This window comes from Methylocystis iwaonis (genome assembly GCF_027925385.1).
Lineage (GTDB): Bacteria > Pseudomonadota > Alphaproteobacteria > Rhizobiales > Beijerinckiaceae > Methylocystis > Methylocystis iwaonis.
Genome location: NZ_AP027142.1, coordinates 3,571,760 through 3,628,095, shown reverse-complemented (window position 1 = coordinate 3,628,095; position 56,336 = coordinate 3,571,760). Strand labels below are relative to the sequence as shown.

Below are 56,336 nucleotides of genomic sequence, written 5' to 3'. Positions count from 1 at the left end.
GGGCGTCCATCGCCATGAAGGGCGCGACGGCGGATCGGCGGGAGGGGCGCGGCGACATTTGCGGCTTCCTGTATCTTAACCAGACGGGCGCTATGGTCGGGGCGACGTAAACCGCCGACCGACGGCGTGAATGTCCCGATGCTTGAAGACATTGCAAGAAGCCTTCGGGAATAAAATCGCCGAAAGAAGCGCGGCAAAGTTCTCTTCTTCGGCGCACCGGCGGCCTTTCTCTTCTGTGAGGGCTTTCGTAAAATGTATGACCTCACCGCCGCCGAGCTCATCCAGCGCCTCGTCTTCGCGCTGGCGATCGGCCTGCTCATCGGTCTGGAGCGCGGTTGGCGCGCCCGGGCCGAGGAGCCGGGCGAGCGCACAGCGGGCTTGCGCACCTACGGACTCGCGGCGCTGCTCGGCGGCGTTTGGGGCGCCATCGCCCGGCAATTTGCCGATCATGGCGGCGCCATCGCGCTGGGCGTGGCCTTCGTCATCTATGCGGCGGCGATGACCGTCTTCCGCTACCGCGAGACGATGCGCGACCAGACCTTCGGGGCCACCTCGATTGTCGCCTTGATGCTGTCCTTCGCGCTCGGTGCCTATTCGGTCGTCGGCGAAGAGACGGCCGCCGCCGCCGGCGCGGTCGCGACCGCCTCGATTCTCGCCCTGAAGGAATCCCTGCACGAGCAGATCGCGCGCATGACCTGGGCGGAGCTTCGCTCGGGCCTCGTGCTCCTCGTCATGAGCTTCATTTTCCTGCCGGCGCTTCCAGACAAGGCCATCGACCGCTGGGGCGCGATCAATCCTTACGAGCTGTGGCTGATGACGGTGCTGATCGCCGCCGTCTCCTTCGCCGGCTATGTGGCCGTGAAGCTGATCGGCTATCGGCGCGGCGTCGCCGTGGCGGGCCTGGCGGGCGGATTGGCGTCGTCGACTGCCGCGACGGCCGCCATGTCGCGTCTCGCCCACGAGCGGCCGGAGGCAATCGAGGTTCTGGCGGCGGGCGCGATTTTCGCCAATGCCGTGATGGGGCCGCGCGTGCTCGCCATTCTGACCGTCGTCAACCCGGGTTTCGGCCTGCGCCTCGCGGCGCCGCTCATCTCCATGGCCCTGGTTTATCTGATCGCCGGCGGCGTGCTGATGCGCCGTCACGGCCCGGCGCGCGAGGAAGCGGAGAATCCGCTGGGGATGACCAATCCGCTCGATTTACCCGCCGTGCTGAAATTCGGCGCGCTGCTCGCCGTGGTGATGATCCTCGCAAAGGTCGCCACCAATCTTGCAGGGAGTCCGGGCGCTTATGCCTTGGGATTGATCTCGGGCATAGCGGATGTCGACGCCATGTCGCTCGCCATGGCCCGGCACGGCGCGGCGGAGATCGGCGTCGCGCCGGCCGCGCTCGCCGTTCTTCTTGCCATTCTCTCCAACACCCTCGCCAAATCGGTCATGGCCTGGATGATGGGCGGTCGCTCGATGGGCCTGCGTTTTGCTGCGACGTCGGCCCTCGCGATGGCGGCCGGCGGCGCCGCGCTGTTCCTCGTCCCGGCGATCGACGGCCTATAGGATACGCTCGTCGAGCGCGACGGACTTCACAAGCGCATAAACCTGCGAGCCCAGCGCCAGCCCTAGCTCGTCGAGCGCCAGCCGCGTCACCGCCGCGATGAGCTTGTCGCCGCCGGCGAGATCGAGCGTGACGAAGGCGAGCGCATTGCCGTTCACCTCGATCCGGGCGATGCGCCCGCGCAGGATCGTGCGCACGCTCGTCTCGGCGGGCGCCTTGGCGAGCGTGATGTCCGTCGCCTTGATGGCGACGCGCGCCTCGCCGGCTTGCGCGATCCGCGCGGCGACGAGGATTTCGCCGGCGGGATGGGAAAGTCGCGTCACGCCATAAGCCTCGTCGACGGCGGCGATGCGCGCCACGAGCGAATTGATGAGCCCGAAGCGCCCGCCCTCGATGAGCCGGGCCGCGCCGGGCAGCACGTCGAGCGGCGGGCCCTGCGCGACGATCCTTCCCTTATTGATGATCGCGGCCTCGTCGGCGAGCCGCGCGATCTCTTCGGCGGAATGCGACACCAGCACGATCGGCGTTTTGAACTCGTCGCGCAGCCTTTCGATGAGCGTCACGATCTCCAGCCGCCGCGCATGATCGAGCGCCGCCATGGGCTCGTCCATCAGCAGGAGGCGCGGCGAGGAGAGAAGCGCGCGGGCGAGCCCGACGCGCTGGCGCTCGCCGCCCGAGAGCGTCGCTGGCCAGCGTTCGAGAAGATGGCCGACCCCAAGGGTCTGGATGATGGCGTCGAAGGGCGCGCGCCGCTCCGCCTTGGGCGTGAAAAACTGTCCGAAAAGGATGTTGGTCTTCACGCGCAAATGCGGAAACAGCAAAGCGTCCTGGAAGACGACGCCGACGCGCCGTTTCTCCGGCGGCAGAAAGACGCGATTTTCCGTGTCGAGGAGCGTGACGCCGTCGACGACGATCCGGCCGCTGTCCGGGCGGGTGACGCCGGCGATCAGATGGGCGAGCGTCGATTTGCCGGCGCCCGAAGGGCCGTGAAAGGCGAGAATGCGCGCGTCGCTCTGCAAAGCGCAGTCGAGCTCGAAGCCCTTCCTCGTCAAGCGGACGTCGAGAGAAATCATTTCCGCCCGCCGAGCTGTGCTTGCAGCGCTTCGGAAGCGACGAGCGCGGCGACGGCGATCGCCGCCGAGATCGCGGCGAGCCTCAGTGCGGAAATATCGCCGCCCGGCGCCTGCAGCAGCGCATAGATGGCGGCGGAAATCGTACGCGTCTCGCCGGGAATGCTGGAGACGAATGTGATCGTCGCGCCGAATTCGCCGAGCGCCTTGGCGAAGCCGAGAATGGCGCCCACCAGCAGGCCATTGGCGGCGAGCGGCAGCTCGATCAGCGCGAAGGCCCAAAGGCGGCTCGCGCCGAGCGAGCGGGCGGCCGTGGAAAGACGCGGATCGACGTTCTCGAAGGCGAGGCGCACCGGCCGCACCATGAGCGGAAAGCTCATCACGGCGGCGGCGAGCGCCGCGCCGGTCCAGCGGAAGGCGAAAACGACGCCCAGATACTCAGCCAAAAAGCCGCCGATCGGCCCGCGCCGGCCGAAAAGCAGCAGCAAAGCGAAGCCGGTGACGACCGGCGGCAAGACGAGGGGGAGATGGACGAGCGCGTTGACCGCCGTGCGGCCCGGGAAGCTCCAGCGCGCGAGCGCATAGCCGACAAAGACGGCCGCCGGGAGCGAGAAGAGGGTGGCGGCGCTCGCGACTTTCAGGCTGAGAAATATTGCGGTGAGATCATCCGGCGATAAATCGAACAAGAGTCGCAACGCCTCGTAGGATTATAAAAAAGCGAGCCTGAAGGCTCGCGGTCCAGGCGTTCCCGGACCGCGAGCCTTCAGGCTCGCAAAAATCATGTCAGACCGCGCCGCCGATCCAGCGCGCCAGTTCGCCCTTGGGCGCGGCGCCGACTTTCTGCGCGGCGGCCTTGCCGTCCTTGAAGATGATCAGCGTCGGGATCGAGCGGATGCCGAGCTTGCTGGCAACGGCGGGATTCTCGTCGATGTTCAGCTTCACGACCTTGATCTTGCCCTTCATTTCCGCGGCAATCTCTTCGAGCGCGGGGGCGATCATGCGGCAGGGCCCGCACCACTCGGCCCAGAAGTCGACGACGACGGGCTCTGCGGCTTTCAGGACTTCCTGCTCGAAAGTGGCGTCGGTAATTTTTTGCGTGGACATGAGGGGCCTTTCATTTCGGGCCGACGGCGGGAATTTTGTGGTTGGAACGTAGGAAGGGGTTTCTCGCGCGTCAAGCAGCGGTCACGCCGGCGACGGCTTGGCGGTGAGGCTATGGCTTGAGAGGAAATCTCTATAGTGGCCCCTCAAACACAAAGAGCGGGGACGGCTGGGCCGCTCCCCACTCTTTGGCACCCTGTCCTTTAACCGGATTGAACGCCTGGCTCCGAAGTCTTAAGCGCTCCGATAACCGCTCGCAGCGGCTCGTTCTTCGAGCCTAGCGCGAGTCGCGTTCTTTCCGGCGTCCTCCCCGACTTGGACCGTTGCTGGGAAATTGTAGGCTAAACGCTATAAACGCTTAGGCTTACCCAACCAACTTGGCGAGGGGGACACTATGCGAAAATAAAGGGCCTGTCACTCGAAATTGTGCATGCTGACGAAAAATCGAGACGGGCGCCGTGCATTTGAGCATTACTTATCGTCAAGTCGTTTCAAATCGGAACCAAAGAGAAAGGCGCGGCTCGACGCCGCGCCTACTATAGGTTGTAGCTTCGAGAGCGCGTTACAACGGTATGTTGTCGTGCTTCTTCCAGGGGTTCTCCAACTCCTTGTGACGGAGCAGCGCCAGGGCCCGGCCGATTCGCTTGCGCGTCGAATGGGGCATGATCACCTCGTCGATGTAACCGCGCTCGGCGGCGACGAAGGGCGACAGGAAGCGGTCTTCATATTCCTTGGTGCGCTGGGCAATCTTCTCCGGATCGCCGAGGTCGGCGCGGAAGATGATCTCGACCGCGCCCTTCGCGCCCATGACGGCGATCTGCGCCGAGGGCCAGGCGTAATTGACGTCGCCGCGCAGATGCTTGGAGGACATGACGTCATAGGCGCCGCCGAAGGCCTTGCGCGTGATGACGGTCACTTTCGGGACGGTCGCCTCGGCATAGGCGAAGAGCAGCTTCGCGCCATGCTTGATCAGCCCGCCATATTCCTGCGCCGTGCCAGGCAGGAAGCCGGGGACGTCGACGAAAGTGACGATCGGAATATTGAAGCAGTCGCAGAAGCGCACGAAGCGCGCGGCCTTCTTCGAAGCGTCGATGTCGAGCACGCCGGCGAGCACCATGGGCTGGTTGGCGACAAATCCCACCGTGCGGCCCTCGACGCGGCCGAAGCCGACCACAATGTTCTTGGCGTGGGCGTCCTGGATCTCGAAAAAATCGCCTTCGTCGACGACCTTCGAGATCAGCTCCTTGATGTCGTAAGGCTTGTTGGGATTGTCCGGGATCAGCGTGTCGAGCGAGGCATCGAGCCGGTCGACCTCGTCGAAGCTCGGCCATTCCGGCGGCGTCTCGGTGTTGTTCGCCGGCAGGAAGTCGATGAGCCGGCGCATCTGCAAAAGCGCCTCGACGTCATTGTCATAGGCGCGGTCGGCGATGGAGCTCTTGGTGGTGTGCACCGAGGCGCCGCCGAGCTCCTCCGCCGTGACGGTCTCATTGGTGACGGTCTTCACCACGTCCGGGCCGGTCACGAACATATAGCTCGTGTCGCGCACCATGAAGATGAAGTCGGTCATCGACGGCGAATAGACGTCGCCGCCGGCGCAGGGGCCCATGATGACGGAAATCTGCGGAATGACGCCAGAGGCCAGCACATTGCGCTGGAAGACCTCGCCATAGCCGCCGAGCGCCGCGACGCCCTCCTGGATGCGCGCGCCGCCGGCGTCGAAAATGCCGATAATGGGCGCGCGGTTCTTGAGCGCCATATCCTGCAGCTTGATGATCTTCTGGGCGTGGGTCTCGGACAGCGAGCCGCCGAAGACGGTGAAGTCCTTGGCGAAGACGAAGACCGCGCGGCCATTGACCGTGCCCCAGCCGGTGACGACGCCGTCGCCGGAGGTCTTCTCGCCCTGGTCCATGCCGAAGTCCGTGCAGCGATGCGTCACGAACATGTCGAATTCTTCGAACGAGCCCTGGTCGAGCAAAAGCTCTATACGCTCGCGCGCCGTCAGCTTGCCGCGCGCATGCTGCGCGTCGATCCGCTTGTGGCCGCCGCCGAGGCGCGCCGAGGCGCGGCGCTGTTCGAGCCCGTCGAGAATATGTTTCATGTCCAGCCCTGTTTCTTTCGTTTATCTCTTTTGGCGCTCTTATAGCTTGCGCGATCCCAGACGCCAGCGCGTAATGTCGGAGCCGGACAGCATATACAACTGATCGGGCGAGGTGCGCTCGGCGAGATTGACGAGATCCGGGCTCACGCCCATGCCGCTGGCGTAGCGCGCGAGCATGGCGCGCATGCCCCCGTCGTCGTAATTGCGTTCGCGGACAAAGCCTTCCGAAAAGTCGAAGCTCGTCGAATAGTTGAACATGCGGTGGATGCCGACGCGGCTCTGGGGCGGAATGACCCGCTTCCGGCCGCCCATCAGCGCATAGACGCAGGCCGAATAGCAGCGGCCAGAGACCAGCGCCATGTTCCGGGAGGCCTGTTCGGCCGCCGGGCGCGCCACGATCACGGCCATGCCGAGACGCCGCAGCGCCTGTCCGAGCTCCATGGAGGCGACGACCTTGCCGCCGGGCGAGTCGAGCAGCAGAATGCCGTGCAGATTCCCGCCGCCGACATTCTCGCGCACGAAGCTCAAAAAGGCGTTCGGGGTGCCCTCTCCAATCTCGCCCTGGGCGGCGATAACCTGCGGGCAATTCGCGCCGCAATTGCCGGCGTCGAGACCGACGACGCGAAAGTTCATTTCCTCGGCGGCGCCGGCCGGGGGAGAGAAGGTCGCCAGCGCAAAGAGGCCGAGGGCGCCGAGCGCCAAAGTCCGCAATTTCATGATCGCCCGCATCATGTGAGTCCTCACCGGCCCCAGCCTAATTCGCAACACGCGAGCGGCAAAGGACTTTCGCACGACGACCGTAAAAAGGTCGGAGGCGCGGGCGCGCCGCCGGCTCGCCCAAGGAATGCGAGTTACGGGGCCGCGCCATTCGCGTCAAGCCATGGAGAGGGTCGCTGACGCGACGCCTCGGGAATGGCGAGCAGCTTGCATATAGAGCGTAAAGTCGGATGCGATTTTTGGTGGGCGGTGAGAGGATCGAACTCCCGACATTCTCGGTGTAAACGAGATGCTCTACCATCTGAGCTAACCGCCCACGCCCGCCTTTTCGAGGCCAGCGGCACGCTTTTAGTGAGGGCGCGAAGCATAGGCAAGCGCCATGCGCCAAAATGCCGAACGGCCGCCGGACGCGCCTCGCGGGCAAAGCGCCGCGTAGGTCGTCCGACGGCCGTGCCCGGCCCTCGACGTTCGGAAGTGTTTACTTGGCGTCGTTGAGCGCGGTCTTCAGCGTCGCGCCGGGCTTGAAGCGCGCGCTCTTGGAGGCGGGAATTTCGATCTCCGCGCCGGTCGCCGGATTGCGGCCCGTGCCGGCGGCGCGTTCCTTGACAGAGAAGGTGCCAAAACCGACCAGGCGGACTTCCTCGCCCTTTTTCAGGGCGTCGGTGATGCCGCTGAGGACGGCGTCGATCGCAGCGGCGGCGGCGGCCTTCGAGCACTCGGTCTCGGCCGCGACGTGCTCGACCAGTTCCAATTTGTTCATGGTCATTTCCTTCTCTTGACGCGCTGCGAGGCCGAGGATGTCCGCGCGACGAAGCGGCGGTGTCGAATCGACGGCGCGTAGCGTGGGGGGAGTGTTGGGTTGGAATCGCCCGAAACGCAAGGGATTGGCGGCGCCCGCCCCCCAGAAATCGCGGGAAATCCGGGGAAACAAGCGCTGCATTGCAGAAAAGCTTCGCAATTGTGGCGGTTTTGCGTGGCGGGCGCGGGGGGCTCAAGAAAATGAGGGGTAAAAAAAGAGCCCCATCCGAGGGATGGGGCTCCGTTTGTTGATAAACCTCCGAGGCGGCCTCGTCCTTCGAGACGCGAGCTTTGCTCGCTCCTCAGGAAGAGGCCTCGGCGTCTGAGGCAGAGGCGGAAGCCCCTCATGCTGAGGAGCCTGCGCAGCAGGCGTCTCGAAGCACGAGGGGCGTTGTCGGCCTATCTTCTCGAGGCTCAGTGGGCGCGCACGCCCGCGTCGTCGTCGGCCAGCGCGGCGGCGCGTTTCGAGAGGGCGGCGGTATCCTCTTCCCATTGGATCGGCGTCGGCAGGGAGACGAGGGCGTGCTGGAGCACCTCGTCCATCCGCGCCACCGGCACGATTTCCAGCCCGTTCTTCACCGCGTCCGGAATATCCGCCAGATCCTTGGCGTTTTCCTCGGGGATCAGCACCTTCTTGATGCCGCCGCGCAGCGCCGCGAGCAGCTTCTCCTTCAGGCCGCCGATCGGCAGCACGCGGCCGCGCAGCGTGATCTCGCCGGTCATGGCGATGTCGCGACGCACCGGGATGCTTGTCATGATCGAGACGATGGCGGTCGCCATGGCGACGCCCGCCGAGGGGCCGTCCTTGGGCGTCGCGCCTTCCGGCACGTGCACATGGATGTCGCGGCGGTCGAAGAGCGGCGGCTCGACGCCGAAGTCCACGGCGCGCGAGCGCACATAGGACGCAGCCGCCGAGATCGACTCCTTCATCACGTCGCGCAGATTGCCCGTGACGGTCATCTTGCCCTTGCCGGGCATCATGACGCCTTCGATCGTGAGCAGCTCGCCGCCGACTTCCGTCCAGGCGAGACCCGTGACGACGCCGACCTGATCTTCGAGCTCCGCCTGACCATAGCGGAACTTCGGCACGCCGAGATAATTGGAGATATTCTCGGCGGTGACGACGATCTTGTCGGCCTTCTTGAGCAGGATCTCCTTCACCGCCTTGCGGGCGAGGTTGGAGACTTCGCGCTCGAGATTACGCACGCCCGCCTCGCGGGTGTAGCGGCGGATGAGCTCCATCATACCGTCTTCGGTGACCATCCACTCTTCCGGCGCGAGTCCATGCTTATGGACGGCGCTGGGGATGAGATGCTTGCGGGCGATCTCCAGCTTCTCGGCTTCGGTGTAGCCGGCGATGCGGATGATCTCCATGCGGTCCATCAGCGGCGCAGGGATGTTCAGCGTATTCGCCGTCGTCACGAACATCACATTGGAGAGGTCGTAGTCGACCTCGAGGTAATGGTCGTTGAAGCTCTGGTTCTGCTCGGGGTCGAGCACCTCCAGCAGCGCCGAGGACGGATCGCCGCGGAAATCCATGCCCATCTTGTCGATCTCGTCGAGCAGGAAAAGCGGATTGGAGGACTTGGCCTTGCGCATCGACTGGATGATCTTGCCGGGCATCGAGCCGATATAGGTGCGCCGATGGCCGCGAATCTCGGCCTCGTCGCGCACGCCGCCGAGCGACATGCGGACGAATTCGCGTCCCGTCGCCTTGGCGATCGACTTGCCGAGCGAAGTCTTGCCGACGCCGGGCGGGCCGACGAGGCACAGGATCGGACCCGTCAGCTTATTGGCGCGGCTCTGCACCGCGAGATATTCAAGGATGCGCTCCTTGACCTTTTCGAGGCCGAAATGCTCGGCGTCGAGCACCTCCTGCGCCTGCACGAGATCGCGCTTGACCTTCGAGCGCTTGCCCCACGGGATCGAGAGGATCCAGTCGAGATAATTGCGTACGACGGTGGCTTCGGCCGACATCGGCGACATCTGCCGCAGCTTCTTGAACTCGGCGACGGCCTTGTCGCGCGCCTCCTTCGAGAGCTTGGTGTTCTTGATGCGCTCCTCGAGCTCGGCGAGGTCGTCCTTGCCCTCCTCGTCGCCCAGCTCCTTCTGGATCGCCTTCATCTGCTCGTTGAGATAGTACTCGCGCTGAGTCTTCTCCATCTGGCGCTTGACGCGCGTGCGGATGCGCTTCTCGACCTGAAGGACCGAGATTTCGCTTTCCATCAGCGAGAGGCACTTCTCCAGACGCTTGGCGACGTTGAGCGTCTCCAGCACGTCCTGCTTGTCGGCGATCTTGACCGAGAGATGCGAGGCGACGGTGTCGGCGAGCTTGGAGAAGTCGTCGATCTGCGTGACCGCTCCCACCACCTCGGAGGAGACGCGCTTGTTGAGCTTCACATAGCTCTCGAACTCGGAGATCACCGAGCGGCCGAGCGCCTCGACCTCGACCGGCGAGCCGTCGTCGTCGGCGAGCGCCTCGGCGTCCGCCTCGTAGAAGTCGTCGATGCGCGAATAATTGCGCACGGAGGCGCGCGCCACGCCCTCGACCAGGACCTTGACAGTGCCGTCGGGCAGCTTCAGAAGCTGCAGCACGGAAGCAAGCGTGCCGATCGGGTAAATGGCGTCGGTCGCCGGATCATCGTCGCCGGCGTTCTTCTGCGTCGCCAGCAGAATGAGGCGATCGCTTTTCGTCACCTCTTCCAGGGCGCGGATGGATTTCTCACGCGCAACGAAGAGCGGCACGATCATATGGGGGAACACCACAATATCGCGCAAAGGCAGGACGGGATAGCTTTCGACCGCTCCCGGCGTGATGGCGTCGCGCTTTTCGTTGCTCATGATGATTATCCTGCTTTTGTTTGCGCACCCCGCCCGGCGGCAATGCGAAAATTACGAGCGAACTTAGAGTTTGTCTAAACTAGCAAGACTTGGGCCGCAATGCCGGCCGACTTTCTAGTAGGACTTGGCCGCACAAACACTCGCTCTCGCGCCTGCACGCCTAACGAAGCCGCGGCGAAACGCCCGAATAGCCCCGTCAACGCAGAAATGGGAAACGCAAATCGCCGATTCAAGGAGAGGTGAAACGGGGGCCGGGCTCGGGCCCGGCGCGCCCTTTGGCGACAGACGGCGCGCGCTTTAAGCGCTGGCGCCGCTTTTTTCGCTACGCTCTGCGTAGATGTACAGCGGTCTCGCTTTGCCTTCAACGACTTCCGGACCGATCACCACTTGCTCGACGCCCTCCAGACCCGGGAGGTCGAACATGGTGTCGAGCAGAATGCCTTCCATGATGGAGCGCAGGCCGCGGGCGCCGGTATGGCGCTCGATCGCCTTGCGGGCGACGGAGGAGAGCGCGTCGTCCTGGAAGGTGAGCTCGACATTCTCCATCTCGAAGAGGCGCTGATACTGCTTGACCAGAGCGTTCTTCGGCTCAGTGAGGATCTTCTTGAGCGCGTCCTCGTCGAGGTCCTCGAGCGTCGCGATGACCGGCAGGCGGCCGACGAACTCGGGGATGAGGCCGAACTTCAGGAGATCCTCGGGCTGCACCTGGCGGAAGATGTCGCCCGTGCGGCGCTCATCGGGCGCCTGGACGCTGGCGCCGAAGCCGATGGACGTGCTCCGGCCGCGCGACGAAATGATCTTCTCCAGCCCGGCGAAGGCGCCGCCGCAGATGAAGAGGATATTGGTCGTGTCGACCTGCAGGAACTCCTGCTGCGGATGCTTGCGCCCGCCCTGCGGCGGCACGGAGGCGACGGTGCCTTCCATGATCTTGAGCAGGGCCTGCTGGACGCCCTCGCCCGAGACGTCGCGGGTGATCGAGGGGTTGTCGCTTTTGCGGGAGATCTTGTCGATTTCGTCGACATAGACGATGCCGCGCTGGGCGCGCTCGACATTATAGTCGGAGGCCTGCAGCAGCTTCAGGATAATGTTCTCGACGTCCTCGCCGACATAGCCCGCCTCGGTGAGGGTGGTGGCGTCGGCCATGGTGAAGGGCACGTCCAGAATGCGGGCGAGCGTCTGCGCCAGCATCGTCTTGCCGACGCCGGTCGGGCCGATCAGCAGGATGTTGGACTTCGCGAGCTCGACGTCGCCATGCTTCGTGGCGTGGTTCAAGCGCTTGTAATGATTATGGACGGCAACCGACAGCACGCGCTTGGCTTGCGCCTGGCCGATCACATAATCATCGAGGACCTTGCAGATTTCGCGGGGCGTCGGAATGCCGTCGCGCTGCTTCACCAGCGAGGATTTGTTCTCCTCGCGGATGATGTCCATGCAGAGCTCGACGCACTCGTCGCAGATGAAGACAGTAGGGCCGGCGATGAGTTTGCGGACTTCATGCTGGCTCTTGCCGCAAAACGAGCAGTAAAGCGTATTCTTCGAATCGCCGCCGCCGACCTTGCTCATGATGTTCTCCCGATGAACCGATCCATGGCGCGAATCGATCCAAAACACAAATTAGGTACCGGCTCCGGCCTAACAAAAGGTGGAGAGCGCTTGTCGCGCGTCTCTCCCACTCTCGAGGTAGGCCCTCGGCGCAATACGCACGCCCTCCGAGCCGCGCGGGCCGCTCGCTCCTCCGCGCGGCCCTATTTTATTTGAGGCGCGCCCGGAATTGCAACCTTGCCGCAACTCTGTTGGTTAGCAAGATTCGCGCCCCCGCTGCGCCTACGGTCGCACGGCCGGGGCGACCCCGGCCGCAGCCTGTTAAATCCCCTTTTAGGTCAGTATCTTGGGCACGCGGTTGAGCCGCAGCCGGTAGGCGTCCGGCATGCCGCTGCCGAGCAGGGGCCGCAGATACAGACGGAAGGCGTCGGTCACGTCCGTGCCGCAGGGGCTGATGAACTCATCGGGCATCACTTTTGTTTTTGCGGCGATTTGTTCAAGTGGCGTGAGCTGATAGTCGACCGAATAAAAGCCGGTGCGATGGATTGTCACTGACCCGTCACGATCGCCCCAAATGGCGTATTGGACAGCCTTTTCGCCCACTTCGCGGGCTTCGCGCTGGTCGACGTCCGAGACGCAGCCCACGAAGCTCCTTTGGACATAGCCGAAAGTATCCGCCCGCACGCGCTTATAGCCGAGCCGCTTCTTGACCAGCTCGGTCAGCTCGTCCGCGAGGCCCCCGCCGCCCAGATGCACATTGCCATGCGCGTCGCGCTCCACCTGCTCGGCGAGCTTCTCGGCGATCGGCACATGGTTTTCGTCGCTGACGCCTTCGGAGATGGCCACGACGCAGCGGCCATATTTGTCCATGGTCGCCTTTACGTCGGCCAGGAATTTCTCGATGACGAAGGCGCGCTCGGGAATGTAGATGAGATGCGGGCCGTCATCGGGGAATTTCTTGCCGAGCGCCGAGGCGGCGGTCAGAAAGCCCGCGTGGCGGCCCATGACCACCGCGATATAGACGCCCGGCAGCGCCCAATTGTCGAGATTGGCGCCGGCGAAGGCCTGGGCGACCCAGCGCGCCGCCGAGGGGAAGCCCGGCGTATGGTCGTTGACCATCAGATCATTGTCGATGGTCTTGGGGATATGCATGGCGCGCAGCGGATAGCCTGATTTCTTCGCCTCCTCCGAGACGATGCGGACCGTATCCGAGGAGTCGTTGCCGCCGATGTAGAAGAAGCAGCCGACGCCATGGGCGCGCAGCACCTTGAAGATTTCCTGGCAATACTTCAGGTCCGGCTTGTCGCGTGTGGAGCCGAGCGCCGAAGAGGGCGTGTTCGCCACCATCTCGAGATTATGCGTCGTCTCCTGGGTGAGATCGACGAAATCCTCATTGATGATGCCGCGCACGCCGTGGAAGGCGCCATAGACGCGTTCGACCTCGCGAAATTTGCGCGCTTCCAGCACCGCTCCGACGAGCGACTGGTTGATGACGGCGGTCGGTCCGCCGCCCTGTGCGACGACCACTTTGGAAAAATCGATGGACGACACGCGAGGCTCCTGTCCCAATGCTGCGTTGTTCGCGCCTCCCCGTGAGGGATGGCGACGGCCGGCGATCCGCGAAGCCGGGCGGCGGGAAAGGAGCCCGGCGCGGATTTGAACGCGGAACCTTCCCCAAGAGGAGGGGGCGTCCGCCGCGCGGCGCCAGTCTTATTACCAAAGACGCGTCATTTCTATATAAGCGGCGCCGGGCCGAACCGCCTGCGCCCAGGGCGGCCGGAAGCTTTTGTAGCCCCAGGTCTTTCGTCCGGTGGGATTAATGGATCGCAAAAAGGAACTTCTGAAGCATGTGTCAAAAGAGGCGCGCGGGATCGAGATCGGCCCCTATTTCTCGCCGCTGGCGCCCAAGCGCGAGGGCTACAATTGCCTGTCGCTCGACGTCTTCGACACGGAAGCGGTCAAGCGTCGCGCGCGGCTAGACGCGAGCCTGCCCGCGGGGGCGGTCGATCTGATCGAACCCGTCGACCTCGTCGGAAGCGCGACCGACATCGACGCGCTGTGCCGCGGCGCCGGCGTCGCCGGCGCGCTGGACTATATTCTCTCGTCCCACAATTTTGAGCATTTCCCCAACCCGATCGCTTTCCTTCAGGCCTGCGGGCGGGTTCTGAAGCCGGGCGGCGCGCTCTCCATGGCGCTGCCCGACAAGCGCGCCTGTTTCGACTTCTACCGCCCGTTGACAGGTCTGGGCGCGATGATCGAGGCCTTTCACGATGGCCGGAGCCGGCCGACCTACCGCCAGATTTTTGAGCAAAACGCCCAAATGGCGCGCTTTGTCGACGGACAAAGGTCGCTCGTCTGCTTCCTGCTCGACGAGAAGCTCGAGAAGATCGTTCCCGAGCGCCGGCTCCGCGAGGCCTTCGACGCCTGGGAGGGCATGCGGACGGCCAATGATCCGCATTATCATGACGTGCATTGCTGGACCTTCACGCCGGCGAGCTTCCGTCTCCTGCTTTCCGATCTGTTTTTTCTCGGATTATCGCCTTTTGTCGTGGAAGCGGCGACCGATACAGGCCAGTCCGATTTCGTCGCGCATCTGCGGCTTGTCGGCTATACGACCTTCTCGCCGGCCGAGACCGAGGAATACTACGCCGCGCGTGAGGCGCAGTTGCGCGCCATCGTGCGAGAGGATTGGAGCGTCGCGAAAAGCGACTGCCAGCTCGACATTCTGGAGCGCTTTCATAGCAGCCTGACGGGCAGGAACCCTCTTGTCATTGGCGCGCGCGCGCTGGCGCTGCTGGCGCGCCGGCGGGACCTCTTTCTCGTCAGGCAATATCTCGCGATCAGCCGTTCGATCTTTTTCGATCCGCTGCATTACGTCGAGAGCTATGGCGCGGCCCGCGACCCCGCGCTGGATTATCTCCTCGAGGGCGCCGCGCAAGGGCGCGACCCGGGACCCTTTTTTTCGAGCCGCAAATATCTCGCCCGAAATCCCGACGTCGCCGCGGACGGCGTCAATCCCTTGGCGCATTTTGAAATCTTCGGGCGCAAGGAAGGCCGCCGGCCGGCGCTGCGCTGAGCGCTTTTATGCGCGCCGGGAGCAGTCATACGAGATCCGCTCGATTGGTTCGGCGCCCCGCCGCTCGCGCCGTTTGGACACGCAGGGAATCCCCGCCGTCATTGCGAGGAGCAAAGCGACGAAGCAATCCAGAGCAGTTACTGCGGCCCTGGATTGCTTCGCGTCGCTCGCAATGACGGGCGCTGGGCAAAACCAGCGCTCTTGTCTGGATTCGACAATCCGAGCTGCTCAAACGGAAACGGTATAAAAGGCCCCTCTCGCAAGGCGCGGAGGGGCGAGTTTTCCCAGAGGTAAAGCTAATAGATCAGGAATTCACGTTGCGGCTGGTGCGGGCGATATAGATGCCGCCGCCGATAACGATCAGAAGCATCGCCGCGGGAATGATGAAACCGTCCATTTTCTGCCTCCATAGGTGAGCGGACGCTCGAAGAGGTAGCGGTTTCCGTGAAAGCTTTTGCGACGACTGGGCGACGCTGAGATGAAGGTCGCGGCCTAATTGGACCGCGCGCCTTCAGGCGCGCAGTTCCAGCGCGGGCCCGAAGGCCCGCGGTCCAAGGTGGCCCTTAAACCAACTGCCCGTGGCAGTGCTTGTATTTCTTGCCGGAGCCGCAGGGGCATTGCTCGTTGCGGCCGACCTTGCCCCAGCTCGTGGGATCGGAGGGGTCGCGCGCCGCCGCCGGCTCGGCCGCCTGCGCGGAGAAATCCATGGCGGCGAGGCGGGCGTTCAAGTCTTCCAGCGCCGTCTGCTCGACGCTGGCGCCGGCCGTGAGCGCCACTGGATTGGGGTGCGACATTTCCATCGGCGGCAGCTCCGGCGGCGCCGAGGGCGGCGCCTCGAAGCTCACCTCGACGCGCATCAATTGCGCGGTGACGGTCTCGTCCCAACGGCTCATCAGGCTGCGGAAGAGGTCGAGCGCCTCGGACTTGTATTCATTGAGCGGATCGCGCTGGGCCATGCCGCGCCAGCCGATGACCTGACGCAAATGGTCGAGCGCGATGAGATGCTCGCGCCACAGCGTATCGAGCGACTGCAACACGACCTGCTTCTCGATCATGCGCATCAGCGGCGGCGTGCTGCGTTCGACGCGCTCCTCATAGGCCTTGTCGGCCGCCTCCAGCAGGCGCTCCTTGAGCTCCTCGTCGGCGATGCCTTCTTCCTTCGCCCAATCGGCGACCGGCGCGTCGATATTCAGCTTGGCGTGAACGTCCTCGGCAAGGCCGGCGATATCCCAGGCCTCGGCATAGGCGTCGGACGGAATATGCGTCGAGACCAGCGTCTCGACGACTTCGGCGCGCATGTCGGAGACCTGCTCCTCGACGCTCTCCTCCCCCATGATCTCGCGCCGGCGCTCGAAGATGACCTTGCGCTGGTCGTTCATGACGTTGTCGAATTTGAGGATGTTCTTGCGGATGTCGAAGTTGCGGGCTTCGACCTTGTGCTGCGCCTTCTCGATCGCCTTGTTGATCCAGGGATGGACGATCGCCTCGCCCTCCTGCAGGCCGAGCTTCACGAGCATGGAGTCCATGCGCTCGGAGCCGAAGATGCGCATCAGGTCATCCTGCAGCGACAGGAAGAACTTGGAGCGGCCGGGATCGCCCTGGCGGCCCGAGCGGCCGCGGAGCTGATTGTCGATGCGGCGGCTCTCGTGCCGCTCCGTGCCGATGATGTAGAGGCCGCCGGCGGCGAGCGCCTGCTCCTTGAAGCGGGCGACCTCCTCGCGGATTTCGGCTTCCTTGGCCGCGCGCGCATCGCCCTCCAGCTCGGCGCATTCATGCTCGACGCGCATATCGACGTTGCCGCCGAGCTGAATGTCGGTGCCGCGGCCGGCCATATTGGTGGCGATGGTGATCGCGCCCGGTACGCCCGCCTCCGCGACGATATAGGCTTCCTGCTCGTGGAAGCGCGCGTTGAGGACGGCGAGCATTTTCGAGGGCTGGCCGGCGCGCGCCGACTCATAGAGCTTCGACAATCCCTTCGGATCGGCGAAGTCGATCATCTTGTAGCCCTGCTGGATCAGGAAGTCCGCGAGCTGCTCGGATTTTTCGATCGAGGTCGTGCCGACGAGCAGCGGCTGCATCCGCGCATTCGCGTCCTTGACCTCTTCGAGGATGGCGTTGAGCTTTTCTTTCGCCGTGCGATAGACCTCGTCGTCGTCGTCGCGGCGCTGGACTGGGCGGTTGGTCGGAATTTCGACGACGTCGAGCTTGTAGATCTCGGCGAATTCGTTGGCTTCCGTCGACGCCGTGCCGGTCATGCCGCCGAGCTTCTCGTAGAGACGGAAATAGTTCTGGAAGGTGATCGACGCGAGCGTGACGTTCTCGGGCTGAACCTGCACGCGCTCCTTGGCTTCCAGCGCCTGATGCAGGCCTTCCGAATAGCGGCGGCCCGGCATCATGCGGCCGGTGAATTCGTCGATGATGACCACCTCGCCCTTGCGGACGATATAGTCCTTATCCTTCTGGAACAGCTTATGGGCGCGCAGCGCCTGATTGATGTGATGGACGAGCGTGACGTTGTGCGCTTCGTAGAGCGCGCCTTCGGTCAGCGCGCCGACTTCCGCCAGCAGTTCTTCCATATGCTCATTGCCGGCGTCGGTGAGATGCACCGTGCGCTGCTTCTCATCGAGCTCATAGTCCTCCGAAGCGAGCTTCGGCATGAGGCGGTCGATGGTGTTGTAGAGGTCGGACTTGTCGTCGACGGCGCCGGAGATGATGAGCGGCGTGCGCGCCTCGTCGATGAGAATGGAGTCCACTTCGTCGACGATCGCGAAATGATGTCCGCGCTGCACCATCTGCGCGAACTCATATTTCATATTGTCGCGCAGATAGTCGAAGCCGAATTCGTTGTTGGTGCCATAGGTGATGTCGCAGGCGTAGGCGGCCGCGCGCTCGTCATCGGGGAGGTCGTGGATTACGCAGCCGACGCTCATGCCCAGGAAGCGATAGATGCGGCCCATCCACTCGCTGTCGCGCTTGGCGAGATAGTCGTTCACCGTGACGACATGCACGCCCTTGCCGGCGAGCGCGTTGAGATAGACGGCGAGCGTCGCGACGAGGGTCTTGCCTTCGCCGGTGCGCATCTCGGAGATCGCGCCTTCGTGCAGCACCATGCCGCCGATGAGCTGCACGTCGAAATGGCGCTGGCCGAGCGTGCGCTTGGCCGCCTCGCGGACGGTGGCGAAGGCGGGAACGAGCAGGCTGTCGAGCGCGGCGCCGGCGGCGATCTGCTCGCGGAAGGCGACTGTCCGGGCGCGCAGCTCCTCGTCCGAAAGGGCGGCGAGCTGGGGCTCCAGCGCATTGATCGCATTGACTTTCGGCGTGTAGGTCTTGAGACGGCGGTCGTTGGCCGTGCCGAAAATCTTCTTGGCGAGGGCGCCGAGCATTCCCACGAACCTTTCTGTGGCGCGCCGCCGCTCTACGCTTGCGCCGTTTGTCGGCGGGCGGGGCGCAGCACGCAAATGTCTTGGAAAAGCAACCGCTTGCGACAGCGACCGGCACACCGGACGTCAGGGTCGACGCGGCATTTCCGCCGGAGAGATAAGAGGGTGGGGGACCCTTGTCAATGTAAGGGGTAGCGGCGCATTTTGCGGCGGGCGAGCAAATCGCGGCCGGCGTCGTTAGCCGCAAATACCTCCCCTTTACGGGGAGGTCGGCGGCCAAAGGCCGCCGGGTGGGGTTCGCGCCGCAACGGCAGTAGTGGGGCTTTACCCCACCCGACCCCGCTTACGCGGGGCCACCCTCCCCGTAAAGGGGAGGGATAAGCTCACGCCCAGCGTTGCCCAATTCCCCGTGGGAGTATTCTCACCTTCAATAAGCATGCCCCCCGGGCTCGAAAATATGTGACGGCACCTTCCCGCGCAGCACGCGATAGACCCACGCCGTATAAGCGAGAACGATCGGCAGGAAGATCACGACCGCGATGAGCATCACATACAATGTCAGGTGGCTTGACGAGGCGTCCCAGGCGGTGAGGCTTGCATTCGGCTCGCTGGACGAGGGCATGATGAAGGGAAACATGGCGAGGCCCGGCGTCGCCACAATGCCCACGACGGAAGCGGCGCTCATGACGAAGGCGGCGACCTCTCGGCGCAAGGCAAACATCACCGCGGCCAGCAAGGCGCCGACGAGACCCAGGAGCGGCGCCGCCGGCGACCAGGGAAAACGCTCGTAGTTGCGCATCCAGGCCCCCGTGGCGACCTCGACGGTCTTGCGTAAGGGGTTGGACGGCGCATTGGCGGCGATCTGGCTCGTGATCGCATAGCCGTCCAGCATCGAATAGGCATAGACGCCGCCGAGGGCGAAGAGCACGAGGGTCACAATGCTCGCGATCATTCCGGCGCGCCGCGCCCGGCCGGCGATCGGCTCGATCGTCTTTGCCTGAACATAGGCCGCCCCATGCATGACCAGCATGGCGACGCTCACGAGTCCGCACAGCAGCGCGAAGGGATTGAGGAGCTGGAAGAAGCCCCCCGTGTAGACCGCTCGCAGCTCCGCATCGAAGCGAAACGGCACGCCCTGCAGAAGATTGCCGAAGGCGACGCCGAAGATGAGCGCCGGCGCAAGGCCGCCGATGAACAGCGCCCAATCCCACACCGACCGCCACAGCGCATTGTCGACCTTGCCACGGAATTTGAACGCGACAGGCCGCAGGATCAGCGCCAGCAAGGTGACGAACATCGCGACATAGAAGCCGGAGAAAGAGGCCGCGTAGACCGGCGGCCAGGCGGCGAAGGACGCGCCGCCGCCGAGAATGAACCACACCTGATTGCCCTCCCACACCGGGCCGATGGAGTTGATGAGAATGCGCCGCTCCATGTCGCTGCGCCCGAGAAATGGCAGCAGGATCGCGGTCCCAAGATCGAAGCCGTCGAACACGGCGAAGCCGATCAGCAATATGCCGAGCAGCGCCCACCAGATGACGCGCAGCGTGTCGTAGTCGATCGGGACATGCATCTCAGCCCCCAGGGGTCGAAGGCGTTAGCCATGCGCAACGTCGTCCAGCGCGACGCCGCCGGGCGGCGCCTGTCGGGTCGCGAGGTCGGGGATCTCCCAGGTCTCGGCCGGGCCGAGCCGCACATATTTCGCCATCAGGAAAAGATCGACGACGAGCAGCGCGGAGTAGAAGATGAAAAAGCCGACGAGGCTCAACCATACGTTGGCCGCTGGGATCGGCGAGGCCGCGAGAAAGGTCGGCAGCACGCCTTCGATGATCCAGGGCTGGCGCCCATATTCGGCGACGATCCAGCCGAGCTCCGCCGCGATCCATGGCAAGGGCAGGGACCAGAAGGCGAGGCGCAGCAGCCAGCGCCGCCGCTCGAAGGCGCGCCGCGACGAGACGTAGAACATCACGGCGAATAGCGCGATGAAATAGAAGCCGAGCGCCACCATCACGCGGAAGGACCAGAAGATGACGGGCACATTGGGGATCGTGTCCCAGGCCGCCCGCTCGATCTGCTCCGGCGTCGCCTTTGCGGGATCGTCCGTATAGCGGCGCAGCAGCAAGGCGTAACCGAGATCGCCTTGCCGCTCCTCGATCGTCTTGCGCATATCCGCCGACGGCTCGGCGCTGGTGAGGCTGCGCATCGCGCCGTAAGCCTCGACGCCGCGGCCGATGCGCGTCTTGGCCGCGTCCACCAGCTCGTAAATTCCGGGGATGACCGTCGTCAGCGATCGCGTCGCAATCAGCCCGAGCATCCACGGCGCCTGTATGGCGTAGCGCGTCTCGCGCCGCTCTGGATCGGGAATGCCGAAAATCGTGAAAGCGGCGGGCGGCGGCTCGGCGCGCCACAGGCCCTCCATCGCCGCGAGCTTTACCTTTTGATTTTCCGTCGTGACGTAACCGCTCTCATCGCCGAGGACGACGACCGATAAGGCGGAGGCTAGCCCGAAAGAGGCGGCGACAGTCATCGAGCGTCGCGCGAAAGCGCGATGGCGCCCGTGCAGCAAATACCACGCGCCGATGGCGAGAACGAAAATCGCGCCCGTGACATAGCCGGCGGCCACCGTATGCACGAATTTCGACTGCGCCACCGGATTGAACAGCACCGCCAGGAAGTCGGTGACTTCCATCCGGATCGTGTCGGGATTGAAACGGCTGCCGACCGGATTTTGCATCCAGGCGTTGGCGACGAGAATCCACAGCGCCGAGAAATTGGAGCCCAGCGCCACGCACCAGGTGACGGCGAGATGGCCGGGCTTGCTGAGGCGGTCCCAGCCGAAGAAAAACAGGCCGATGAAGGTCGCCTCGAGGAAGAAGGCCATCAGCCCTTCGATGGCGAGCGGCGCGCCGAAAACATCGCCGACATATTGCGAATAATAGGACCAGTTCGTGCCGAACTGGAATTCCATCGTAATGCCCGTCGCGACGCCCATGGCGAAATTGATGCCGAATAAAATGCCCCAGAAGATCGTCATGTCGCGCCAGACGCGCAGGCCGGTCATGACATAGACGCTCTCCATGATGGCGAGCAGCACCGAGAGCCCGAGCGTCAAGGGAACGAAGAGAAAATGATAAAGCGCGGTGAGGGCGAATTGGAGTCGTGAAAGCTCGGCGACGTCCATCACGGCGCCCCGAAAAGCCACGCCGCCGCGCGCGGCACGGAGGGCGCGGAGGCAAAAAACGCCAGATACAGAAAGGCGAGGGCCAATCCCTTCGCAATCAGGACCGCGCCGATCTCTCTGGCAAAGCTTTGGTCTTGCGCACGCATGAAACGCTCTCCCAAAGCGAACAAACGCCCGGGCGGGAGGCTTGTTCCTAAAGAGGCGAAGAGACGGCTATCGCTTTCATACAAGATCCGCTTGATTGGGCCGGTGTCATTCTCGACGCTCGCAAAGCGAGCGATCGGGAATCCAGAGCAAAACCAGCGCTTTTGTGGCTCTGGATTCCCGGTCGGACCTTCGGCCCATCGGGAAAGACACGGCCCCATGCGAGCCGTTCAAACGGAAATGCTATCGGACTACGACAAAGGGCGCTGGCGCCGCGTCGGGCAAGCTTCTTTCAGCTTGCTAGACGCGCCAAAATTCCGCCGCGCCGTCCGGCAGTGACGCCAGAACCCGTTCGAACTCGGCCGCATCGACATGTTTGCGCAAGGCGGCGGCGACATCGCCGATACAGGACGAAGGGGCGAAATTGTGATCGCGGCGTAACGCCTGGGCCTCCTGGGCCATCGACGCAAGATCGCCAAAGGGCGCCCGAATCTCGTCGGTGTCCCAGTCGGAGACGAAGATCGCCCTCAGGATTGGCGGCAGCACGCCCGCGAAACGGATCGCGTCGGAGAGTGGGAGACGACGGCGAAAAACTTGGAGCACGCCCTGGACCATCGTGTAGGTCTGATTGCGGGTCGCAAGACCAGAGATGTCACGCGCATTCGCAAGAAACGTCTCGAATTGTTCCGACGCATGTTGGACATCCATGGGTATCGGCATCAAGCGCATCCTCTTGTTCGGTTCGCTGAACTGGCGCCCCTCGTCATGGCCGGGCTTGTCCCGGCCATCCACGCCGAGCAATAAGTAGCTAATGCTGGGCTTGCGTTGGCGAGAGGAACAAACCTCGCCCTCCATGAACTTTATCCATAGCGATAATGCGTCTTCGGCTGTGCCCCTGGGCGTGGATGGCCGGGACAAGCCCGGCCATGACGGCCCCCCGACTCTCGTAGCATTTTACTGAGGGCGCGCGCGCCGTATCGAAGTTCGCCAACGCTAGACCTACGGCGCCTCGTTGAGCGCCCGAAATGGCTTCGGCATTCGCCCGCTCTTCAAGAGCCGCGAGAAAATCTGCAACCCGCCCGGCTCATTGCCGTTGGGATGCACCAGCACGATGGAGCCCGGCTTCGGCGGCGGGCCGAGCGCGAGCCAGCTATCCGCCCCCAGCGCTACGAGATGGCGCTCCTTCAGTCTCTCCAGCAGCGCGCCGTCGGACACGAGCCCGGGGAAGCGGAAGAAGACCGACGGCGTCTCGCCATGGGCGATGAGGATCTTCTCCGTCTCGAAAATCTCGCGGTCGAGGTCCACGCCGGGCCGCAGCAGATAGTTCTGCGCATCCCTCAGCCCCGGAATATAGGGGTGCGAATAGGAGTGATCGGCCCAGCTAATGTCGAGCGCCCCCGAGCGCGCCTTCTCCTGCAGCCAGGCGAAATCCTCGCCATGCTGCGCGATCCAGGCACCGGAGACCGAGAGGGTCAGCGGCGTTCCCGGCCCCTGCGCGGCGACTTCCTCGATGAAGCCGCGGTCGAGCGGCTTGTGGCTCGGGCAAAGATCGCCGGTGATGAAAGCTCCGGCGCCCTTGCCATGGATGAGCCCGGCGTTGACCAAAGCGGGCGGCCGCTCCGGGTCTTGCGGCGGGCGCACGGCCTGCAGGAAGCGGGTTTCCGCCTGTTCTGCATCGTGCGTCTCCTCGCAGCGCCAGCAGGTTTCGCGCTCCAGCGTTGTTTTCAGCGTCTGCGGATCGACCGTTAGCAGCAGCTTCTCGCCGTCGACGCGAAAGCGGCGCGTGGCGAGGCGCGTTTCGCCGTCCTTGACGCAGCTCTCGAAGATCGCCTCATAGCCCTGCACACGCGCGCCGGTCGCGCCGGCCAGGGGGGCGATCGCCGCCGGGCCGCAATCACCTTCCGCCCATGCCGTTGCGGTGGCGGAGAGGCTTGCGCAAAATAGAAGGGCGGAAAGAGCAGTTTTCATAAGCGCGGTGTCTAGCAGAATGCCTGAGCTCAAGAAGCTGAGCCTCGTCGTCGAGGCGGCGGAATCGGCCGAAGTCGCCGCCAATCTCGGCGCTGAGATCGCCGCGCGTTTCGGCCCGCGCGAGGAGGCGCCGCTTTCCCTCGCCCTTCGCGACGCGGGAGGCGCGCTTCAAGGCGGGCTCAACGGCGTCATCCATTGGCGCTGGCTTTATATAAGACATCTCTGGGTGGCGCCCGAGTGGCGCAGCCAGGGATTTGCGAAAAGCCTCATCGCCGCGGCGGAGCGCGAGGCGCGCGCCCGCGGCGCCATCGGCGCCTATATCGACACCTTCGATCCGGCGGTCGCGGGGTTTTACGAGCGACTGGGTTATCTTCGCTGCGGGGAAATCGCCGACTTCCCGCCGGGCGCTCAGCGGATTTACTTGAGCAAGGGATTCGCGGGCGAGAAGAAATCGTCTTTGGAAATCTCGTAAATCACATGAACGACGGGAACGCCGCTCGGCAGGGCGACCGTCTCCATCCGCTCGCTCAACCGTCCGCCGATTTTCTCCATGGCGCGGCGCGACCGGGCGTTGCTCTCGCCGACCCTGAAATACACAGTGTCGACGAAACGGAAGGCGTGACGCAGCATGAGGGCCTTCACCTCGGCGTTATAGGCGCCGCCCCAAAAAGCCCGGGCGAGAAAAGACCAGCCGATCTCCGCTCTCCCGGCTCCCGGCTCCGGGACGTTGTAGCGCGAGGACCCGATGATCCGCCCCGTCGCCTTGTCGATTACGACCAAAGCGCCGCCGGAGGCGACGTATTCATCGAACAGCTTTCGGAAAACAGGCTCCTGATAGCGGTCCGAGGCCGGATGCTGCGCCCATAGCTGCGGGTCGGAGGCCACGGCGTAGAGCGCGCCAAAATCGGCGCGATCGAGCGGCCGCAGCCGCACGCGCGCGCCTTCGAGGCAGGGCTGCTTGTCGAATTCCTGGGCTTGCTGCTCCACGCGTCCGCCGCTTTTGCCGTGTTGAAGCCCGAGGTCTAGCCGCCGGCTCCCTGGCAAGCAAGAGGGCGGGCGATCGGGGAAACTTTCTCGTCCTTCACACGCCGCCCACCTTCCCCCGCGTCATGGCCGGGCTCGTCCCGGCCACCCACGCCATGCCGATGCAGCAGCGCTGGGTGGACGTTCGCGGCGCAAGCGAATTTCGACATAGGTTGGAAGTCGCGGGAGGCCTGCGTATCTTCGACCATAGTAGGGTTACGCCCCTCGGCGTGGGTGGCCGGGACGAGCCCGGCCATGACGCTGGCGGCGGCGTGAAGATCTCATGCTGGAGGGGAGCAATGACCGAAACCATGAAAGCCATGGTCCTGCGGCGCCCCAACACGCCGCTTGTGATGGAAGAGCGTCCGCTGCCCGCGCCCGGCCCCGGCGAGCTGCGCCTGCGCGTCGAGGCCTGCGGCGTGTGCCGCACCGATCTCCATGTCGTCGACGGCGAGTTGCCCGATCCCAAGCTCCCCATCACCCCCGGCCATGAAATCGTTGGCCGCGTCGAGGCCATGGGTCCGGGCGTTTCGGGCTTTGCGGTCGGCCAGCGCGTCGGCGCGCCCTGGCTCGGCCATACATGCGGCCATTGCCCCTATTGCGTCACCATGCGCGAAAATCTTTGCGACGACCCGCTCTTCACCGGCTATACGCGCGACGGCGGCTACGCCACCCACGCCGTCGCCGACGCCTCCTTCTGTTTCGCCCTGCCCGAGACGGGAGAAGCCGCGACTTTGGCGCCGCTGCTCTGCGCGGGGCTCATCGGCTGGCGCACGCTGAAAATGGCGGGGCCGGCTGAGACGATCGGCGTCTATGGCTTCGGCGCCGCCGCCCATATCATCGCCCAGGTCGCGATCCTGCAGGGCAGGCGCGTGCATGCCTTCGTGCGTCCCGGCGACGATGCGGCGGCGCAATTTGCGCTCTCGCTCGGCGCGGCGAGCGCGCAAGGGTCGGATGCGCCCGCGCCCGAGCCGCTCGACGCCGCGCTGATCTTCGCGCCCGTTGGCGCGCTGGTTCCCCGCGCGCTCGGGAGCGTCAAGAAGGGCGGCGCCGTCGTTTGCGGCGGCATCCATATGAGCGACATTCCGAGCTTTCCCTATGCGCTGCTCTGGGGCGAGCGCCGGCTGCAATCGGTCGCCAATCTGACGCGTGAGGATGCGCGGGAGTTTCTGGCGCTCGCGCCGACCCTGCCGCTGAAGATGCATGCGACGCCTTATCCGCTCGCGCAGGCCAATGAGGCGTTGAGCGATCTGCGCGACGGGCGCTTGCAGGGAGCGGCGGTGCTGATTCCTTGAAGCCTGGGCTGCGCGAAGGGTCTGTTCGAAAAGGAAAGGATCGCGATGCCAACCGGCCCTAAAGACGAGAAGCGTCCCGCCGACCCGATAGCGCGCGTCCTAAAAGTTACGCGCGTCACGCGCGAAAAGCTGAAGGAGTATCGTCCCGAGTCCGACAAGGACACCCAGGAGCTTGGCCGCAAGGGCGGGAGGAAGCGCGCGGATGCGCGCTTGACAGATTCTCTAGTCTGAAAAGAGTGAAGGCGGCGTCCCTCGCGGGACCCGCCTTCTGATCTTGTCCACGGTAGGGGCTTTCGCAACCTATCCGCAGCTCACGAACGCAGTCATACCCCGAGGGGCGTTAACGTGCAATTAATAAACTCGCCAACGTCTGAAAAGTTCCATGCTGTGGAAAATGCGATACAATCAGAGCGTATTCTTAGGTATTTTACGGCGGCTAACATGGATAGCGCGGCTGCATTCAGACTTTACCTATGGAATTGCGCCATGTGTGAAGCGTTTTTTATATCTCTTCATTTCGCTGAAATCGTTTGCAGGAACGCAATACACAAGCGACTTATCGAAAGATGTGGCGAAAAATGGTATGAAAACATGACTTTGCAAAAGATTTTGGATGAACGATTTAAATATGAGCTTCTTGATGCTATAGGGGAAGAAAAGCGCCAGCATGGCGAAAAACTAACTTCTCACCATATTGTTTCAGCGCTCAATTTTGCGTTCTGGGAGCACTTGATGACGAAGAGGTTCGAGAGATTTTTGTGGTCGAACGGAATTTCATGCAGCTTTCCGAACGCCCCGAACAGGATCGGCCGAGAGGATATGAGAGAGCTGATCGAGTCGGTACGCAGATGGCGAAACAGAATCGCACACCACCGCGCTATCTTCGACAAAGGCCCAGCCAAAAAGCATCAGGATGCGCTGTTCCTGATTCAATGGGTTTGTCAGGATACGGGGGAATGGGTTGCGGCGTCGTCAAAGGTTCCGGCAGCTATCGCTCTTCGCCCAGCATAAAATTCAACTGAGTCACTATCACTTTCTGGATTTCCTTGACAGGCGCCCCACCGGCACGTTAGGGAACCCAATGCTTCGTCGCGGCGGCTTCGCCGCGTTTTTCGTTTTTCGGAAACGAAGCGCAACCGGTCCTACTGCAAAAAGCCGGCCCGCAGGCGTAATCGCCATGCGAGAGCCGGGCTCGAACACAGGAAAAAACGATGTTCGCAGTCATCAGAACCGGCGGCAAGCAGTATAGCGTGTCCGCTGGCGATATTATCACGGTCATGGCGCTCGATGGCGCGCCGGGCGACAAGGTCACCTTCGACGAGGTGCTGATGATCGGGGGCGACGCCCCCAAGGTCGGCGCCCCCACGATTGCAGGCGCGAGCGTCGCCGGCGAGATCGTCGAGCAGGCCCGCAGCCCCAAGTCGATCGCCTTCAAGAAGCGCCGGCGCCAGAACTCCAAGCGCAAGCGTGGCCATCGCCAGGATTTGACGCTGGTCAAGATCCTTTCGATCTAGCGCACGCTTCGCTCGCATGGCATCATGCGGGCGACTAGAGATCGCGCCGGGTCGAACTCTGGAGCGCATGCGACCGCAAAACGATTTGCGGGCTGCGCTTCTCGGCAACGGCATTCACAGGCGGCCCTGACGCCGCCATACAGGAACAAGTCGGAGCAGGACAATGGCTCATAAGAAAGCGGGCGGCTCGTCGCGCAACGGCCGCGACTCGGACGGCCGGCGCCTCGGCGTCAAGAAATTCGGCGGCGAATCGGTGCTCGCCGGCAACATCATCATTCGCCAGCGCGGCACGAAATGGCATCCCGGCCGCAACATCGGCATGGGCAAGGATCATACGCTCTTTGCGCTCGTCAACGGCGTCGTGGAGTTCAAATCCACCCGCGGCCGCGCCAGCGTATCGGTCGTACCGGCTGTTGAGGCCGCAGAGTAAGGCGGACGGATCGTCAAGCGACCCGCCGCCGGTCTTTCCCCGGCGGACAGGTCGTCTCGACCCGGTAGGGAGCAAAGCTCCCGAGCGAAATGTCCGGAAAAAGGCCCAAAGGGCCTCTAGGGGGAAGCGGCCGACGCTTTCCCCTTGTTCGTTCCGGGGCCACATTCGGTCTTTCGCTTGGAGCCTTTTATGTTTCCCGAGATTACCCAAGACGACGTTTTCAGGCTGGAAACCGAGCGGCTGTGGCTGCGCTGGCCGCGGCTCGCCGATGCGGCCGCCTTGGCGAAACGCGCCGGCGATCTGGAAGTCTCCAAGCAGACCGCGACCATTCCCCATCCTTATAATATCGGCGACGCCGAGGAATTCGTGCGCCGCGCCCGCGCCGAGAACGAATCGGGGAGGGGACTCGTCCTGGCCCTGTCGTTCAAGAAAGAGCCAAACGATCCGATCGGCGTGATCGGCGCGCATGGCTCCGCCTTTCGCGGCACCGCGTATCTCGGCTATTGGCTGGGACGGGATTTCTGGGGGCAGGGGCTGATGACGGAGGCCGCGCGCGGCTTCGTCGACCTGATCTATGGCGTCTCGTCGCTGGGCGAAATCGTCTGCGATTCGCTGCCGGGCAATGTCGCCTCGCAGCGGGTGCAGGAGAAGCTCGGCTTCACCAGCCTCGGCGAGATCGAGGCCGACGCCCCGGCGCGCGGCGGGCGGGTCAAGGTCGTGCGGATGCGGCTCTCGCGCGGCGCCGCCCATACCGCCTTCGGCGCCCGGCGCCCTAAATTGACCTCCACATGAGCGTGACATGAAGTTTCTGGATCAAGCCAAGGTCTATGTGCGTTCGGGCGACGGCGGCGCGGGTTGCGTCTCGTTCCGGCGCGAGAAGTTCATCGAATTCGGCGGGCCTGACGGCGGCGACGGCGGCCGCGGCGGCGACGTCGTGGCCGAATGCGTCGACGGGCTGAACACGCTCATCGACTATCGCTATCAGCAGCATTTCAAGGCCAAGACCGGCATGCACGGCATGGGCAAGAACCGCGCCGGCGGGCGCGGCGCCGACGCCGTGCTGAAAGTGCCGGTCGGCACGCAGATCTTCGAGGAGGACGAGGAGACGCTGATCGCCGATCTCACCGAGGTCGGCCAGCGCGTCGTGATCTGCAAGGGCGGCAATGGCGGCTTCGGCAACGCCTATTTCACCACCTCGACCAATCGCGCGCCCCGCCGCGCCAATCCCGGCCAGCAGGGCGAGGAGCGCACCATCATCCTGCGCCTCAAGCTCATCGCCGACGCCGGCCTCGTCGGCCTGCCGAACGCCGGCAAATCGACCTTTCTAGCGAGTGTGACGGCGGCAAAGCCGAAGATCGCCGATTACCCCTTCACCACGCTGTACCCGGGCCTGGGCGTGGTGCGCCGCGACGGGCGGGAATTCGTGCTCGCGGACATCCCCGGCCTCATCGAGGGCGCGCATGAGGGCCATGGCCTGGGCGATCGCTTTCTCGGCCATGTCGAGCGCTGCCGCGTCCTGCTGCATCTCGTGGACGCCACGGGCGAGCACGCCGGCAAGGACTATAAGACCGTACGCGGCGAGCTTGCCGCCTATGGCGCGGGGCTCGACGAGAAGCTGGAGATCGTCGCGCTCTCCAAGGTCGATGCAGTCGAGCCCGAGCAGCTCAAGAAGCAGCGGGAACGCTTGAAGCGCGCCATCGCCAGCGCCGGCCCGGCCCCCGAGGCGCGCGGGCCCCTGCTGGCGCTGTCTTCCGCCTCCGGGGCCGGCGTCACCGAGGTCCTGCGCGCCGTCAGCGCGGCGATCGACGCCTCCAAGACCCAGGAGAAGGTCGAGGCCGAACCCGCCGAATGGCGACCTTGAGCCGCACCCTCGCGCCATTGACCTTAACAGGGTCACTCACTAGCTATTAGAGATTATGAGCTCCTGCAGCGACAAACATAGGCACTTCGGCTCGACGGCGGCGACGCTGCTCGTCGCCTATTTGCTTATCCTGCAGGGTCTCGCGGCGGGCACGGTCGCCAGCGCCCGCGGCGCGGCGCTCTTCGCCGACGCCATCTGCCAAAGCAAAGCCTCCGGCGCGCTCGACGGCGCCCCGGGCGCCCCGATCCGGACCAGCCGCCATGGCGACGCCTGCTGCGTCGTCCAGATGGCCTCCTTCGGCGGCGCGGCGGCCCCCTCGCCCTTCGTCGGCGAGACCCCGCCGGCGCTCTCCTATGTCGCGGCGCGGCTCGCCTTCGGCCACGCCCTTCCCAACGCCGAGGCGGCCACCCCGCCGCTCGGCTCGCGCGCGCCCCCCGTCCTGATCTGAAGCCCGCCGCGGTCAGCGGCGTCGAACGATCCGCTCCATTCGACGAGCGGCTCTTCTCAGGCAAGCGACTCCATCGCCATCTCACGCATCACTTCGCGGGTCGGAGGGCCTAGCGGCGTGTCATGGCCGGCTGGAGCGCGTTCAGCGACTTCGGATCAATGGAACAGAAAACCCAACCCACGCGAAAGCCGACCAAAACTGTCCCCCGCGTCTCCGCCCGCGAGCATCGCTGCTCGCAGAACGGCAAGCTGAGCAAAGCAGTCGAAGGCTCCATCCGCTTCGCGCATGAAACCACTGAGGCGCCGGCGAAAGGCCGCCTCGAGGTGATGGAGATGTATTTCGACGCCTCCGGGCGCCCGATCAAACGCAAGAGCGTCGGCGCCGCGCGCGTCTCGCGGGCCTATGACGCCCGGGGCAATCAGGTCGAGGAGGCCTATTACACCGCCGAGGGCAAGCCGACCGCCCCCAAGGACGTCGGCGCCGCGCGCATCGCCTGGCGCTACGACGACGAGGGTCGGCGCGTCGAGGCGGCCTTTTTCGGCGTCGACGGCGCGCTGATCGAGCGCCCTCACAAATTGCCGGCGGAAGCCTAAGACGCGTCGCCCCCCTCGCGTGCCCGCCGGTTGCCTACTGTCATTCCCGACGCTCGCAAAGCGAGCGATCGGGAATCCAGAGCAAAACCGATGCTCTTGCGGCCCTGGATTCCCGATCGGGCCTTCGGCCCGTCGGGAATGACAAGGCCTCACCTTACCCGGGCGATCAAAAATCCGTCCCAGCCTTTCGAGCCGACGGTCTGAATGGCGGTCGCCGTCACCCGCGGCTCGGCCGCGACGTGATCGAAGAGCTTTCGGCCGCCCAGGCCGCCGTCGTCGGTCGTATGGGGATCGGCGACCGCGCCGTCGCGCACCACATTGTCGACGATAATGAGCGACCCCGGCCGCGACAGTTTGAGCGCCCACCCAAAATAGGCGGCGTTGTTGGCCTTGTCGGCGTCGATGAAGGCAAGATCGAAAGGCGCGCCGCCTTCGGTTTCGATCTTGGGCAGAATATCCAGCGCGGCGCCCACGCGCAGATCGACCTTCTCGGCCACCCCCTCGCGCGCGATATTTTGCCTGGCGACCTCGGCGTGGCGCGGGTCGAACTCGATGGTGACGACCCTGCCGCCATCGGCGAGCGCGCGCGCCAGCCATATGGTCGAATAGCCGCCCAGCGTTCCGATTTCCAGAATGCGCCGCGCGCCGATCGAGGCCGCGAGCAGATGCAGCAGCTTGCCCTGCGGGGCGGAGACGTCGATGGCCGGCAGGCCGGACGCCCGGTTGGCCTCCAGCGTCGCGCCCTGCCGGTCGGCCGGCGGAATCAAACGGTCGGAAATATAATCATCTACGATTTTCCATTCATTGGTCATGGCTGCGCCTCTTCTCTCGAACAACCCCAAAACTCGAAACCATTTGACCTCGAACAGCGCTTCGTGCGAAGTGCCGCGGTTCTCGCTCGCGACATGCGGCGGGACAGGGAAGGCTTGATGGCCCTATCTCGCGCCTCAGTCTCCCTGTGGCCGAGCCGGCGCGCCAAGCCGAAATCTATGGGAGCGAAACAGATGATCAAGCTTGCTTTGACCACGGCCGTCGCCGTCGTGGCTTTCAGCGCCTCGGCCTTCGCCGCCAGCTACAGCGTTACGGAAATCTCCTCTTCGGGCATCAAGCGCGCCAATGGCACGTGGAAGCTGACCACGGAAGGCGACAAGGTTGCCGGTTCCGCCGACATGCAGCTCGATAACGGCTCGGTCATTACCTATAAGCTCGACGGCAAGGTCGAGGGCGGCGTCTACAAGCTGAACCTCAACGACCGCACCGACGGCAAGAAGGACTGCGTTTGGACCGGCAAGCCGAATGAATCCGGCAAGGTCTTCGAGGGCCCGGTTCAGTGCGGCAGCGAGAAGTTCTCGATCCGCGCCGGCGTGCAATAAGCTCTCGGTCAAGAGGGAACCAAACGCCGGCCGTTGGCCGGCGTTTTAATTTTTAGAAGTGTTGAGCTTCCAAGCGATTTCTTCTGGCGCCCCAACCTCCCCGACCGTCATGGCCGGGCTTGTCCCGGCCATCCACGCCGAGGGGCATGGCCTACCCAGGGACGGGACGAGGTTTCGCCAGATAGTAAACTCATCCGCTCGATACGCTTTGGCGCCTGCGCGGCGTGGATGGCCGGGACGAGCCCGGCCATGACGAGGGAAGGGTAGGCGGTAGCTCCCTCACGCCCCCTCCATCGCCTCCAGCTCGCCGATCAGCCCCTCGATCATCTCCAGCCCGATCCCCCAGAATGCCGGATCGCGCGCGTCGAGGCCGAAGGGCTTCAACAGCTCGTCGTAAGGCTTGGCGCCGCCCGCCTCGAGCAGCGCGAAATAGCGCTCGGCGAAGCCCTCATGCGCCTTTTGGTAGACGCCATAGAGCGAATTCACCAGGCAATCGCCGAAGGCATAGGCGTAGACATAGAAGGGCGAATGGATGAAATGCGGGATATAGGCCCAGAAGGTTTCATAGCCCGGCCCCAGACGGATCGACGGCCCGAGGCTGTCGCCCTGCACGCTCATCCAAATCTCGCAGATCTGGTCCGCCGTCAGCTCGCCATTGCGGCGCTCGGTGTGGACCTTGCGCTCGAAGGCGTAGAAGGCCATCTGGCGCACCACCGTGTTGAGCATATCCTCGACCTTGGAGGCGAGCAGCGCGCGGCGCTGCACCGTATCGGGGGCCTGCGCCAGGAGGGAACGGAAGGTCAGCATTTCGCCGAAGACCGACGCCGTTTCCGCCAGCGTCAAAGGCGTCGGCGCCATCAGCGCGCCCTGCGGCGCCGCCAGCACCTGATGCACGCCATGGCCCAGCTCATGGGCGAGCGTCATCACGTCGCGCGTCCGGCCCTGGTAGTTGAGCAGCACATAAGGATGCGCCGAGGGCACGGTCGGATGCGAGAAGGCGCCTGGCGCCTTGCCCGGCCGCACCGGCGCGTCGATCCAGCGCTTGTCGAAGAAGTCGCCGGCGATCTCGGCCATGCGCGGCGCGAAGCCTTTGTAGGCGTCGAGCACGATGCCGCGCGCCTCCTCCCAGGAATAGCGCTTGGAGGGCGTCGCCGGCAGCGGCGCGCTGCGGTCCCAATAATCGAGCGCATCCTTGCCGAACCATTTGGCCTTCAGCTTGTAATAGCGATGCGACAGGCGCGGATGAGCCTGCGTCACCGCCTTGGCCAAAGCCGCCACCACCTCGCCTTCGACGCGGTTGGAGAGGTGGCGCGAGTCGGCGACGTCCTTGAAGCCGCGCCAGCGGTCGGAGATTTCCTTGTCCTTGGCGAGCGTGTTGGTGATGAGCGAGAAGGTACGCAAATTGCCCTTCAGCGTCACGCCGATCGCCTGCGCGGCCTCGCGCCGTTTGTCCTCGTTCGGGTCCTGCATGAGATTGAGGACCGGCTCGATCGCCAGCTCCTCGGCCCCGACCTTGAAACGCAGCGAGGCGATGGTCTCGTCGAAGAGGCGGTTCCAGGCGGCCGCGCCCGAGATGTATTTTTCGTGGAACAGCTCCTCGAGCTTGTCCTCAAGCTCGTAAGGCTTCTCTTTGCGAATGTCTTCGAGCCAGGGCTTCCAGCGCGAGAGCGGCGCCGTGTCGGCCGCCGCCATCAGCACCGCGTCGTCGAGACGATTGAGCTCGAGCTGAAAGAAGAGCAACTGCGCCGAGGCGTTGGTGATCTTCTCCTGCACGTCGCCGTAGAATTTGGCTCGCGTCGGATCGGTGGTGTCGCCGCTGTAGAGCAGCCCGGCGAAGGACATGAGCCGGCCGAGCAAATCCTGCAGAACTTCGTAGCGCGCGACCGCTTCGCCGAGCGTCGCGCTGGCTTGCGCGCCCGTCGCGAGCTCGGACAGCTTGCCGCGATAATCCTTGCCGAACTGCGTCACATCCGCGGCGACGCGCGCCAGATCGGCCTGGAGCCGGGGTGAATCCGTGCCCTCGTAGAGGTCAGCGAGGTTCCACTCGGGCAGGGTTTCGGAAAGGCCCGCGGCGGCGTCCGCGGATGAAAATGTGGCGGAGGGGGTGAAGCGCATTGTGAGAAACCATGGGAAGAGTTGCGGAGGCCGGTGCGGCGAATTGCTTTATTCATATGAGCAAAGCCCGAGGGCGATCAACCCGCGGCGCGAGGCTACGGCGGCAGCGCGGCCCCCTCCCTGTCCCTCCCCCGCTTCGCGGGAGAGGGGACGCTCGCGATCAGCATTCTCTAAGAAGGCCACGGCCTGACTCCCTCTCCCGCGAAGCGGGCTATCGAATGCACACATCGTGATTGCCTCGGTCGGGTCTGTTTGATTCCGTTGGTCGCGTTTTGATTCGCGGGGTGGGGCATGGCGATTTCGTATGGACTGGGGCGGTTCGGCGACCGCCGCCTGGAAAAAGGGGGGTCTCGTTGCATCGGGGCCTCGTCGCGCGGCCGTGCGCGCGCATCCGTCGGATCGCCGGCGGGCGGCGGGCGCAGGAGGTGCGGCTCGCGCGCTTCCTGCGCAATCCTGCGGTGACCGCCGAGGAGATGGCGCGGCACGCCGCCGGGCTCACAGCGGCGCGGGCGGCGGGTCGCGACATAGTGGTGGCGCAGGACACCAGCGAGCTGGCGCTCGGCGGCAAGCGCGCGCAGGCGAACGGCTATGGGCCGGTCGGCAAGGGCGGCGGGACGCGCGGCCTTTTGCTGCACGCGGCCCTGGCGCTCGACGCCGGCACGGGCGCGCTGCTCGGCCTCGCTCATGCCGAGGTCTGGAACCGCGACACGGGGGCCAAGGTCGCGGCGCGGCGCTCGCGCGCGCTCGCGGACAAGGAATCGCAGCGCTGGCTCGATGTGGCGACGCATGCGCGCGAGGATTTCGCGGCGGCGAAGCGGATCACTGTCGTCTCGGATCGGGAGAGCGACATCTACGCGCATCTCGCGCAGCGTCCGGGCGGCGTGGAGCTGATTGTGCGCGCCTGCCAGAACCGGACGATCGCCGCAGACGGCGAGGATGCGATCGAGCTTTTGTTCCCCTTCGCCGACGGATTGGCCGAGGCGGGCCGCTTCGTCGCCGAGATCCCGGCGGCTCCGGGACGCAAGGCGCGCAAGGCGGCGCTCGCGGTCCGCGTCTCGCCGGTCACTTTGCGCAAGCCGCGCCACGGCGCGCGCGACTTGCCGGACGCGGTCGGCGTGACTTTGGTCGACGTGCGCGAGGTCGGGGCCGCCGAGGGCGTCGCGCCCATTCATTGGCGGCTTCTCACGACCCATGCGGCGACGAGCCTGGCCGAGGCGCGCCGGGTGATCGACCTCTATCGAATGCGCTGGACCATCGAGGAATTCTTCCGCACGCTGAAGACGGCGGGCTTCGAGATCGAGCAGGCCGACATCTGCGATCCGAAAGTGATGATCAAGCTGGTGGCGGCGACGGCGGTCGCCGCTGTGACGGTCATGCAACTGGTCAAGGCGCGCGACGGCGCGACCGACCAGTTGCTGACGGACGCTTTCGAGCCCGAGGACGAAGCGCTGCTCGAGGCCGTCTCGGCGAAGCTCGAGGGCGCGACGGCCCGCCAGAAGAACCCCCACCGCAAAGGCAGCCTCGCCTTCGCCGCCTGGGTCGTCGCCAGGCTCGGCGGCTGGACCGCCTATTACGGAAAGCCCGGCCCCAAAGTAATGCGCCAGGGCCTCGACGACTTTCGACGAATAAAGTTCGGAGCCGCGCTGACCTTCTACGATGTGTGAATCCGATAGCCGCAAAGGGGAGGGATGGGGAGGGGGTAACGCAGCGCCCTTTCGCGCTTGCTCGCCGATATGCTTCTCTTTGGGTGACTTGACTGCGTTCTAGCGCAGAGCCGACGCTGATTTGGCTCTGGATCCCTTAATATAGGAGCCCACCTCATGCCCCAGCCGCCCTCGGGCTATTTCGCGCGCGGCCTCGAAGCCGACCCGGAGCTCGAAGCCGCCATCACTGGCGAGCTCACGCGCCAGCGCGGCGGGATCGAGCTGATCGCTTCCGAAAACATCGTCTCGCGCCTCGTGCTCGCGGCGCAGGGCTCCGTCCTCACCAATAAGACCGTCGAGGGCGCCGCCTATGCTCGCTACTATGGCGGGGCGGAATTTGCCGACGCCATCGAAGCGCTCGCCATCGACCGCGCGAAGAAGCTCTTCAACTGCCGCTTCGCCAATGTGCAGCCGCATTCGGGCTCCAACGCCAACGCCGGCGTGTTTCTCGGCCTGTTGAAGCTCGGCGAGCCCATTCTCTCCATGAATGTCGCGGCGGGCGGGCATATCAGCCATGGCCACCCTGCGACGCTGACCGGGCGCGACTATTCCATCACGCAATATGGCGTGAGCCGCGAGAGCGAGTTGATCGATCTCGACGCGCTGCGCGACCTCGCGCGCGCGGCGCGGCCAAAAACGATCGTCGCGGGCGGCTCGGCCTATCCGCGCGCCATCGACTTCGCGGGTCTGCGCGCCATCGCCGATGAAGTGGGCGCCTATCTTCTCGTCGATATGGCGCATGTCGCCGGGCTCGTGGCTTGCGGGCTTTATCCGCATCCCTTTCCGTATGCGCATGTGGTGACGACGACGACCTATAAATCCTTGCGCGGCGCACGCGGCGGAATGGTTTTGTGGAATGACGAAGCGCTCTCGAAGCGCCTCGACGCCGGCATATTTCCCGGCGTGCAGGGCTCGGTGATGCTGCATGCCGTCGCGGGCAAGGCGGCGTGTTTGGGCGAGGCGCTGCAGCCGGCGTTTCGCTCTTATAATGAAGCCGTGCTCGAAAACGCCCGCGCGCTTGCCGCAACGCTTGCGGACGCGGGCCTGCGCATCGTGACCGGCGGAACCGATGCCGGGCTCATGCTCGTCGATCTCTCGGCGACGGGCGTAACCGGCGACGTCGCGGCCAAGGCGCTGGAGAAGGCGGGGCTCGCGGTGAACAAGAATATGATCCCCTTCGATCCGCGCCCGCCAGAGGCGCCCTCGGGCCTTCGTCTCTCCAGCAACGCCGGAACGACGCGCGGCTTCGGCGTCGCGGAGTTCCAGCGCATCGGCGCATGGATTGCCCGCATTGTGCGCAATCCGTCCGATCTTCGTACAATCGACGCAACGCGCCAGGAAGTGCTGGCGCTGTGCCGGGCTTTTCCTATTTACTAGCGGCTTATGGCTGCAAAATTCACGGCGCGCTTCGTTCAATCGCTCGAAAAGGTGGAGGCCGCGGCATGGGACGCCTGCGCCAATCCGCCGACATTGACGCAAGCCGATGGCGAGCGCTTCAATCCCTTCATCACCCACGCCTTCCTCTGCGCGCTGGAGCGATCTAGCTCGGTCGGCGCGCGCACGGGATGGTCGCCTGTGCATGCGCTGGTCGAGGATGAGAGCGGGCGCCTCGTCGCCTGCGCGCCCGCCTATCTCAAGGCGCATAGTCTCGGCGAATATGTCTTCGACCAGAGCTGGGCGCAGGCCTATGAGCGGGCGGGCGGCAAATACTACCCGAAGCTGCAAGTCGCCGCGCCCTTCACGCCGGCGACGGGGCGGCGGCTCCTCGTTGCAAGCGATGCGCCGACTGGCGCGCGCGACGCGCTGATCGGCGCCTTGCGCGGGCTGCGCCAGGCGCTCAAGGCCTCCTCGCTCCATGTGACCTTTCCGACGCCGGAGGAGGCGCAGGCGCTTGGCGACGCCGGCTTCATTCTGCGCGCCGGCGAGCAGTTTCACTTCCTCAATGAGAGCTATGCGAGCTTCGAGGATTTCCTCGGCGCGCTGTCGTCGCGCAAACGCAAAGGCATCAAGCGCGAAAGGCGCGAGGCGCTGGGTGACGATATCACGATCGAGCGTCTGAGAGGCCCGGAGATACGCCCCGAGCATTGGGACGCCTTCTTCGCCTTTTACATGGATACGGGCGCGCGCAAATGGGGGCGGCCCTATCTCACGCGCGCCTTCTTCGATCTCATCGGCGCCGCCATGGCGGATCGCATTTTGCTGGTGATGGCGAAGCAAGGCGCGGACTACGTGGCGGGCGCGATCAATTTCCTGGGCGATGACGCCATCTACGGCCGCAACTGGGGCGCGCTGATCGAACGGCCCTTCCTGCATTTCGAGATCTGCTATTATCAGGCGATCGACTACGCCATTGCCCATGGCTACAAGCGCGTCGAAGCCGGCGCGCAGGGCGAGCACAAGATTGCGCGCGGCTATCGTCCGGTCGTCACCTGGTCGGCGCATGATTTCGCCGACGGGGGGCTCCAGGCGGCCGTCGCCGATTATTGCGAGCGGGAGCGCACGGCGCTCGGCGAGATGATGGCGGCGCAGGAGGCCGAATTGCCCTTCCGCAAGGAGGAGACGATGTGAGCGACGAGCAAGCGGAGACCATCGCTTTTCTATCCAGCCTGCTCGGCGCGCCCAAGATCGTGACGACGCATATTTCGACCGTGCTGCTCGGGCGCGATCGCGTTTTTAAGCTCAAGCGCCCCGTCCGCCTGCCCTATCTCGATTTCTCGACGCCGGCGCTGCGGCGCGAGATGTGCGCCCGCGAAGTTGCGCTCAACCGCGCCTTCTCGCCGGCGCTTTATCTCGGCATGCGGCGGATCACGCGGGAGAGCGACGGAACGCTGGCGCTCGACGGGGAGGGCGCCTTTCTCGACGCCGTTGTCGAGATGCGGCGCTTCCCGGACGACGCTTTGTTCGATCGCATGGCGCGCAAGGGCCGGCTCACGAAGGAGATGATCGAGACGCTCGCGCGCCGCATCGCAAAAGCCCATGACGCAGCGATTGCCGATCATGCGCGCGGCGGCGCGGCCTCCATGCGCCAGATCATCGACAGTATGGAAGCGAGCCTGCGCGCGGCGGCGCCTGCGCCGAGAGACGAGATCGAGGCGCATCTCGACAATCTGCGGGGCGCGCTCGCGACGAACGCCGCGCTGATCGACGCACGACGCGCGCAGGGCAAGGTGCGGCCCTGCCACGGCGATCTCAATCTGCGCAACATCTGCCTCTTCGAAGGCGCGCCGACGCCGTTCGATTGCCTCGAGTTTTCGGACGACATCTCGACCATCGACGTTTTGTACGATCTCGCCTTTCTGTTGATGGATCTCTGGCGCGTCGGGCTTCGCGATTTTTCCAATCTCGCGCTCAACCGCTATCTCGACGCGCGCGCCCAATCCGAGGAAGACGGACTGCCGCTCCTCCCCTTCTTCATGTCGCTACGCGCGACGATCCGCGCCCATGTCGAGGCATCGCAAGGCAATGGAGAGATAGCGCGCGGCTTTTTCGACCTCTCGCGCGATCTGTTACAACCGGCGCAAGGCGCCATCGTCGCGATTGGCGGCTTCAGCGGCTCCGGTAAATCCAGCGTCGCAGCGGCGCTCGCCCCGCGCCTGACGCCCGCGCCCGGCGCGCGCATTTTCAACAGCGACCGTCTCCGCAAACGCCTTTTCGGCATTGAAGCGACCGAGCGGCTTCCGCTGGAAGCTTATAAAAGCGAGGTGTCGGCGAAGGTCTACGCCGAAATGTTCGCTTCTGCGAAGCGGGTCGCAAAGATCGGCTGGCCGGTCGTCGTCGACGCCGTTTTCGATCGCCCCCAGGACCGCGCCGCCATCGAAAGCGCGGCGCGCGAAGCCGGCGTTCCGTTCAGGGGCGTGTGGCTCGACGTCGATCTCGCGCAAAGACTGGCGCGCGTCGACACGCGGGTGAATGACGTCTCCGACGCGACGCGCGCGGTGCTGCAGGCGCAGATGGCGAAGGACACCGGTAAGATTTTATGGTTGCGCGTCGACGGCGGGCGCGAGCGGCGGCGCATCGTCGATGAGATTGTATTGCTGACAAAGCGCGGTTGACGCCCCTCGTGCTTCGAGACGGCTGCTGCGCAGCCTCCTCAGCATGAGGGGCTTCTGCATCAAACACTTAGGTCTCATCCTGAGGAGCGAGCGAAGCTCGCGTCTCGAAAAACGAGGCCGCCTCGGGGTTTGATCCGCGCCCCGCTCCTCAAAAACCCTCCCGATTATCGAACTCGTCGCGGGCGCGCTCGATCTCCTCGCGGTTGTCGATCCCCCAAATCGCCAGCGATGAGACGGTCTTGAGAAGCGTCTTGCCGAGCGGCGTGAGTGTATATTCGACTCGCGGCGGGACGGTCGGAAAAACCTTGCGAAAGACCAGCCCGTCGCGTTCGAGCCCGCGCAATGTGAGCGTCAGCATCCTCTGCGAGACGCCGTCGATCAGCCGCTTCAACTCGCTGAATCGCTTCGTGCCGTCGCCCAGCAGCATAATGACCAGCACGCTCCATTTGTCGCCGACGCGGTTCAGCACGTCGCGCACGAAAGGGCACGCCTCGCGATGGGAAATAAAGTCGATCTGACAGGCGTTTTTTCGAGACTTCAAGGCGCATCCCCGCGTTATCCGAGCGATCCTATGACACAAAAAGAAACGTCAAAAGAGCCATTTGGCTCGCGGTCGAGACCATCGCGCGCCCAAGACCCGGCATGGGTTACTTCCATGTAACTCTCTAACTTGAATGTTCCATCTTTTTTTAAACCTAGTTCCTGATTATCATCACAGTATGTTTTCGTAACCATAGGAGACGGCGATGTCATTTATGATTCTACGGGTCGACAGCAGCCCCTTGGGAGAAGGTTCCGTTTCGCGCAAGCTGACCGCGAAAGTCGTTGCGGAGCTCGTGGCCAAGCGGCCGGGCGCCAAGGTGATCGAGCGCGATCTGTCGAAAAACCCCTTGCCGCATCTGACCGCCTCGACCATCGGCGGGTTTTTCACCGCTCCCGAAGAGCGCGATGCGGCGCTGTCGCAAGCTGTCCAGCTCTCCGATCTTGCGGTCGATGAATTCCTGGGCGCGGACGCCATCGTCATCGGCGCGCCCATGTATAATCTCGGGATTCCGTCGGCGCTGAAAGCCTGGATCGATCATATCGTGCGCGCCGGGCGCACCTTCCGTTACACGGAGGCGGGGCCAGTCGGCCTGGCGCCCGCCGGCAAGAAAGTCATCGTCGTTTCGGCGCGGGGCGGCGTTTTCACCGAGGGCCCGAGAAGGGCGTGGGATTATCAAGAGACCTATCTCGAAGCCGTGCTGGGACTCCTCGGACTGACGGACATCTCCTTCGTGCGCGCCGAAGGTCTTTCGCTCGGCCCCGATGCGGCGGCCTCGGCGATTGAATCGGCGGAAGCACAGGCAATCGCCGCTGTTCGCGACGCCGCTTAGTTATTTTATCCCCACCCCCAAAACCTGCCTTATGCTTCCTCCGCTTCGCCATCTTGCAGGGGCGCCGTCGGGTCGGCGGCGCCGGCGGGGCCGGTTAAACGCAAGGCGGCGACCCTCGCCTTGTGTGGGTTTTGCGCCGCTTGCCGGGCTTCCTCCCGATGCGTGGAGGGCGGATGTTTCCGCGAAAAGGCTGGGCATAGCAGTTGTGGCCGCACGCTGGGGACGACTACCGAAACGGGAAAACACCCTCGGCCGACGGCGGCGTAGTCAAAACCCTTGCGACGCGCCCGGAGGTTTTGCGCCTCCGGGAAAGAAGCGGCCCTCGCCTGAGGGCGGCGCCGGGCGGGCGAAACGTCACAGGATGACGTGAACCCCGGCTGGAAAGGTGCGTCGCGGAAAAAGACCGCAGCCGGGACGCCTTGGTTCCGACGCGCATTTCTATTCACGCTACCGGCCGAACGGGGCCGGGACGTCCCGGCTTCCTGTATCGCCCTGCGTCGGGAATCGGCGGCGGGGATTTTGGCGCTGGGTTTCCGATAAGCTTGGATCGCTTCTTGTCGCTGCGTCGCCCCCTCCCTGTCCCTCCCCCGCAAGCGCAGGGCTGTCCGGGGAATGAGTCGAAAGGTCGCGGGCGCATGCCCGGTTTTCCCGACGGTTGTCGGGTATTTTCCGGTTGTCGAGACTGGAAAAAAGGACCGGACATGCCCGTGCACTCTACTGTATTCGCCCAACTGCTCAAGCCGGTCGATCGGCGCGCCTTCAAGCAGATCGTCGAGCGGCATGGCGGCGACGCCTACGACAAATCCTTCAAGAGCTGGGATCACCTCGTCGCGCTCATCTACGCCCAGCTTGCCGGGGTTTCCAGCCTGCGCGCCCTCGTTCCCGCCTTCAACGCCGACGCGCGCGCGCATTATCACCTCGGGACGCGGCGGCTCGCGCGCACGACCCTTTCCGACGCCAACGCCCGCCGGCCCGTCGCCGTCTTCGCCGATCTCTTCGCCATGCTCTCCGGCGCGCTCGACCGTCATACGCGCCGGGAGGGCGCGGACATGATCCGCCTCATCGATTCGACGCCCATCCCTTTGAGCAAATTCCTCGATTACGCCCGCTCCAACGGCCGCACTCACGGCCTCAAAATGCACGTGGTCCATGACCCGCGCGCCAATCGGCCCCTTCGCGCGGAAGTCACGCCCGCCAATGTGAACGACATAGAGATCGGCAAGAAAACCGATATCGAGCCGGGCGCCGCTTATGTCTTCGACAAAGGCTATTGCGACTATCGCTGGTGGACCGAGATCGCCGCGCAAGGCGCTTTCTTCGTCACCCGGCCGAAGGCGAACGCCCGCTTCCGGGCGATCGCCGCCCGCCCGCTCGACCCCGAAAGCGCGCGGGGCGACGGCTTCGCCGTGATCGCCGACGAGGAGGTGGCGCTGGCCAGCAAAGGCGATTCCAAGCTGCCCATGCCGCTGCGGCGCATCACCGTGGAAAGAGACGAGGCCAAAGGCCGCATCGTCCTCATCGTCAACGACATGCGCCGCCCGGCCGCGGAAATCGCCGCGCTCTACAAGGGCCGCTGGGCAATCGAGCTGCTGTTCCGTTGGATCAAGCAGCATCTCAACATCAAGAGCTTCATCGGCGAGGCCGAAAACGCCGTGCGCCTGCAGCTCTTCGCCGCGATGATCGCCTTCACCCTGCTGCGCATCGCCGCCTGCGTCCACAAGATCGACATGGCGGCACTGCGTTTCGCCGAGCTCGTCGGCCGCTTCCTCTTCGACCGCCGGCCGATCGCGCTTATCGACAAGCCGCCAATCAGGCCCAAGCCCGGCCGAGACTTCTCTAGTCTGCAGCTCCAGCTCGCGGCCCTATGATTTCCCCGGACAGCCCTGCCGCAAGCGGGAGAGGGAACGCTCGCGATCGGCGCGCATGATGAAGGCCACTATCTGCTCCCTCTCCCGCGAAGCGGGGGAGGGTTGGGGAGGGGGCTCATGCCCCGGCACACCCCTTGCTCCCGCATCTCCCAAAGGAACGCGCCCCATGCTGGATGTCGCAATTGTCGGTGGCGGAATCTGCGGTCTCGCGCTGGCGCGCAGCCTTGCCGCGAAAGGCGTTTCCTATGCGCTGTTCGAGGCGCGCGATCGGCTTGGCGGGCGCGTTCTGACTGTCGAGAACCCGACAAGCGGCCTGCGTCTCGATCTCGGACCCACCTGGTTCTGGCCGCAGACTCAAGGCGCCATAACCCGCCTCGTCGGCGAATTGGGGCTGGAGCCTTTCGACCAGCACGATCCCGGCACAGCGTTGCTGATGACCGATCCCGAGAAAGCGCCGGCCGTGCAGTCGGCGCCGGGCCTTCACGGCGGCGCGCAACGGCTGAAGGGCGGCATGGCCGCGCTCGTCGCGGCGCTCGCCGCCGATCTCGATCCGCAGACTCTCCATCTCGGCCATGTCCTTCGCGCGGTACGCGACTGTGGCGAAGCCGTGGAACTTTGCTTCGAGACGGGAGAGGGCGAAATCAAGATCGTCGCCCGTCAGCTTGTCCTCGCCGTTCCGCCGCGCCTGCTCGATCGCGACGTCGCTTTCGCGCCGACGCTGCCCGATTTTGTATCGGCGGCCATGCGCGACACGCCGACATGGATGGCGGCGAGCGCCAAGGCGGTCGTCGGGCTCGCCGATCCGCCGATCTGGCGGGCCTTCGGTCATTCCGGCAACGCCTTCGTGGTTCACGATCAGGCTGTGTTGGGCGAAATCTTCGACGCCTGCGACGCCGGGGCCGAACGCGGCGCGCTCGGCGGTTTCTTCGCCCTTCCGCCCGACTCGCGGGCCGCTTTCCGCAGCGGTCTGGCGACGCTCGCCAAAAGCCAGTTCGCCCAGCTCTTCGGCCCCTCGCTCGACGCGGGCGAATTGCACTTACAGGATTGGGCGACAGAGAATTTCACCTGCACGCAGGCCGATCGCGCCGCAGGCGGCGCCCATCCCGACTACGGCGCGCGCGCCTTCAGCCAGCCGCTCTGGAACGGCAAACTCTTTTTCGGAAGCTCGGAAACGGCGCGGGAGGGCGGCGGCTATGTCGAGGGCGCGATCAACGCCGCCGCACGAATCGCCCGGCACATCTTGCCGCAACAGGAGACGCCCATGACGATGGAGGATGTCGCGGGATCGCCCGCCGAGCGCAACGCGCGTTGCCTCGAACTGTTCCACGAATGGGTGGCGTCGCGGCGCGCGCCGGCCTTCGCCGCCTATCGGCAGCGGCTCAATTTTGCGCTGTCCCATGGCGAGCGCGAGCAGCTCACGCAGCGCGCCATGCTCGGCGCCATGGAGGCGATTTTCGCCGACGCTCTGTCGATGATCGACGAGCTGCCGTTCGACCATGCGGGCGTCGCCGTCGAGCGCGGACGTTCCGATCTCACGCCGAAAGTGCAGGCGGCCTTCGACGGTTTCATACAGGCGCTGCTCGACGCGATTATCGACTTCAACCGCACATCCTGCGCCCTGTCGAATTTCCCGCAGGAGCACAAGCCGGCGAAGGATTATGTCTCGGCGACGTTGCGTGACATCGGCGCGGCGTGGCGGGAGTTTTCGCTCGAAGCCAACAGCCGCCTGATCGCCAAGCAACGCACGCCGGTCGATGCGTGAGCCTCGTTTGGCCCGCTGCGTGCTTCGTCACTGGCCAATCGAACATTGTCTGGAGACCGACACTCATGGCCGTGGACCTTAAAAAAGATTGGACGGACGCGGATATTGCGGCGTTGATCGGCTCGGTGATCGACGACCGCGACTGGCGCCTCGAGGTCGACGCCGATGGCGTCGCGAATCTCGCCGACAAGACCGCGCATCCGACCGGCGTCGACTACGACGCTGCGCTGCATTGTTTTCTCGAAACATGGATGGCGGGCACCGATTTCGTCGGGCCTTCGGCCGCCGGCGACAAAAACCTCGTCGGAAAAATCGCCAAGGCGCTGCGGGAAAACTATCCGGCGCTCAAGGCCAATAAATTCATCTTCGTCGATCTGTGAGTGAGATCCGCTCGATTGGTTCGGTGTCATTCCCGACGCTCGCGAAGCGAGCGATCGGGAATCCAGAGCAGCCACGGCTAATTTGGCTCTGGATTCCCGGTCGGGCTTTCAGCCCGCCGGGAATGACACGACCCCATGCGAGCCGTTCAATAAACAATAAAGTGAGGGCAAAAATGGCGCGCGCGCAAACGGCCTATCTCAACCGCGCGGAGGTTCCTGCGCGCAAAGCGCTGCAGTCTGCGCTCAATGAGCTGGGCTTCAAGCTGACGCTCGACGACGCCTATGCGCCGTTCGAGACCAAAGGCTATCTGCCCTGCACTTATGATGGCGAAGACGCCGGCTTCGACCTGCGCTTCGGCGCGGCGGAGGCGGCTTCCGACAAGCTCTCGGCGGCGCTCGACGGGCGCGACGTCGCCATGAAATTTCGCTGGGGCGGCGATCCGCGTGAGCAATTCGCCGCCGTCGCGGTCTGCGCGGCGCTTGCGGATAAATTCGGCGCGATCATTCACGAGCCGGAGCAGGATAAGCTCCTCACGCTCGATGAGTTGCACGCTACGGCGCGCAAGCTCGCCGCTTCGCTTTAAGGCTCGTACGAGATCCGCTTGGGTGGTTCGCTGTCATTGCGAGCGGAGCGAAGCAATCCAGAGCCGCGGTGACGCTCCTGGATTGCTTCGTCGCTGCGCTCCTCGCAATGACGGTCCCCCGGGAATGACACGCCCCATGCGAGCAATTCAAATGGAATATCCCTACCAGCCGGCGACGCGGCGGCAGGAGGCGGAGCCGCCGTCGAACTCGTAATGGTCGCCGCAGGCGAAGGCCACCGGCGGCTCGCCGGCTTGTTCGAATTTGTCGTAGCCTTGCTTGAGATTTTTCCAGAAATCGACCCATTGGTGATAACTGCCGCCGCTCCCGACGAAGGAGAGCCAGCCGCCGCCGCTGCTGCCGGTTTCGCGCGCGATATTGGCTTCTGTCATGCGGAACGGAAAGATATGGACGGGAACTTCCTTCTGCCCCGCCCGCAGCGCCGCTTCGACGAAGCCGTAAATTTCTTCGATGCCCTGATCGGTCATGGCGAAGCAGCCGACCGACTTGCACGACCCATGCACCATCACGAGCCCGCCGGTGCGGCCGTTCTGGCGATCGAAGGCGTTGGGATAGCCGACGTTGAAGGCGCGGTGGTAGTTGGAATGCGGGTGAAGCTGCTTGGCGGAGACGCTGTAGAAGCCCTCGGGCGATTGATAATCGGCTTCCTTGAGCTTCGGCCCCAGCCGGCCCGACCATTTGCAGATCGGGAAGGTTCGGTACAGTGAATAGCGGCCGTTCTTTTTCAGCCACAACTCGAGCTGCCCTTCCTGCTTGAAGATGCGGACGAAGACCGGATCGCCCATGCCGAATTTCGGCGGCGGCGCCTGGAAGGCGTCGTCTGGCGCTGGCCGCAACGCGGGCTCCTCCAGCCGCGCCGTCTGCTGGGCGCCGGCAGGCGCGGGCGTCTGGGAACTCTCCGGCGTGGCGGAAGCGACTGTCGTCGCTTTACCGGGGGCGACGACATTCTTGTCGAGATCGGCCGGACGGGTGGGCGGCAGCGGCGCGTCGACGTAAATGGGCGCGGGGGCGGCGCTGGCCTGTTGCGCCTCGGGCGTCGGCTGCGCGGCCTGCGGCCAATGCGGGAAAGACCAGGACGACGCTGGCGCGGGTTGCTGCGAGGCGGCTTGCGGTTGGGCGGATGGGGGTTGAGCAGCTTGGGGCGGGACCGCGACAGGCTGGCTGGCCGCTGGCGGCTCCGGCGGCGCCTGCAAGGCGGCGAGATCGGCGGGCCGTATCGGCGGCAATGGCGCTCCAGCTTGCGCGCTCGGCAAATCGGCTGGCCGAGCCGGAGGCGTTGGCGCGACTGGCGGGAAGGAGACGGCGCCTTCGACGTCGGACGCCTGCAGCTCATCGACCGCAGGCGGCGCCTCGGCGGCTGGGGAGGCTGGCGGCGGCGCGGCGGCGATCAGGGCGGGCGGAGGGCTCTCCGAAAGTTTCGCTTCCGCCGGCGCTTCAGCCGGCGGCGCAATCGCCCGTCTGAGGCGGGGCATGATGCTTCCGCCGGCAAGATGCGTCGGGTCGCCGCGCGGCGCGCTCCTCGAGGCCGTTGCCTCCCGCTCGCCGACGTTCGGCAGAAAATAAAGCACTCCCGTCCCCGCGGCGATGGCGGCGAGGACGACGACGGCAAACAACAGATGGGTCGAACGAAGCTTCATAAAGACAGCAGTCTAACCCTAGCGACGCGGTTGAAAGTCCGGCAAGCCCGCGTCAGTGCCCGTCGAAGGCGACCAGGGTGCGAACCGGGACGCCCAGCGCTTCGATCTTGCTTGCGCCGCCGAGATCGGGGAGGTCGATGACGAAACAGGCCGCCACGATTTCCGCGCCCATCTTCTGCAGAAGCCGGACCGCGCCTTCCGCCGTGCCGCCGGTCGCAATCAGATCGTCGACCAATATGACACGCTCACCTTGCGCCACGGCGTCCACATGCATTTCGATTTCGTCGGTCCCATATTCCAGCGTGTAGGACATGGAGACGGTTTCATGCGGCAGCTTGCCCTTCTTGCGGATCGGCACGAAGCCGGCCGAGAGCTGATGCGCGACCGCGCCGCCGAGGATAAAGCCCCGCGCTTCAATTCCCGCGACCTTGTCGATCTTCGTCCCGGCCCAGGGCTGGACCAGTTCGTCGACCGCCTTGCGAAAGGCCCTGGCGTCGCCGAGCAGCGTGGTGATGTCGCGGAAGAGAATGCCTTTCTTGGGAAAGTCTGGAATGGTGCGGATGGCGGCGCGAAGCGACATGGGCTGTCCTGGCGTTTTTAGAAAACATTCAACCATAGGCTGATTTGGCGCTGGCGCGCGCAGCCAAGCTCTTTACACTCAACCTGCGTTCCCTCCAAGGATTTCGCTCCATGCACGCCCTCACCCGCCTTGCCTTCGCGCTTGCCTTTAGCCTCCCCGGCGTGGTCCAGGCCCAAAATTACCATGTTGTTCCTCCCCCGGTTCAAGGCGGGGCGATGCGCGGCTACGGGCCCGCCCAGCCTATGCCGCCAGGAACCGGTTACGGCGGTTACGGCCCCGGCGGCGGCCATGGCCGCGGCTACGGCTGCTACGGCTGCGCCTATGTCGGCGACTACGACCCCAACGGCGGCAATGTGACGCTGCCCGTCGCGCCGCCCAAGCGCATCCAGGGGCAGTGGCGCAACGGCCAGTGGTATTACTGAGCGGCCGCGCCGTTCAGCCGCGACATCACCGCGTCGAGCTTCTTCAGTAGTTCGGGGTCGCGCGCCTCGGGCGCCGTGAGAATGGCGCTGTCGAGCGCGCGATCCGAGCCCACGGGGCAGACTTCGTGCTCGCGCGGGAAATCCCTCAGCACGCGCGCCACGAGCCGCGCGGCCTTGGCCGAGTTCTCGCGCACAATCGCGATCACCGAGGCGACGTCCACATGGTCGTGCTCGGGGTGCCAGCAGTCGAAATCCGTCACCATGGCGACGGTGGCGTAGGAAATCTCGGCCTCGCGCGCGAGCTTGGCCTCGGGCATGGCGGTCATGCCGATGAGATCGAAGCCCGACGCCTTATAGGCGAGCGATTCGGCGTAGCTCGAAAATTGCGGACCTTCCATGCAGACGTAGGTGCCGCCGACGGCGATCTCGATCGCTTCGTCGCGCGCCGCCTTCGCGATGCGGGCGGATAATTTCGGGGCGATGGGGTGCGCCATCGACACATGCGCCACGCAGCCGTCGCCGAAGAAGGACGACTGACGGGCGAAGGTGCGATCGACGAACTGGTCGACCAGCACGAACAGTCCGGGGAAAAACTGCGATTTGAACGATCCGCAGGCCGAGACCGAAATAATGTCGGTCACGCCGACGCGCTTCATCGCGTCGATATTGGCGCGATAGTTGATCGTCGACGGCGAGAGCCTATGCCCGCGTCCATGGCGCGGCAAAAAGACCGCCTGCGTGCCGCCGACCTCGCCGAAGACGAGCTCGTCCGAGGGCTCGCCCCAGGGGGTGGCGACGCGCTCGCGCCTGACGTCCTGCTCTCCCGGAAGATCATAAACCCCGGATCCCCCAATAATTCCAACAACCGCGCGCGCCATGCGCATCCCCCATTTTCCCAGATCGCGCCGGCCCGTAGATGGGACGCGCACGTAAACTTATCGTCCGGCGAGGCGCGAGGCAAAGCGCGACAGAGCCAGAATGATGCGGCGCGTCACTGTCCTGCGGAGCCGATGCTCGCCCGGTTTCGACGAAATGTGGAAGGTCAAAATTAAGGCAGATATTTTCCCGTGGCGATGCCGGCGCCTCCGCAGGCGCGCCGCATAAATTCGCCGCGAACCGCCGAGTTTTCCCCGCGCCGCGAGGCCCCAGCGTTGCAGTCGCAACGGATTTCGTCGTGCCTAGAGCGAAGGCGCGAACGAAATCTGGGCGCCGGATAGGGTTGCGCCGCAAAATTCACTGTGTTAGGGACCCATCGCCTTGGGACTGGGGCGTTGCCGCTCTTAGTTCCTTGCCCCTGCAGCATCCGTCGCTACGAAGCCGACCGCCAAAGGCGCGAACGCATTTTCGCGTGGGCGTCGTTTCGAGCGATGCGAATTTGACGAGCGATCCAAGTGGCTCAAGACGGAGTTTCGCTTTCCGGCGTCGCAGGACGTTACGCCTCCGCCCTTTACGAACTGGCGTCGGAAAAGAGCGCCACGGACGAGGTCGCTACGGCGCTCGCCGCGTTCCAGGGCCTCATCAATGAAAGTCCCGACCTCCAGCGTCTGGTGAGAAGCCCCGTCTTCTCCGCGCAGGAGCAGGTCAAGGCGCTCGACGCCATCCTCAAGAAAGCGGGCATTTCCGGCGTCGCCGGCAATTTCATCCGCCTGGTGGCCTCCAAGCGCCGCCTCTTCGTTCTCCCGGACATGATCGCCGCCTATCAGAGCCTTCACGACAAGGCCCGTGGTCTGGTCCGCGCCGACGTGACCGTCGCCGCGCCGCTGAAGCCGGATCATGAAACGGCGCTGCGCCAGGCGCTCGCCGGCGTCACCGGCGGCAAGTCGGTCAGCCTCAACGTCAAGACCGATCCGTCGATCATCGGCGGCATCGTCGTCAAACTCGGTTCGCGCATGGTCGACGCTTCCGTTCGCACCAAGCTCAATTCAATCCGCACACGCATGAAAGAGGTCGGCTGATGGATATCCGCGCCGCAGAAATTTCCGCGATCCTGAAGAACGAGATCGCCAACTTCGGCAATGAGGCCGAGGTCACCGAGGTCGGTCAGGTTCTGTCGGTCGGCGACGGCATTGCCCGCGTCTACGGCCTCGACAATGTCCAGGCCGGCGAGACGGTCGAATTCGAGAACGGCGTGCGCGGCATGGCCCTCAACCTCGAAAGCGACAACGTCGGCATCGTTATTTTCGGCTCCGACCGCGACATTAAGGAAGGCCAGACGGTCAAGCGCACCGGCGCGATCGTCGACGTTCCCGTCGGCAAGGAGCTGCTCGGTCGCGTCGTGGACGCTCTCGGCAATCCGATCGACGGCAAGGGCCCGATCAACGCCACGCGCCGCGCCCGCGTCGACGTGAAGGCCCCCGGCATTATTCCGCGTAAGTCGGTGCATGAGCCGATGGCGACCGGCCTCAAGGCCGTCGACGCCCTGATCCCGATCGGCCGCGGCCAGCGCGAGCTGATCATCGGCGATCGCCAGACCGGCAAGACCGCGATCGCGCTCGACACGATCCTGAACCAGAAGTCGCTCAACGACGGCGACGACGAGAAGGCGAAGCTCTACTGCGTCTACGTCGCCATCGGCCAGAAGCGCTCGACCGTCGCGCAATTCGTGAAGGTGCTCGAAGAGCGCGGCGCGCTGGAATATTCCATCGTCGTCGCGGCCACCGCTTCGGACCCGGCCCCGATGCAGTTCCTGGCGCCCTTCGCCGGCTGCGCCATGGGCGAATTCTTCCGCGACAACGGCATGCATGCGGTCATCATTTATGACGACCTTTCCAAGCAGGCCGTCGCCTACCGCCAGATGTCGCTGCTGCTCCGCCGTCCGCCGGGCCGCGAAGCCTATCCGGGCGACGTCTTCTATCTGCACTCCCGTCTCCTCGAGCGCGCCGCCAAGCTCAACGACGATCGCGGCGCCGGTTCGCTGACCGCTCTGCCGGTCATCGAGACGCAGGCTAACGACGTGTCGGCCTATATTCCGACCAACGTGATCTCGATCACCGACGGCCAGATCTTCCTCGAGACGGACCTCTTCTACCAGGGCATCCGCCCGGCGGTGAACGTCGGCCTCTCCGTGTCGCGCGTCGGCTCGTCCGCGCAGACCAAGGCGACGAAGAAGGTCGCCGGCAAGATCAAGGGCGAGCTCGCGCAGTATCGCGAAATGGCCGCCTTCGCGCAGTTCGGCTCCGACCTCGACGCGGTGACGCAGCGTCTGCTGAACCGCGGCGCCCGCCTCACCGAGCTCCTGAAGCAGCCGCAGTTCTCGCCGCTGAAGATGGAAGAGCAGACCTGCGTGATCTACGCCGGCGTCAACGGCTATCTCGACCCGCTGCCGGTCAATCGCGTGCGCGCCTTCGAAGACGGTCTGCTCGCCGTGCTCCGCTCGCAGCACGCCGACCTTCTCGACGCCATCCGGTCGTCGAAGGATCTCTCGGACGACTCCGCGGCGAAGCTCAAGAGCGTCGTGGAGACTTTCGCGAAGTCCTTCGCCTGAGCCGACAATGACGGATCGCGCGCTCGGTAGCGGGCGCGCGGCGACCTCGAGACAAGAAGCACGCCAATGCCCTCGTTGAAGGATCTTCGAAACCGGATTTCTTCCGTCAAGGCGACGCAGAAGATCACCAAGGCCATGCAGATGGTCGCGGCGGCCAAGCTGCGTCGCGCGCAGACGGCGGCCGAGGCCGCGCGTCCCTACGCCGAGCGCATGGAATCCGTCCTCGCCAATCTCGCCGCCGGCGTCTCCACCGGCGGTCCGCAGCTTCTCGCTGGCAATGGCAGGGATGACGTGCATCTCCTCGTCGTCGCCACCGCCGAGCGCGGCCTTTGCGGCGCGTTCAATTCCTCGATCGTGCGCCTCGCCCGCGAGCATATCCTGCGCCTGCAGGGGCAGGGCAAGACGGTCAAAATTCTCTGCGTCGGCAAGAAGGGCTACGACCAGCTTCGCCGCCAGTTCGAGAAAGAGATCGTGGAGCTTATCGAGCTGCGCGGCCTCAAGAACATCGGCTTCGACAATGCGGATGAGATCGGCAAGAAGATCATCGCCATGTTCGAGGCCGGCGAATTCGACGTCGCCACGCTGTTCTTCTCGAAGTTCAAGTCGGTGATCGCGCAGATCCCGACGGCGCAGCAGCTCATTCCGGCGCAGATCGCCGCGAATGAGAATGCCCCGGCCGTCGACGGCCCGCAGCCGTCCTATGAATATGAGCCCGGCCAGGACGAGATTCTCTCCGAGCTCCTGCCGCGCAACATCTCGGTGCAGGTGTTCCGCGCCCTCCTCGAAAACGCCGCCTCGGAGCAGGGCGCGCGCATGAGCGCGATGGACAACGCCACGCGCAACGCCGGCGACATGATCAAAAAGCAGACGACCCTCTACAACCGGTCGCGCCAGGCGATGATCACCAAGGAACTCATCGAAATCATCTCGGGCGCCGAAGCGCTCTGATCCGCTAAAATAGACGAGGACGTAAAATGGCCGCCAACAAGCCCACGGGCCGCATCACCCAAGTCATCGGCGCCGTCGTCGACGTTAAGTTCGACGGCCACCTGCCCGAGATTCTCAACGCGCTCGAGACGACGAACCAGGGCCAGCGCCTCGTTCTCGAAGTCGCGCAGCACCTCGGCGAGAACTCCGTGCGCACCATCGCCATGGACACCTCCGAGGGCCTGACCCGCGGCCAGGAAGTCACGGACACCGGCGCGCCGATCACGGTTCCGGTCGGCGAAGAGCTGCTCGGCCGCATCATCAACGTCATCGGCGAGCCGGTCGACGAAGCCGGCCCGGTGAAGTCCAGCGGCACGCGCGCCATCCACCAGCCGGCCCCGTCCTATTCGGAGCAGGCGACGGAAGCGCAGATTCTCGAGACGGGCATCAAGGTCGTCGACCTTCTCGCGCCTTACGCGAAGGGCGGCAAGATCGGCCTGTTCGGCGGCGCGGGCGTCGGCAAGACCGTGCTCATCATGGAGCTCATCAACAACGTCGCCAAGGCGCACGGAGGTTATTCGGTGTTCGCCGGCGTCGGCGAGCGCACCCGCGAAGGCAATGACCTCTATCACGAAATGATCGAGGGCAACGTCAACAAGAAGCCCGAGAACGGCTCGACCGCCGGCTCCAAATGCGCCCTGGTCTATGGCCAGATGAACGAGCCGCCGGGCGCCCGCGCCCGCGTCGCGCTGACCGGCCTCACCGTCGCCGAAGATTTCCGCGACAAGGGCCAGGACGTGCTCTTCTTCGTCGACAACATCTTCCGCTTCACCCAGGCGGGCTCGGAAGTGTCCGCGCTTCTCGGCCGCATTCCCTCGGCGGTGGGCTATCAGCCGACGCTGGCGACCGACATGGGCGCCCTGCAGGAGCGCATCACCACCACCACCAAGGGCTCGATCACCTCGGTGCAGGCCATTTACGTGCCGGCCGACGACTTGACCGACCCGGCGCCGGCCACCTCCTTCGCCCACTTGGACGCGACGACCGTTCTGTCGCGCTCGATTGCGGAAAAGGGCATTTATCCGGCCGTCGATCCGCTCGACTCGACCTCGCGCATGCTCTCCCCGGCGATCGTCGGCGAGGAGCACTATGAGGTCGCCCGTAAGGTGCAGTCGACCCTTCAGCGCTACAAGTCGCTGCAGGACATCATCGCGATCCTGGGCATGGACGAGCTTTCGGAAGAAGATAAGCTGGTCGTCGCCCGCGCCCGCAAGATCGAGCGCTTCCTGTCGCAGCCCTTCCACGTCGCCGAAGTCTTCACCGGCTCGCCGGGCAAGCTCGTCGCCCTCGCCGACACGATCAAGGGCTTCAAGGGCCTCGTCGAAGGCGAATATGATCACCTCCCGGAGGCCGCCTTTTACATGGTTGGCTCCATCGAAGAGGCGATCGAAAAGGCCGCCAAGCTCGCCAAGGAAGCTGCGTAAGCTTTCAGCAATCCGGGAGGGGCGGCCTGCGGCCGTCCCACGCCCGATCCCAACAATTGATGGCCGGGCAAAGACCGGCCATTCGCTTATGACGATCAGCGTCGCCGGAGACTGACATGGCCGCTTTCCACTTCGAACTCGTTTCTCCCGAGAAGCTCCTGTTTTCGGGCGACGTCGAAAGCGTGGTTGCGCCGGGCGCCGAGGGCCAGTTCACGGTCCTCAAGGATCACGCGCCGGTGATGACGACGCTGAAGGCCGGCGTCGTGACGGTCGCTGGCGGCGACGGCAAGCTCGAAAAGCTTTTTGTCCGCGGCGGCTTCGCCGATGTGAACGCCTCCGGCTTCACCATCCTCGCCGAGCTCGCTCTTCCGCTTTCGGAGATTGATGCGGGCAAGCTCGACGGCGACATCAAAAACGCGAAGGAAGACCTCTCCGACGCCAAGACCGACGCCGCGCGTCTGGCTGCAAGCGACAAGCTTGCGCAGCTCGAAGAAATGCGCGCCGCCCTTACGGCGTAAGGTCACGTTCCGCGGTTTCGTCCAGCGGAACGGGATGTTCCTCCAATTCGGCTTCGATAATGTCGCCGTGCGGCTCTTCAGGCGCAAGCTCTGAACGCTTCGCGGCGACTTCTCTTATGCATTCCCCGATCACGGGGTTGCGCGCAATGAGCGTCTGCAGGTCGTAGGCCTGTAAAATAAGCAGCTTTGTCGGCGCCAGGGCGCGCACATTGGCGGTTCGCGGCGTCTGATGCAGAATCGCCATCTCGCCGAAAAATTGTCCGACGCCGAGCCGAACCACTTGTGTGGGAAGCTGGACTTCGACCTCGCCCTCCGCGATGAAATACATCGACTGGGCAATATCGCCGCGTCGGACAATCAAAGCGCCGGCAGGAATTGACTGCGCGTTGAGATAACGCATGATCTCCGCGATGGCGCTCGCGTCGAGCTCGCGGAACAGCGGCACGCTCGCCACCATGCTCCAGGTGACGACGAACTCACGCCTGTGAATTTCCTCCGCAAAAGCGGATGCGACGATGCCGACGGGAAGACCCAACATGACATAGCCCGTCACCATCGTGATCGAGGCGATAATGCGCCCGGCGAGGGTGATCGGAACCACGTCGCCATAGCCGACAGTTGTGATGGTCACGATCGCCCACCACATGGCGGCGGGAATCGAGCCGAACGCTTTCGGCTGGGCGTCGTGCTCGACGAGATGGATCGCCGCGGCCGAAAAAAGAACGGCTCCGAAGAGCAGGATGCCGGTCGCCAGCAACGCCTTCCGTTCAGCCTCCATCACCGCGATAAGGGTGCGGATGCCAGCCGAATAGCGCGCCAATTTAAAAAAGCGCAGAAGGCGCAACAGCAGCAGGACTCGCAGGTCCGCCGAAAAGAGATAGGATAGGTAAAAAGGCAGAACCGTCAAAAGATCGATGATCGCAAACCAAGAAGCGATGAACGCAAGGCGCGCGCGCGTCGCGGTGCAGTCGGAATAAGGCGTATGCTCCGGAGCCGACCATAGCCGCAACAGATATTCGACTGTGAAGACGCCCACGGCAAGCCGCTCGATCGACAGGAACAGATCGCGAAAGCGGCGATCATATTCCGGCACAGATTCGAGAACGACCGAGAGGACGGATAAAGCCACGAGTGTGATGAGCGCGCGATGCACAAAGCGGGTCGCGCGATCATTGACGCCGCCATCGAGAATATGATGCACGCGCCGGCGCAACCGGTGATACCAGCCGCGCGGAGTCTGCTGCGTCATTCCGCGGCCTTCGTGCGGAGCGCCTCCTCGACGCAGGCGAGCGCCTGATCGATCGCCCCCGCATTTGGGCCGCCAGCTTGTGCGAGGTCCGACCTGCCGCCGCCGCCTTTGCCGCCGAGCGCTGCGGCCGCGGCCCGAACGAATTCCACCGCGCTGTATTTCTGCGCCAGATCGTCG

General features: G+C 64.6%; 52 protein-coding genes and 1 tRNA gene (2 of these 53 running past the window's edge). 27 read left to right on the top strand and 26 right to left on the bottom strand.

Translation table 11 applies throughout. The features are described from left to right. Positions 1-58 carry the 5' end (the start) of an aminotransferase class I/II-fold pyridoxal phosphate-dependent enzyme gene (locus QMG84_RS17335; RefSeq protein ID WP_281929428.1) on the bottom strand. It extends 1,112 nt beyond the left edge of the window, so 58 of the gene's 1,170 nt are visible here — the first part of the coding sequence; the start codon lies at positions 56-58; its stop codon lies off the left edge, out of view. 194 nt (positions 59-252) lie between these two features. Here QMG84_RS17335 and QMG84_RS17330 point away from each other — a divergent pair, with 194 nt between their 5' ends. After that, positions 253-1,551 carry an MgtC/SapB family protein gene (locus QMG84_RS17330; RefSeq protein WP_281929427.1) on the top strand — a complete coding sequence of 433 codons (1,299 nt, stop codon included), beginning with the start codon at positions 253-255 and terminating at the stop codon, positions 1,549-1,551. On the opposite strand, the gene modC is transcribed toward QMG84_RS17330, so the two are convergent. From modC to QMG84_RS17280, 10 genes are all read right to left on the bottom strand, one after another. Further along, a complete protein-coding gene (gene modC / locus QMG84_RS17325) occupies positions 1,546-2,622 on the bottom strand; it encodes a molybdenum ABC transporter ATP-binding protein (protein WP_281929426.1) in 1,077 nt (358 codons plus the stop codon). The genes QMG84_RS17330 and modC overlap by 6 nt on opposite strands. Further along, positions 2,619-3,305 (bottom strand): molybdate ABC transporter permease subunit, encoded by a 687-nt coding sequence (gene modB / locus QMG84_RS17320; RefSeq protein ID WP_281929424.1) that lies wholly within the window; start codon positions 3,303-3,305, stop codon positions 2,619-2,621. The genes modC and modB overlap by 4 nt, the downstream gene beginning before the upstream one ends. A gap of 97 nt (positions 3,306-3,402) precedes the next feature. After that, complete coding sequence (gene trxA, locus QMG84_RS17315; RefSeq protein ID WP_202071194.1) at positions 3,403-3,723, bottom strand: thioredoxin; 321 nt, start codon at positions 3,721-3,723, stop codon at positions 3,403-3,405. Between the two features lie 559 nt (positions 3,724-4,282). After that, positions 4,283-5,818: an acyl-CoA carboxylase subunit beta gene (locus QMG84_RS17310; RefSeq protein ID WP_281929422.1), complete on the bottom strand. Its 1,536-nt coding sequence runs from the start codon at positions 5,816-5,818 to the stop codon at positions 4,283-4,285. 39 nt (positions 5,819-5,857) lie between these two features. Continuing rightward, entirely contained in the window at positions 5,858-6,550 is a 693-nt protein-coding gene (locus QMG84_RS17305) for a COG3904 family protein (protein ID WP_281929420.1), read from the bottom strand. A 225-nt stretch (positions 6,551-6,775) separates the two neighbouring features. Next, a tRNA-Val gene (locus QMG84_RS17300) sits at positions 6,776-6,851 on the bottom strand. A gap of 162 nt (positions 6,852-7,013) precedes the next feature. After that, complete coding sequence (locus QMG84_RS17295) at positions 7,014-7,295, bottom strand: HU family DNA-binding protein (RefSeq protein ID WP_246744662.1); 282 nt, start codon at positions 7,293-7,295, stop codon at positions 7,014-7,016. A 452-nt stretch (positions 7,296-7,747) separates the two neighbouring features. Continuing rightward, the gene (lon, locus tag QMG84_RS17290) at positions 7,748-10,174 is read right to left on the bottom strand and encodes an endopeptidase La (protein ID WP_281929417.1); all 2,427 of its coding nucleotides are present in this window, start codon (positions 10,172-10,174) and stop codon (positions 7,748-7,750) included. Positions 10,175-10,471: 297 nt separating this feature from the next. After that, positions 10,472-11,737, bottom strand: a complete 1,266-nt coding sequence (gene clpX / locus QMG84_RS17285) for an ATP-dependent Clp protease ATP-binding subunit ClpX (RefSeq protein ID WP_165052215.1) — start codon at positions 11,735-11,737, stop codon at positions 10,472-10,474. A gap of 312 nt (positions 11,738-12,049) precedes the next feature. Beyond that, positions 12,050-13,267, bottom strand: coding sequence for a 6-phosphofructokinase (locus QMG84_RS17280; RefSeq protein WP_281929415.1), 1,218 nt, complete (start codon positions 13,265-13,267; stop codon positions 12,050-12,052). 268 nt (positions 13,268-13,535) lie between these two features. On the opposite strand from QMG84_RS17280, the gene QMG84_RS17275 reads away from it, so the two are divergent. Then, positions 13,536-14,792 carry a methyltransferase domain-containing protein gene (locus QMG84_RS17275; RefSeq protein ID WP_281929412.1) on the top strand — a complete coding sequence of 419 codons (1,257 nt, stop codon included), beginning with the start codon at positions 13,536-13,538 and terminating at the stop codon, positions 14,790-14,792. A gap of 563 nt (positions 14,793-15,355) precedes the next feature. Here QMG84_RS17275 and secA read toward each other — a convergent pair. The 6 genes from secA to QMG84_RS17245 form a co-directional block, all read right to left on the bottom strand. Further along, a complete protein-coding gene (gene secA / locus QMG84_RS17270) occupies positions 15,356-18,175 on the bottom strand; it encodes a preprotein translocase subunit SecA (protein WP_281929410.1) in 2,820 nt (939 codons plus the stop codon). 424 nt (positions 18,176-18,599) lie between these two features. Continuing rightward, entirely contained in the window at positions 18,600-19,745 is a 1,146-nt protein-coding gene (gene cydB / locus QMG84_RS17265) for a cytochrome d ubiquinol oxidase subunit II (protein ID WP_281929408.1), read from the bottom strand. Positions 19,746-19,769: 24 nt separating this feature from the next. Further along, complete coding sequence (locus tag QMG84_RS17260; protein ID WP_281929406.1) at positions 19,770-21,353, bottom strand: cytochrome ubiquinol oxidase subunit I; 1,584 nt, start codon at positions 21,351-21,353, stop codon at positions 19,770-19,772. Continuing rightward, positions 21,353-21,499, bottom strand: coding sequence for a hypothetical protein (locus QMG84_RS17255; RefSeq protein WP_281929404.1), 147 nt, complete (start codon positions 21,497-21,499; stop codon positions 21,353-21,355). The genes QMG84_RS17260 and QMG84_RS17255 overlap by 1 nt, the downstream gene beginning before the upstream one ends. A gap of 298 nt (positions 21,500-21,797) precedes the next feature. Beyond that, positions 21,798-22,217, bottom strand: coding sequence for a DUF2267 domain-containing protein (locus QMG84_RS17250; protein ID WP_281929403.1), 420 nt, complete (start codon positions 22,215-22,217; stop codon positions 21,798-21,800). A 279-nt stretch (positions 22,218-22,496) separates the two neighbouring features. Then, a complete protein-coding gene (locus tag QMG84_RS17245) occupies positions 22,497-23,465 on the bottom strand; it encodes a polysaccharide deacetylase family protein (protein WP_281929401.1) in 969 nt (322 codons plus the stop codon). 19 nt (positions 23,466-23,484) lie between these two features. On the opposite strand from QMG84_RS17245, the gene QMG84_RS17240 reads away from it, so the two are divergent. Then, positions 23,485-23,937 carry a GNAT family N-acetyltransferase gene (locus tag QMG84_RS17240; RefSeq protein ID WP_281929399.1) on the top strand — a complete coding sequence of 151 codons (453 nt, stop codon included), beginning with the start codon at positions 23,485-23,487 and terminating at the stop codon, positions 23,935-23,937. Here the strand turns inward: QMG84_RS17240 and QMG84_RS17235 are convergent. Continuing rightward, entirely contained in the window at positions 23,883-24,452 is a 570-nt protein-coding gene (locus QMG84_RS17235) for a GNAT family N-acetyltransferase (protein ID WP_281929398.1), read from the bottom strand. The two genes, QMG84_RS17240 and QMG84_RS17235, sit on opposite strands and share 55 nt — an antisense overlap. A 347-nt stretch (positions 24,453-24,799) precedes the next feature. Between QMG84_RS17235 and QMG84_RS17230 the strand changes: the two genes are divergently transcribed. The 8 genes from QMG84_RS17230 (at position 24,800) to QMG84_RS17195 (ending at position 30,629) form a co-directional block, all read left to right on the top strand. Further along, positions 24,800-25,783: a zinc-dependent alcohol dehydrogenase family protein gene (locus tag QMG84_RS17230; RefSeq protein WP_350356516.1), complete on the top strand. Its 984-nt coding sequence runs from the start codon at positions 24,800-24,802 to the stop codon at positions 25,781-25,783. 486 nt (positions 25,784-26,269) lie between these two features. Next, complete coding sequence (locus QMG84_RS17225; protein WP_281929394.1) at positions 26,270-26,794, top strand: hypothetical protein; 525 nt, start codon at positions 26,270-26,272, stop codon at positions 26,792-26,794. Between the two features lie 200 nt (positions 26,795-26,994). Then, positions 26,995-27,297, top strand: coding sequence for a 50S ribosomal protein L21 (gene rplU, locus QMG84_RS17220; protein WP_202071209.1), 303 nt, complete (start codon positions 26,995-26,997; stop codon positions 27,295-27,297). Positions 27,298-27,460: 163 nt separating this feature from the next. After that, positions 27,461-27,727: a 50S ribosomal protein L27 gene (rpmA, locus tag QMG84_RS17215; protein ID WP_202071210.1), complete on the top strand. Its 267-nt coding sequence runs from the start codon at positions 27,461-27,463 to the stop codon at positions 27,725-27,727. A 189-nt stretch (positions 27,728-27,916) separates the two neighbouring features. Next, positions 27,917-28,519, top strand: a complete 603-nt coding sequence (locus QMG84_RS17210; protein ID WP_281929391.1) for a GNAT family N-acetyltransferase — start codon at positions 27,917-27,919, stop codon at positions 28,517-28,519. Between the two features lie 7 nt (positions 28,520-28,526). Then, positions 28,527-29,588, top strand: a complete 1,062-nt coding sequence (obgE, locus tag QMG84_RS17205) for a GTPase ObgE (protein ID WP_281929390.1) — start codon at positions 28,527-28,529, stop codon at positions 29,586-29,588. Positions 29,589-29,643: 55 nt separating this feature from the next. Further along, positions 29,644-30,036 carry a DUF2946 family protein gene (locus QMG84_RS17200; RefSeq protein WP_281929389.1) on the top strand — a complete coding sequence of 131 codons (393 nt, stop codon included), beginning with the start codon at positions 29,644-29,646 and terminating at the stop codon, positions 30,034-30,036. Between the two features lie 158 nt (positions 30,037-30,194). Next, on the top strand, positions 30,195-30,629 hold the full coding sequence (locus tag QMG84_RS17195) for a hypothetical protein (protein WP_281929388.1): 435 nt from the start codon (positions 30,195-30,197) through the stop codon (positions 30,627-30,629). A gap of 149 nt (positions 30,630-30,778) precedes the next feature. Here the strand turns inward: QMG84_RS17195 and QMG84_RS17190 are convergent, their stop codons facing one another. Continuing rightward, positions 30,779-31,441 carry an O-methyltransferase gene (locus QMG84_RS17190; protein WP_202071215.1) on the bottom strand — a complete coding sequence of 221 codons (663 nt, stop codon included), beginning with the start codon at positions 31,439-31,441 and terminating at the stop codon, positions 30,779-30,781. A gap of 192 nt (positions 31,442-31,633) precedes the next feature. Here QMG84_RS17190 and QMG84_RS17185 point away from each other — a divergent pair, with 192 nt between their 5' ends. Next, the gene (locus QMG84_RS17185) at positions 31,634-32,002 is read left to right on the top strand and encodes a hypothetical protein (protein ID WP_202071216.1); all 369 of its coding nucleotides are present in this window, start codon (positions 31,634-31,636) and stop codon (positions 32,000-32,002) included. 279 nt (positions 32,003-32,281) lie between these two features. Here QMG84_RS17185 and QMG84_RS17180 read toward each other — a convergent pair whose 3' ends face one another. After that, on the bottom strand, positions 32,282-34,117 hold the full coding sequence (locus QMG84_RS17180; RefSeq protein WP_281929387.1) for a M3 family oligoendopeptidase: 1,836 nt from the start codon (positions 34,115-34,117) through the stop codon (positions 32,282-32,284). A gap of 353 nt (positions 34,118-34,470) precedes the next feature. On the opposite strand from QMG84_RS17180, the gene QMG84_RS17175 reads away from it, so the two are divergent. From QMG84_RS17175 to QMG84_RS17160, 4 genes are all read left to right on the top strand, one after another. Next, a complete protein-coding gene (locus QMG84_RS17175; RefSeq protein WP_281928760.1) occupies positions 34,471-35,781 on the top strand; it encodes an IS4 family transposase in 1,311 nt (436 codons plus the stop codon). A gap of 156 nt (positions 35,782-35,937) precedes the next feature. Then, positions 35,938-37,197 carry a serine hydroxymethyltransferase gene (glyA, locus tag QMG84_RS17170; protein WP_281929386.1) on the top strand — a complete coding sequence of 420 codons (1,260 nt, stop codon included), beginning with the start codon at positions 35,938-35,940 and terminating at the stop codon, positions 37,195-37,197. A 6-nt stretch (positions 37,198-37,203) separates the two neighbouring features. After that, positions 37,204-38,388: a GNAT family N-acetyltransferase gene (locus QMG84_RS17165; RefSeq protein ID WP_281929384.1), complete on the top strand. Its 1,185-nt coding sequence runs from the start codon at positions 37,204-37,206 to the stop codon at positions 38,386-38,388. After that, complete coding sequence (locus QMG84_RS17160) at positions 38,385-39,872, top strand: bifunctional aminoglycoside phosphotransferase/ATP-binding protein (protein WP_281929383.1); 1,488 nt, start codon at positions 38,385-38,387, stop codon at positions 39,870-39,872. Before QMG84_RS17165 ends, QMG84_RS17160 begins: the two co-directional genes overlap by 4 nt. A gap of 148 nt (positions 39,873-40,020) precedes the next feature. Here the strand turns inward: QMG84_RS17160 and QMG84_RS17155 are convergent, their stop codons facing one another. Then, positions 40,021-40,413, bottom strand: coding sequence for a winged helix-turn-helix transcriptional regulator (locus QMG84_RS17155; protein WP_434085963.1), 393 nt, complete (start codon positions 40,411-40,413; stop codon positions 40,021-40,023). Positions 40,414-40,618: 205 nt separating this feature from the next. Here QMG84_RS17155 and QMG84_RS17150 point away from each other — a divergent pair, with 205 nt between their 5' ends. From QMG84_RS17150 to QMG84_RS17130, 5 genes are all read left to right on the top strand, one after another. Beyond that, a complete protein-coding gene (locus QMG84_RS17150; RefSeq protein ID WP_281929382.1) occupies positions 40,619-41,245 on the top strand; it encodes an FMN-dependent NADH-azoreductase in 627 nt (208 codons plus the stop codon). A 701-nt stretch (positions 41,246-41,946) separates the two neighbouring features. After that, positions 41,947-43,113 carry an IS4 family transposase gene (locus tag QMG84_RS17145; RefSeq protein ID WP_281927877.1) on the top strand — a complete coding sequence of 389 codons (1,167 nt, stop codon included), beginning with the start codon at positions 41,947-41,949 and terminating at the stop codon, positions 43,111-43,113. 166 nt (positions 43,114-43,279) lie between these two features. Further along, on the top strand, positions 43,280-44,875 hold the full coding sequence (locus QMG84_RS17140; RefSeq protein ID WP_281929381.1) for a flavin monoamine oxidase family protein: 1,596 nt from the start codon (positions 43,280-43,282) through the stop codon (positions 44,873-44,875). A 65-nt stretch (positions 44,876-44,940) separates the two neighbouring features. Next, a complete protein-coding gene (locus QMG84_RS17135) occupies positions 44,941-45,255 on the top strand; it encodes a hypothetical protein (RefSeq protein ID WP_281929379.1) in 315 nt (104 codons plus the stop codon). Between the two features lie 173 nt (positions 45,256-45,428). Further along, positions 45,429-45,839 carry a hypothetical protein gene (locus QMG84_RS17130; RefSeq protein ID WP_281929377.1) on the top strand — a complete coding sequence of 137 codons (411 nt, stop codon included), beginning with the start codon at positions 45,429-45,431 and terminating at the stop codon, positions 45,837-45,839. A gap of 162 nt (positions 45,840-46,001) precedes the next feature. Here the strand turns inward: QMG84_RS17130 and QMG84_RS17125 are convergent, their stop codons facing one another. Continuing rightward, positions 46,002-47,495, bottom strand: a complete 1,494-nt coding sequence (locus QMG84_RS17125) for a L,D-transpeptidase family protein (protein ID WP_281929375.1) — start codon at positions 47,493-47,495, stop codon at positions 46,002-46,004. 52 nt (positions 47,496-47,547) lie between these two features. Beyond that, positions 47,548-48,075: an adenine phosphoribosyltransferase gene (locus tag QMG84_RS17120; RefSeq protein ID WP_202071226.1), complete on the bottom strand. Its 528-nt coding sequence runs from the start codon at positions 48,073-48,075 to the stop codon at positions 47,548-47,550. A gap of 110 nt (positions 48,076-48,185) precedes the next feature. On the opposite strand from QMG84_RS17120, the gene QMG84_RS17115 reads away from it, so the two are divergent. Then, a complete protein-coding gene (locus QMG84_RS17115; RefSeq protein ID WP_281929373.1) occupies positions 48,186-48,497 on the top strand; it encodes a hypothetical protein in 312 nt (103 codons plus the stop codon). Here QMG84_RS17115 and QMG84_RS17110 read toward each other — a convergent pair. Beyond that, entirely contained in the window at positions 48,491-49,375 is an 885-nt protein-coding gene (locus QMG84_RS17110) for an S-methyl-5'-thioadenosine phosphorylase (protein WP_281929371.1), read from the bottom strand. The two genes, QMG84_RS17115 and QMG84_RS17110, sit on opposite strands and share 7 nt — an antisense overlap. Before the next feature lie 513 nt (positions 49,376-49,888). Here QMG84_RS17110 and QMG84_RS17105 point away from each other — a divergent pair. From QMG84_RS17105 to QMG84_RS17085, 5 genes are all read left to right on the top strand, one after another. Next, positions 49,889-50,452 (top strand): F0F1 ATP synthase subunit delta, encoded by a 564-nt coding sequence (locus tag QMG84_RS17105; RefSeq protein ID WP_202071229.1) that lies wholly within the window; start codon positions 49,889-49,891, stop codon positions 50,450-50,452. After that, positions 50,452-51,981, top strand: a complete 1,530-nt coding sequence (atpA, locus tag QMG84_RS17100) for a F0F1 ATP synthase subunit alpha (protein ID WP_165052280.1) — start codon at positions 50,452-50,454, stop codon at positions 51,979-51,981. The genes QMG84_RS17105 and atpA overlap by 1 nt, the downstream gene beginning before the upstream one ends. Positions 51,982-52,047: 66 nt before the next feature. Then, positions 52,048-52,929 (top strand): F0F1 ATP synthase subunit gamma, encoded by an 882-nt coding sequence (locus QMG84_RS17095; protein ID WP_202071230.1) that lies wholly within the window; start codon positions 52,048-52,050, stop codon positions 52,927-52,929. Positions 52,930-52,955: 26 nt separating this feature from the next. Beyond that, positions 52,956-54,392 carry a F0F1 ATP synthase subunit beta gene (gene atpD, locus QMG84_RS17090; RefSeq protein ID WP_281929367.1) on the top strand — a complete coding sequence of 479 codons (1,437 nt, stop codon included), beginning with the start codon at positions 52,956-52,958 and terminating at the stop codon, positions 54,390-54,392. 116 nt (positions 54,393-54,508) lie between these two features. Further along, positions 54,509-54,910, top strand: a complete 402-nt coding sequence (locus QMG84_RS17085; RefSeq protein ID WP_202071232.1) for a F0F1 ATP synthase subunit epsilon — start codon at positions 54,509-54,511, stop codon at positions 54,908-54,910. Here QMG84_RS17085 and QMG84_RS17080 read toward each other — a convergent pair. Both QMG84_RS17080 and alaS read right to left on the bottom strand, forming a co-directional pair. Next, the gene (locus QMG84_RS17080; RefSeq protein ID WP_281929365.1) at positions 54,900-56,159 is read right to left on the bottom strand and encodes a cyclic nucleotide-gated ion channel; all 1,260 of its coding nucleotides are present in this window, start codon (positions 56,157-56,159) and stop codon (positions 54,900-54,902) included. The two genes, QMG84_RS17085 and QMG84_RS17080, sit on opposite strands and share 11 nt — an antisense overlap. Continuing rightward, positions 56,156-56,336, bottom strand: partial view of an alanine--tRNA ligase gene (gene alaS / locus QMG84_RS17075; RefSeq protein WP_281929364.1) — the 3' end only. 2,486 nt of this gene lie beyond the right edge of the window; 181 of the gene's 2,667 nt are visible here — the last part of the coding sequence; its start codon lies beyond the right edge, outside the window — the gene reads right to left on this strand; it ends in the stop codon at positions 56,156-56,158. The genes QMG84_RS17080 and alaS overlap by 4 nt, the downstream gene beginning before the upstream one ends.

Excerpts from the sequence above, each read along its gene's own strand:
- QMG84_RS17330 (WP_281929427.1), top strand. The coding sequence starts at position 253 with ATGTATGACCTCACCGCCGCCGAGCTCATCCAGCGCCTCGTCTTCGCG.
- modC (WP_281929426.1), bottom strand. The coding sequence starts at position 2,622 with ATGATTTCTCTCGACGTCCGCTTGACGAGGAAGGGCTTCGAGCTCGAC.
- trxA (WP_202071194.1), bottom strand. The coding sequence starts at position 3,723 with ATGTCCACGCAAAAAATTACCGACGCCACTTTCGAGCAGGAAGTCCTG.
- QMG84_RS17310 (WP_281929422.1), bottom strand. The coding sequence starts at position 5,818 with ATGAAACATATTCTCGACGGGCTCGAACAGCGCCGCGCCTCGGCGCGC.
- QMG84_RS17305 (WP_281929420.1), bottom strand. The coding sequence starts at position 6,550 with ATGATGCGGGCGATCATGAAATTGCGGACTTTGGCGCTCGGCGCCCTC.
- QMG84_RS17295 (WP_246744662.1), bottom strand. The coding sequence starts at position 7,295 with ATGAACAAATTGGAACTGGTCGAGCACGTCGCGGCCGAGACCGAGTGC.
- lon (WP_281929417.1), bottom strand. The coding sequence starts at position 10,174 with ATGAGCAACGAAAAGCGCGACGCCATCACGCCGGGAGCGGTCGAAAGC.
- clpX (WP_165052215.1), bottom strand. The coding sequence starts at position 11,737 with ATGAGCAAGGTCGGCGGCGGCGATTCGAAGAATACGCTTTACTGCTCG.
- QMG84_RS17275 (WP_281929412.1), top strand. The coding sequence starts at position 13,536 with ATGGATCGCAAAAAGGAACTTCTGAAGCATGTGTCAAAAGAGGCGCGC.
- secA (WP_281929410.1), bottom strand. The coding sequence starts at position 18,175 with ATGCTCGGCGCCCTCGCCAAGAAGATTTTCGGCACGGCCAACGACCGC.
- cydB (WP_281929408.1), bottom strand. The coding sequence starts at position 19,745 with ATGCATGTCCCGATCGACTACGACACGCTGCGCGTCATCTGGTGGGCG.
- QMG84_RS17260 (WP_281929406.1), bottom strand. The coding sequence starts at position 21,353 with ATGGACGTCGCCGAGCTTTCACGACTCCAATTCGCCCTCACCGCGCTT.
- QMG84_RS17255 (WP_281929404.1), bottom strand. The coding sequence starts at position 21,499 with ATGCGTGCGCAAGACCAAAGCTTTGCCAGAGAGATCGGCGCGGTCCTG.
- QMG84_RS17250 (WP_281929403.1), bottom strand. The coding sequence starts at position 22,217 with ATGCCGATACCCATGGATGTCCAACATGCGTCGGAACAATTCGAGACG.
- QMG84_RS17245 (WP_281929401.1), bottom strand. The coding sequence starts at position 23,465 with ATGAAAACTGCTCTTTCCGCCCTTCTATTTTGCGCAAGCCTCTCCGCC.
- QMG84_RS17240 (WP_281929399.1), top strand. The coding sequence starts at position 23,485 with ATGCCTGAGCTCAAGAAGCTGAGCCTCGTCGTCGAGGCGGCGGAATCG.
- QMG84_RS17230 (WP_350356516.1), top strand. The coding sequence starts at position 24,800 with ATGAAAGCCATGGTCCTGCGGCGCCCCAACACGCCGCTTGTGATGGAA.
- QMG84_RS17225 (WP_281929394.1), top strand. The coding sequence starts at position 26,270 with ATGTGTGAAGCGTTTTTTATATCTCTTCATTTCGCTGAAATCGTTTGC.
- rplU (WP_202071209.1), top strand. The coding sequence starts at position 26,995 with ATGTTCGCAGTCATCAGAACCGGCGGCAAGCAGTATAGCGTGTCCGCT.
- rpmA (WP_202071210.1), top strand. The coding sequence starts at position 27,461 with ATGGCTCATAAGAAAGCGGGCGGCTCGTCGCGCAACGGCCGCGACTCG.
- QMG84_RS17210 (WP_281929391.1), top strand. The coding sequence starts at position 27,917 with ATGTTTCCCGAGATTACCCAAGACGACGTTTTCAGGCTGGAAACCGAG.
- obgE (WP_281929390.1), top strand. The coding sequence starts at position 28,527 with ATGAAGTTTCTGGATCAAGCCAAGGTCTATGTGCGTTCGGGCGACGGC.
- QMG84_RS17200 (WP_281929389.1), top strand. The coding sequence starts at position 29,644 with ATGAGCTCCTGCAGCGACAAACATAGGCACTTCGGCTCGACGGCGGCG.
- QMG84_RS17195 (WP_281929388.1), top strand. The coding sequence starts at position 30,195 with ATGGAACAGAAAACCCAACCCACGCGAAAGCCGACCAAAACTGTCCCC.
- QMG84_RS17190 (WP_202071215.1), bottom strand. The coding sequence starts at position 31,441 with ATGACCAATGAATGGAAAATCGTAGATGATTATATTTCCGACCGTTTG.
- QMG84_RS17185 (WP_202071216.1), top strand. The coding sequence starts at position 31,634 with ATGATCAAGCTTGCTTTGACCACGGCCGTCGCCGTCGTGGCTTTCAGC.
- QMG84_RS17180 (WP_281929387.1), bottom strand. The coding sequence starts at position 34,117 with ATGCGCTTCACCCCCTCCGCCACATTTTCATCCGCGGACGCCGCCGCG.
- glyA (WP_281929386.1), top strand. The coding sequence starts at position 35,938 with ATGCCCCAGCCGCCCTCGGGCTATTTCGCGCGCGGCCTCGAAGCCGAC.
- QMG84_RS17165 (WP_281929384.1), top strand. The coding sequence starts at position 37,204 with ATGGCTGCAAAATTCACGGCGCGCTTCGTTCAATCGCTCGAAAAGGTG.
- QMG84_RS17150 (WP_281929382.1), top strand. The coding sequence starts at position 40,619 with ATGTCATTTATGATTCTACGGGTCGACAGCAGCCCCTTGGGAGAAGGT.
- QMG84_RS17145 (WP_281927877.1), top strand. The coding sequence starts at position 41,947 with ATGCCCGTGCACTCTACTGTATTCGCCCAACTGCTCAAGCCGGTCGAT.
- QMG84_RS17140 (WP_281929381.1), top strand. The coding sequence starts at position 43,280 with ATGCTGGATGTCGCAATTGTCGGTGGCGGAATCTGCGGTCTCGCGCTG.
- QMG84_RS17135 (WP_281929379.1), top strand. The coding sequence starts at position 44,941 with ATGGCCGTGGACCTTAAAAAAGATTGGACGGACGCGGATATTGCGGCG.
- QMG84_RS17130 (WP_281929377.1), top strand. The coding sequence starts at position 45,429 with ATGGCGCGCGCGCAAACGGCCTATCTCAACCGCGCGGAGGTTCCTGCG.
- QMG84_RS17125 (WP_281929375.1), bottom strand. The coding sequence starts at position 47,495 with ATGAAGCTTCGTTCGACCCATCTGTTGTTTGCCGTCGTCGTCCTCGCC.
- QMG84_RS17120 (WP_202071226.1), bottom strand. The coding sequence starts at position 48,075 with ATGTCGCTTCGCGCCGCCATCCGCACCATTCCAGACTTTCCCAAGAAA.
- QMG84_RS17115 (WP_281929373.1), top strand. The coding sequence starts at position 48,186 with ATGCACGCCCTCACCCGCCTTGCCTTCGCGCTTGCCTTTAGCCTCCCC.
- QMG84_RS17110 (WP_281929371.1), bottom strand. The coding sequence starts at position 49,375 with ATGGCGCGCGCGGTTGTTGGAATTATTGGGGGATCCGGGGTTTATGAT.
- atpA (WP_165052280.1), top strand. The coding sequence starts at position 50,452 with ATGGATATCCGCGCCGCAGAAATTTCCGCGATCCTGAAGAACGAGATC.
- QMG84_RS17095 (WP_202071230.1), top strand. The coding sequence starts at position 52,048 with ATGCCCTCGTTGAAGGATCTTCGAAACCGGATTTCTTCCGTCAAGGCG.
- atpD (WP_281929367.1), top strand. The coding sequence starts at position 52,956 with ATGGCCGCCAACAAGCCCACGGGCCGCATCACCCAAGTCATCGGCGCC.
- QMG84_RS17085 (WP_202071232.1), top strand. The coding sequence starts at position 54,509 with ATGGCCGCTTTCCACTTCGAACTCGTTTCTCCCGAGAAGCTCCTGTTT.
- QMG84_RS17080 (WP_281929365.1), bottom strand. The coding sequence starts at position 56,159 with ATGACGCAGCAGACTCCGCGCGGCTGGTATCACCGGTTGCGCCGGCGC.